The sequence below is a fragment of the Streptomyces sp. NEAU-W12 genome, from assembly GCF_026242095.1.
Classification (GTDB): domain Bacteria; phylum Actinomycetota; class Actinomycetes; order Streptomycetales; family Streptomycetaceae; genus Streptomyces.
This window is the reverse complement of the sequence record NZ_JAPJDM010000016.1, coordinates 7,013-55,712: the sequence shown is the minus strand read 5'-3', so window position 1 is coordinate 55,712 and position 48,700 is coordinate 7,013. Positions and strand designations below refer to the sequence as shown.

Below are 48,700 nucleotides of genomic sequence, written 5' to 3'. Positions count from 1 at the left end.
GGGGGGGGGGGGGGGGCCGGGGGCCCGGGGGCGGGGGGGGGGGGGGGGGGGGGGGGCCCCCCCCCCCCCCCGCCGGCATCCTCGTGCACGCGGCGGTGCTACGCCTCGACCTTCTCCATGACCTCGTCGCTCACGTCGAAGTTGGCGAAGACGTTCTGCACGTCGTCGCTGTCCTCCAGTACGTCGATGAGCTTGAAGATCTTCTTGGCGCCCTCCTCGTCCAGCTCGACCTGCATGGTCGGGACGAAGTTGGCCTCGGCGGAGTCGTAGTCGATCCCGGCGTCCTGCAGAGCGGTGCGGACCTCGACCAGGTCGGTGGCCTCGCTGAGCACCTCGAAGGACTCGCCGAGGTCGTTGACCTCCTCGGCGCCCGCGTCCAGGACGGCGGCCAGGACGTCGTCCTCGGTCAGCTCGCCCTTGGGAACGATGACGACACCCTTGCGGTTGAACAGGTACGACACCGAGCCCGGGTCGGCCATCGAGCCGCCGTTGCGGGTCATCGCGACGCGCACGTCGGAGGCCGCGCGGTTGCGGTTGTCGGTGAGGCACTCGATGAGCACCGCGACGCCGTTCGGACCGTAGCCCTCGTACATGATCGTCTCGTAGTCGGCGCCACCGGCCTCGAGACCGCCGCCGCGCTTGATGGCAGAGTCGATGTTCTTGTTCGGCACCGACTGCTTCTTGGCCTTCTGGACGGCGTCGTAGAGGGTCGGGTTGCCCTCCAGATCGACACCGCCCATCCGCGCGGCGACCTCGATGTTCTTGATCAGCTTCGCGAAGAGTTTGCCGCGCTTGGCGTCGATCACGGCCTTCTTGTGCTTCGTCGTGGCCCATTTAGAGTGGCCGGACATCTGCCTGTCTCCTTCGCGTAACCCATCTCTGCAACGAACGCAGGAATCCTACAAGGGCCCGGTCCGACATTTCCCGTCGTCCGGCCGCCGGGCAGGTGGAAGACGTCGGACCGCGCACTACGGGGAGCCGGCCGCCCCGTGTCCGCGCGCCATGTCGACGAACAGACCGTGCACCCGGTGGTCGCCTGTCAGTTCCGGGTGGAACGACGTGGCCAGCGCGTTGCCCTGGCGGACGGCGACGATGTGACCGTCGTGCTCGGCGATCACCTCCGCGCCGGCACCGACGGACTCGACCCAGGGCGCGCGGATGAAGACCCCGTGCACGGGGCCGCCCGCGATGCCCCGGACGTCGACCGCCGCCTCGAACGACTCGTTCTGCCGACCGAACGCGTTGCGGCGCACGATCATGTCGACGCCGCCCACGGTCTCCTGACCGGAGCGCGGGTCGAGGATCTTGTCGGCGAGCAGGATCATCCCGGCGCACGTGCCGTAGACCGGCATGCCGCCGCGCACACGTGCGCGCAGGGGCTCCATCAGGCCGAACAGGACGGCCAGCTTGGAGATGGTGGTGGACTCGCCGCCGGGAAGGACCAGGCCGTCGGCCTCCGCGAGTTCCTCCGGGCGCCGCACCGGCCTGGCGACGGCGCCGGCCGCGGCCAGGGCGACGAGGTGCTCCCGTACGTCACCCTGGAGGGCCAGGACACCGATGACGACGTCGCTCATGTCCCGGGCCTACCAGCCGCGGTTGGCGTAGCGCTCGGCCTCGGGGAGGGTGTCGCAGTTGATGCCGACCATGGCCTCGCCGAGGTTGCGGGACGCCTCCGCTATCGCCTTGGGGTCGTCGAAGAAGGTGGTCGCCCTGACGATGGCGGCCGCCCGCTTGGCCGGGTCGCCCGACTTGAAGATGCCGGAGCCGACGAAGACGCCCTCGGCCCCGAGCTGACGCATCAGAGCGGCGTCGGCGGGGGTGGCGACACCGCCGGCGGAGAACAGCACGACCGGCAGCCTGCCCAGTTCGGCGGCCTCCTTGACCAGTTCGTAGGGGGCGCGCAGCTCCTTGGCGGCGGCGTACAGCTCGTGGTTGTCGAAGCCGCGCAGCCGGGCGATCTCGTTCTTGATCTGACGCAGGTGGCGGACCGCCTCGACGACGTTGCCGGTGCCGGCCTCACCCTTGGAGCGGATCATCGCGGCGCCCTCGGCGATGCGGCGCAGGGCCTCGCCGAGGTTGGTGGCACCGCAGACGAAGGGGGTGGTGAACGACCACTTGTCGGAGTGGTTGACCTCGTCGGCCGGGGTGAGGACCTCGGACTCGTCGATGTAGTCGACGCCGAGCGACTGCAGCACCTGCGCCTCGACGAAGTGGCCGATGCGGGACTTGGCCATGACCGGGATGGAGACGGCCTCGATGATGCCCTCGATCATGTCCGGGTCGGACATGCGGGCCACGCCGCCGTCCTTGCGGATGTCGGCGGGGACGCGCTCCAGGGCCATGACGGCGACGGCACCCGCGTCCTCGGCGATCCTGGCCTGCTCCGGCGTGACGACGTCCATGATCACGCCGCCCTTGAGCTGCTCGGCCATGCCGCGCTTCACACGGGCGGTGCCGGTCTCGGGACCCTGGTTTTCGGAGAGCGTGCTGGACACGAGTGACCTCACTGATGGCGAAGAGGGGGTTTCTGCAGCACTGAGGAAACGTGAACGGACCAGGCCACGGCAAGAGCCAATGCAGGGGCGGTGGATCGTTTTGGGCAAAGCTCCCGGCCCGGCGACCGGCGCGGGCCCCGGTGAGTGCTGCGGGCGGGTGCTGCCGGCGGGTGCTGCCGGTCAGGCCGCACGTTCGATCAGGGCGGCCGGGGGTTCGTCGTCCATTTCGAACGCCATGGGGAACGGCGCGTGGCCCGCCAGCCGGAACCAGCGCACCTTGCGGTGCCGACGCAGGGCGCGCGCGGCCCGTACGGCGTCGTTGTGGAAGCGGCGGGCCATGGGCACTCTGCGGACCGCCTCGGCGAGTTCCAGGGTCGCCTCCTCTCCGCCGGGCGCTTCCCTGACCGCGTCCACCTGCTGCGACTCGGCGAAGACGGCCCGCAGCGCCTGGGTCAGTTCGCTCTCGGCGACCTCCCGCTGCTCCTCCACCGCCTGCCGCGCGGCGTGCGCGGCCTCGTAGAGCACGATCGAGGCGGCGGGGTCGAGCACCCCCGAGGTGGCCAGTTCCTGGGCCACGGAGGCGCGGCGCAGCAACTGCGCGTCCAGCGCGGCACGGGCGGCGTCGATCCGGGCGTGCAGCCGGTCCAGCCGCCCCGCCGTCCAGCTCAGGTAGAGGCCGATCACCACGAGGGCGACAAGGATCCAGATCAGGGTTGCGGTCACGGGCGGCAAGGCTACCGGGGCGCACCGCCGGGGTTCACCGGGTCCCTGGGCGTGGACGACGGCGCCGGTGGAGGACCGCTCGCCGAAGCCGCCGTCGCCGCGGGCCGCGCCGTCAGTCCCGCGCCGGACCGAAGCGCGACCACAGCCCCGTCGTCCGCTCGTCGGCCGCCACCGCCGCGGCTCCGGCGGTCACCGTCTCGTAGACGGACATGATGTCCGCGCCGACGGTGGACCAGTCGAAGCGGCGGACGTGGGCGCTGCCCCGCTCGCGCAGCTTCGCGCGCCGTTCCGGGTCCCCCAGGAGGCGTACCGCGGCCTCGGCGAGCGCGTCGGCGTCCTCGTTGGGGAACAGTTCGCCGGCTGCGCCCCGGTCGAGGACCTGGGCGAAGGCGTCCAGGTCGGAGGCGAGCACCGGCGCCCCCGCGGACATCGCCTCGACCAGGATGATGCCGAAGCTCTCGCCGCCGGTGTTGGGCGCCACGTACAGGTCGACGCTGCGCAGGAAGCGGGCCTTGTCCTCGTCGCTGACCATGCCGAGGAACTCGACCCGGGAGCGGAGTTCGGCGGGCAGGGTGTGCACCGCCTCCTTCTCGTCGCCGCGTCCGGCGACCAGCAGCCGTGTCTGCGGGCGGGCGGCGAGGATCTTCGGCAGGGCGCGCATCAGCACCGGCAGGCCCTTGCGGGGCTCGTCGATGCGGCCGATGAAGCCGATCGTGTCACCCTGCCAGTCCGGCTCGGGCTCGGCGCGGGCGAAGAAGTCGACGTCCACTCCGTTCGGGATCACCACGGCGTCGCCGCCGAGGTGTTCGACGAGCGTGCGGCGTGCGTACTCGCTCACCGCGATCCGCGCGCTGATCTTCTCCAGTGCCGCCTGCAGGATGGAGTACGCGGCGACCATGGCCCTGGAACGCGGGTTGGACGTGTGGAAGGTCGCGACGATGGGTCCCCGGGCCGCCCAGCAGGCCAGCAGGCCGAGCGAGGGCGAGGTCGGCTCGTGGATGTGGATCACGTCGAAGGCGCCCTCGTACAGCCAGCGCCGCGCCCGGGCCGCCGACAGGAATCCGAAGTTGAGCCGGGCCACCGAGCCGTTGTACGGAACCGGCACCGCGCGGCCCGCCGGGACGACGTACGGCGGCAGCGGGGTGTCCTCGTCGGCCGGGGCGAGGACGGACACCTCGTGGCCCTGGCGGATGAAGTACTCGGCCAGGTCCCGGATGTGGAACTGGACGCCGCCCGGTACGTCCCAGGAGTACGGGCAGACGATGCCGATCCTCACGGGGTCCCCTTCCGGGCGTCCTCGCCGGGGTCCCGCGCGGGATCGAGATCCTTGACCCACAAACGCTGCAGCATGTGCCAGTCCTCCGGGTGGTCGGCGATGCCCGTGGCGAAGGCGTCGGCCAGCGCCTGTGTCATGACAGACGTCTTCTCGGCCCGCGTACCTGACGTCGGAACCGGGACCGCCGGATGGACCCGGCCCCGCATCACGGGCGAGTCGTCGTACCAGAGCGTCGCCGGCAGCAGCAGCGCCCCGGTGTGCTGGGCGAGCAGGGCGGGGCCGGCCGGCATCCGCGCGGTCTCGCCGAAGAACTCGACCTCCACGCCGGAGGCCGACAGATCGCGGTCGGCGACCAGGCAGACCAGTCCCCCGTCGCGCAGCCGCCGGGCCAGCGTGCCGAACGCGCTGCCGCCGTTGTGCGGGAGCACCTCCATGCCGAGACCCTCGCGGTAGGCGACGAACCGGTCGTACAGCGTCTCGGGCTTCAGGCGCTCGGTGACGGTGGTGAACGGGATGCCGAGCCCGGTGGTGGCCCAGGCGCCCGCGAGGTCCCAGTTGGCGAGGTGCGGCAGCGCGAGGACCACACCCTTGCCGGCCGCCATGCCGTCGGTCACGCGGTGGATGTCCTTGATGTCGATGCCGTTCGCGATGCGCTCCGGGCTCCAGGCGGGCAGCCGGAAGGACTCCATCCAGTACCGCAGGTACGAACGCATGCCCGCACGGGACAGTTCGGCGAGCCGCTCGGGGCTCGCGTCCGGCACCACGCGCGCGTAGTTGCTCTCCAGCCGCAGCACGCCCTGGCCGCGCCGCTTCCATGCGATGTCGGCGATGGTCCGGCCGAGCCGCACGGCGACGGGCTCGGGCAGCTTCTTGACGGTGGCCCAGCCGGCGCCGTACAGGGCGTCGCTCAGGCGGTCCTGCACGCTCACTTCGCGGCCCCGCTCCCGCGGGCCTCCTGCTCCCCGGCGGCCCCCTGTCCCTGGCCGGCCTCCGCGGCCTCCGCCTCGGCGGACTCCCGGCGCACCGTGACGACCCGCTGGATCAGCGTGATCAGGCTGCCGACGGCGACGATCCACAGGGCGACCGGCAGCAGGTACTGGATGCCGGGCACGCCGAACGCGTGCAGGCCCGCCAGGCCGGCCGCGACCAGGGAGACGACGAGCCGCTCGGCCCGCTCGATCAGCCCGTTCACGGCCACCGGGAGTCCGATCGACTCGCCGCGTGCCTTGGTGTACGACACCACCTGGCCGCTGGCCAGGCAGAAGATCGACACGGCGCACAGGACGAGGTCGTCGCCGCCGCCCGCGTACCACAGGGCGAAGCCGCCGAAGACGGCCCCGTCGGCGACCCGGTCGAGGGTGGAGTCGAGGAAGGCACCCCAGCGGCTGGAGCGGCCCAGCTGGCGGGCCATGTTGCCGTCGACGAGGTCGGAGAACACGAACAGTGTGATGACGACCGTGCCCCAGAAGAACTCGCCCATGGGGTAGAAGACCAGCGCGCCCGCGACCACACCGGCGGTGCCGATGAGCGTGACCGTGTCCGGGCTGACCCCCCGCCGGATGAGAAACGCGGCGAACGGTGTGAGGACACGCGTGAAGAATGCACGCGCGTACTTGTTCAGCATGGCCTTCCCGACGGTCGGTGTGGCCGCGTGGCCCCACTGGCCACCGGCTGGCCCATCGTAGTCACGCGCGCGTACGACCGGCGCCGGGTGTCCGGGGATCCGGCACGGGGGACGGCCGGCGCGCGGGTCCCCGTCCCGGAGCAGCGCCGGGAGGGAGAGCCCGTCCTTCGTATGGACGCACCGTGGCGGGAGTGGAAAGCTCGAAGGACCGCGGGCATCGCCGGAGCCGTCACCGCTCGGGGTGCCCCGGGCCGGACCCCGGGGAGGATTCCGCGAGTCCGCGCCCACAGCGACCTCACCGTGCACGGGAGGCAGGACCATGGGCGACAAGGCGCACACACACCCCGGAGCCGCCGGAAGGGCACAGGTGGCCGACCACCCCGCGTCCGTACGGAACGTGGTGCTGGTCGGCCACTCCGGATCGGGCAAGACGACCTTGGTGGAGGCTCTCGCGCTGACCGCGGGAGCGGTGAACCGGGCGGGCCGGGTGGAGGACGGCGGCACCGTCTCCGACTACGACGACATCGAGCACCGGCAGCAGCGCTCGGTGCAGCTCTCCCTGGTGCCCCTCGAATGGGACGGCATCAAGATCAATCTGTTGGACACTCCCGGATACGCCGACTTCGTCGGTGAACTCAGGGCCGGTCTGCGAGCGGCGGACGCGGCCCTTTTCGTCGTCTCGGCCTCCGACGGGGTGGACGGCTCGACCCGCATGGTGTGGGACGAGTGCGCGGCCGTCGGCATGCCGCGGGCCATCGTCGTCACGCACCTGGAGGCGGCCCGCGCGGACTTCACCGAGATGACGCGTGTGTGCGCGCAGGCCTTCGGCGGGGACGACCCCGACGCCGTGCTGCCGCTGTACCTGCCGCTGCACGGCCCGGAGGGGCCCGACGGGCACGCGTCCGTGACAGGCCTGATCGGGCTGCTGACGCAGAAGCTGTTCGACTACTCCTCCGGCGAACGCGAGGAGCACGAGCCCGACCCGGACCGGCTGCCGCTGATCGAGGGGGCCCGCAACCGGCTGATCGAGGGGATCATCGCGGAGAGCGAGGACGAGACCCTCATGGACCGCTACCTCGGCGGCGAGCCGTGCGACGTCAGGACCCTGGTCGAGGACCTGGAGAAGGCCGTCGCGCGCGGCGTGTTCTTCCCCGTCCTGGCCGCCGCCCCCGCGGCCGAGGGCGCCCGCCAGGGTCTCGGCACGGTCGAACTGCTCGGGCTGATCACCGGCGGTTTCCCGACCCCGCTGGAACACAGCACGCCGCGGGTGACCACGGTCGACGGCGCGCCGCGCGAGCTGAAGCCGTGCGACCCCGACGCCCCGCTGGTCGCCGAGGTCGTCAAGACCTCGTCCGACCCGTACGTCGGGCGGCTCTCGCTGGTCCGGCTGTTCTCCGGCACCCTGCGCGCCGACCAGACGGTGCACGTCTCGGGGCACGGACTGGCCGACCGGGGCCACGAGGACCACGATGTCGACGAGCGGATCGGTGCCCTGTCCACACCGTTCGGCAAGCAGCAGCGCCCGGTGTCCCACGTCGTCGCGGGCGATCTCGCGTGCGTGGCGAAGCTGGGCCGCGCGGAGACCGGGGACACCCTGTCCGCCAAGGACGACCCCCTCCTGGTGGAACCCTGGGAGATGCCCGACCCGTTGCTGCCCCTGGCCATCCGGGCGCACAGCAAGCCGGACGAGGACAAGCTCTCGCAGGGGCTGGCCCGCCTCGTCGCGGAGGACCCCACGATGCGACTGGAGCACAACCAGGACACCCACCAGGTGGTCCTGTGGTGCCTGGGCGAGGCCCACGCGGACGTGGCCCTGGAGCGGCTGCGCGGCCGGTACGGCGTCCAGGTGGACGTCGTGGCCCACCGGGTGCCGCTGCGCGAGACGTTCGGCTCCAGGGCCTCGGGGCGCGGACGGCACGTCAAGCAGTCCGGCGGGCACGGGCAGTTCGCCATCTGCGAGATCGACGTGGAGCCGCTCCCGGGTGGTTCGGGCGTCGAGTTCGTGGACAAGGTCGTCGGCGGCGCGGTGCCGCGGCAGTTCATCCCGTCCGTCGAGAAGGGCGTACGGGCGCAGGCCGCCAGAGGAGTCGCGGCCGGTCACCCGCTGATCGACGTACGGGTGACGCTGCGGGACGGCAAGGCCCACTCGGTGGACTCCTCCGACGCGGCCTTCCAGACGGCCGGCGCGCTGGCGTTGCGGGAGGCGGCCGCGGACGCCCGGATCCGTCTCCTGGAGCCGGTGTCCGAGGTGAGCGTGCTGGTCGGTGACGACTACGTGGGCCCGGTGATGAGCGATCTGTCCGGCCGGCGCGGCCGGGTACTCGGCACCGAGCAGTCGCCGGGCGGCCGCACCCTCGTCCGGGCGGAGGTCCCGGAGATCGAGATCGGCCGGTACAGCGTCGACCTGCGGTCGCTCTCGCACGGCACCGCGCGCTTCAGCCGCCGGTACGTGCGGCACGAGCCGATGCCGGCGCAGGTCGCCGAACGGGCCCGGGAGGAGGCTCTCAGCGCCTGACCACGGACTGCGGACGACAGACGGCAGACGGCCGACGGGCGGCAGGCGGCAGGCGCCTCCCCACGGCACGGACGGGGCGCCGGACGGGGCGCCCGCCGGCTCCGGCAGCCTCGCGCGCCACCGCGCGCCACCGCGCCCGGACACGCACCCGGCAGCCGCGGAATGCGCCCCCGAAGAGGCCGCGCTTCGTACCGGCGGGCGGCTTTCGGCAGTCCACCGACGGACGCCGGTGGCTGCGGATACCCTGAAGACCAGTTCAACAGGTGTGCGCGGCAAGGAAGTCGGGAAGGCCGCAAGACGACAGTCGCGGCGATCGGGGGCGGGAATGACCGTTGAAGGCGGTTACGCGGAATTCTTCGGTCCGCAGGTGCCGAGCACCGGCGGCGAGGGGCAGACCCCGACGTTCGCGCTGGCCTCGGCCGCCTACCGGGACAACGAGGCCGACGAGATACTCAAGGCCAACAGCGAGTGGCACAAGTCGTCCGTCGGCAAACCCCGGATCGCGCTGTTCCGGCCGAATCTGGGCGAGGCGTTCTCCCGGGCGATCATCGACCGGATGCTGGGTTCCGGGCGGGCACCGCTCATCCAGTCCTTCGGCACCCAGCCGCAGGTGGTGGTGGAGCACAGCCTCGCGGCACACCGCATCCGCAGGGAGCGGGACAACTGGCTGAGCGCCGTGATGGTGCTGTGCGGCCTGCTGTTCCTGCCCGGACTGCTGGTCTGGCTGCTGGTCTTCCAGATCCGCACCACCATCGCCAGGCGCGAGGACAAGCGGGCCGGCGCGCTCGCCACCGTCCTGCTGGTCGCGATGGGGATCCTCGCCGCGCTCTTCCTGCTCCGGATGCCCTTCGACGGATTCTGGGGCTGGTACGCGCGCGCCTGTGTCGTCGCTCCGGTGATCGGCTGGTTCTGGGCCAAGCGGATCTGCGAGCGCACGGCACACGACCTCAGGGAGCGCTGGAGCAGCCTGCTCTCCGGCGGCAGTGTGGGCGCCAAGGTGCCCGAGGCGGTACCGAGCAGCCCCGGCGAGACGGCCGCCGAACAGTTGCGTCAGTCGCTGGCCCGGCTCAGCGCCGAGCAGCAGTCCAACTCCGTGTTCTACGCCGGTCCCAAGGGGATACTCGGCATGGGCACGCGCTGGGGCAGCTGGCAGCTCGCCGAGGAACTGATCCCGATCGACCCGGACCGGGAGATCAACCCGTTCCGCAGCTGGGACGTCATCAGGGCCGTTCACGACCGGCTGCGCATGCTGGAGCGCGGCCCGCTGCACACCGGGGGCTTTCCCAAGCCGACGGTACGGCACTGGATCGTCACCCCCATCGGGGAGAACGCGGGAGCGGTGTCCCGGCCCGACGGCACCGACGTCGAGGCGTACCAGATCAAGTCGCACGCCATACAGGAGATCTGCAACAACCAGCAGTTCGGCGCGGGCGACCGGCACTACCTGGGCGTGCAGTGGACGCTGTGGGACGGCCAGTTGGTCCTCACCATGCTGATCACGGTGACGGTGCTGCACGAGACGCTGCGCATCGAGGTCACCGGTCATGCGCTGGGCCCGGTGCACCCCCTGTTCACCAGCAAACCGGCGGCCAAGGAGAAGTCGGTCCAGAAGTCGGTCAGGTTCTGGGAGACCCGGACGGTGAAGCTCCCGCTGGTCGACACAGACGAGGTGGTGCGCCTGGCCGCCCGCGCGCCGCTGACCTGGTATCCGCCGCTGCTCTACTGGCTGGGCGGCAAGCTCTCGCTGCCCGAGCCCTTCGGTCTGCGGCACGCCTGGGCGGACAAGCCGTGGCGGCACCGTTTCATGGCCGACGACGCGCTGCGCGCGGCCACGCCGGTCCTGCGGGCGGTGCACTCGGCGGCGATCAAGGTGCTGAAGGAGAACGGCGTGGACACGGAGAAGTTCGGTGCCCGGTCCTCGTCCCTCAGCGGGGCGGTCCAGGACGCGGCGCCCAAGAAGGCCGACGTGTACGACGCGTAGGCCTCCGGCGAGGGACGGGGGACGGTCGTCCGGACCGCTCCCCCGCCCGTTGCCGTACGGACGGACGGATCAGGCCACCGGCCAGGCCTCCGCGAGCATCTTCCGGGTGTCGCCCAGCAGTTGCGGCAGTACCTTGGTGTGGCCGACGACCGGCATGAAGTTGGTGTCGCCGCCCCAGCGGGGTACGACGTGCTGGTGCAGGTGCGCGGCGATGCCGGCGCCTGCGACCGCGCCCTGGTTCATGCCCAGATTGAAGCCGTGGGCCCCGGAGGCGCTGCGCAGCGCCGTCATGGCCTGCTTGGTGAGTTCCGCGAGCTCTGTGGTCTCCGCTTCCGTCAGATCGGTGTAGTCGGCGACGTGACGGTAGGGCACGACCATGAGGTGGCCGCCGTTGTACGGGTAGAGGTTGAGTACCGCGTACACGTCCTCACCACGCCGAATGATCAACCCGTCCTCGTCGGACTTGGCCGGGATCGAGCAGAAGGGGCATCCGTCGTCGGCCCCGGGGCCGCTCGGCTTGTTCTCGCCCTGGATGTACGCCATCCGGTGGGGCGTCCACAGACGCTGGAACGCGTCCTGCGTGCCCACTCCGATCTGCTGCTCCGGCTCACTCGTCATGCGTGCAGCATATGGCGTCACTGTGGGGGTACGGCAAAGGCCCCCGGGGGGCTCCCCGGGGGCCGATACCCGCCTGCGCGGGGATCACTCGCGCCGACGTCACGAGGACGAGGGCTGCGACGGGCCCTCCCCCGCGTCGGCGGGCAGCAGCTCAGACCTGGGCCCGGCGCTCCACCACGTCAACGATCTCGGCGATCGCTTCGTCGCGGGGAATGCCGTTCTTCTGCGAACCGTCGCGATAGCGGAACGACACCGTGCCCGCGTTCATGTCGTCGTCGCCGACGATCACCATGAACGGCACCTTCTGCTTCTGGGCGTTCCTGATCTTCTTCTGCATGCGGTCCGAGGAGGAGTCCACCTCGATCCGCAGGCCCTGCTTCTTCGCGTCCGCGGTGAACTTCTCCAGGTACTCCACGTGGGCGTCGCCCACCGGGATGCCCACCGCCTGCACCGGCGCCAGCCACGCCGGGAAGGCCCCCGCGTAGTGCTCCAGCAGCACCGCGAAGAACCGCTCGATCGAGCCGAACAGCGCGCGGTGGATCATGACCGGGCGGGTCTTGGAGCCGTCCGCGGCCGTGTACTCCAGGCCGAAGCGCTCCGGCAGGTTGAAGTCGAGCTGGATCGTCGACATCTGCCAGGTGCGGCCGATCGCGTCCCGGGTCTGGACGGAGATCTTCGGGCCGTAGAAGGCCGCGCCCCCGGGGTCCGCGACAAGCTCCAGGCCCTGCTTCTCGGCGACCTGGCGCAGCGTCTCGGTGGCCTCCTCCCAGACCTCGTCGCTGCCGACGAACTTCTCCGGGTCCTTGGTGGACAGCTCCAGGTAGAAGTCGGTCAAGCCGTAGTCGCGCAGCAGGTTCAGGACGAAGGTGAGCGTCTTGTCGAGCTCGTCCGCCATCTGCTCACGGGTGCAGTAGATGTGCGCGTCGTCCTGGGTGAAGCCGCGGGCGCGGGTCAGGCCGTGTACGACGCCCGACTTCTCGTAGCGGTACACGGTCCCGAACTCGAACAGCCTCAAGGGCAGTTCGCGGTACGACCGGCCGCGCGCGTCGAAGATCAGGTTGTGCATCGGGCAGTTCATGGGCTTGAGGTAGTAGTCCACGCCCTCGTCGAGCTGCATGGGCGGGTACATGCCGTCGGCGTACCAGTCCAGGTGGCCCGAGGTCTCGAAGAGCTTCCCCTTCGTCGCGTGCGGGGTGTAGACGAACTCGTAGCCCTCCTCCTCGTGGCGGCGCCGCGAGTAGTCCTCCATGACCCGGCGGATGATGCCGCCCTTGGGATGGAAGACGGCGAGGCCCGAGCCGATCTGCTCCGGGACGGAGAACAGGTCCAGCTCGCTGCCGAGCTTGCGGTGGTCGCGCTTCTCGGCCTCGGCGAGGAACTCCAGGTGGGCCTTCAGCTCGTCCTTGGTCGGCCAGGCGGTGCCGTAGATGCGCTGGAGCATCGGGTTCTTCTCGCTGCCGCGCCAGTAGGCGGCGGCGTTGCGCATCAGCTTGAACGCCGGGATGTTCCGGGTGGTCGGCAGGTGGGGACCGCGGCAGAGGTCCTTCCAGCACAGCTCGCCGGTCTTGGCGTCGAGGTTGTCGTAGATCGTCAGTTCGCCCGCGCCGACCTCGACGTCCGCGCCGTCGTCGTGCGACGCGGATCCCTTGAGGCCGATCAGCTCGAGCTTGTACGGCTCGGCGGAGAGCTCCTCACGGGCGGCGTCGTCGGTCACCACGCGGCGGGAGAAGCGCTGACCACGCTTCTGGATCTCCTGCATGCGCTTCTCGATGGCCTTGAGGTCCTCGGGTGTGAACGGCTTCTCCACGTCGAAGTCGTAGTAGAAGCCGTCCTTGACCGGCGGGCCGATGCCCAGCTTGGCCTCGGGGAACAGGTCCTGCACGGCCTGGGCCATGACGTGCGCGGCGGAGTGGCGCAGGATGTCGAGACCGTCCGGGGAGGAGATCTCGACGGCTTCGACGACGTCGCCGTCCCCGACCTCGTGGGCGAGGTCCTTGAGCTCACCGGCCACGCGCGCGGCGACGACCGAGCGCTCGCCGGCGAAGAGCTCGGCGGCCGTGGTGCCCGTCGTCACCACGCGTTCTTCCCGCTCGGAATCGCGTTGGATGATCACACGGACGTCTGACACCGGTCTCTCCTGACTGAAGGCTGGGCTGCGGCGCCATACCTGAGCGCACGCATGGGTGCGATCGTACCGACCCGAACCGGTGCGGGTCGAAATCATTGCCCGCCGCAGTATCCACCCGCGGTCGTCCTCGCCTCCCTCCCCGTCCCTCTCCCGTCCCTCTCTGCGCCCCTCTCTGCGTCCGTCTCTGCGTCGAGGCGGTCGCCGTCGGCGCCGCAGGCCTCGCCGAGGCGGGCCGCGATTTCCCCGTCCCGCCGGAGTTCCTTCGCCGACCGGCCCCGCTCGGTCCCGTCGACCCGCGCCGGGGCCGGCCGGCCCCGGTGAGCCGGCGGGAGCCGCCCCTCCTCTTCGGCCGGCCGCTCACCCGCGCCGGCGGTCCGGCCGGGGGCGTGGACGGCGGGGGGATGTCGGCGGTCTCCGGTGTCTCCCTGCGGCGTGCGGCGCAAACGGCCCGGGTATCACCGGAGCGGGCAGCCGGCAGGATGCCGGCCGCCCGTGGTGAGCGAGGGGTTGGTGGGGATGACGTGCTGGTACGAGGGGCCGCTGGCCGCCTTTGGCACGGAGACGACGGGGGTGGACGCGGAGACCGACCGGATCGTGTCGGCCGCCGCCGTCGTGCAGGACGCCCCGGGCACCCGGCCGCGGGTCAGCCGCTGGCTGGTGAATCCAGGGGTGCCGGTGCCCGCCGCGGCCTCGGAGGTGCACGGGCTGACGGAAGATCACCTCCGGCTGCACGGCCGTTGGCCGGCACCGGTGATGCACGAGGTGGCGCAGGAGCTGGCCGGGCAGGCGCGGATGGGCCGCCCGCTGGTGGTGATGAACGCGCCGTTCGATCTCACCCCGCTGGACCGGGAGTTGCGCCGCCATCGGGCGATGCCGCTGAGCCGCTGGTTCGAGCGGACGCCGCTGCTGGTACTGGACCCGCTGGTCCTCGACAGGCATCTGGACCGCTACCGCAAGGGCCGCCGCACGCTCACCGACCTGTGCGTGCACTACGGCGTCGGCCTGGAGGGCGCGCACGACGCGGCGGCGGACGCGGTGGCGTCGCTGGAGGTCACCCGTGCGGTGGGCCGCCGCTTCGCGTCCCGCCCGGAGTGCCTGTCCCCCGGTGAACTGCACACCCTGCAGGCGGTGTGGCACGCGGGCCAGGCCCGTGGCCTTCAGGTCTGGTTCGCCCGCAACGGCACCCCGGAGGCGGTCGCCCCTGCCTGGCCCCTGCGCCCGCACCTGCGGGCGGCGGCGTGAGGGAACCGCGCCGGCCGGGTGAAGCCGGGGCCTGCGGCCCCGGACACGAAGAAGCCGGTCCGCCTGGGCGGACCGGCTTTCCCGGTGGGCGATACTGGGTTCGAACCAGTGACCTCTTCGGTGTGAACGAAGCGCTCTCCCACTGAGCTAATCGCCCGGGAACGCAGTGAACGATACAGGGCCGGGCGGGCTCGGTTCAAACCGCTCGGAGGTGGGCGGCCAGGCCGCGCCGCCCGGAGCGCATCATCAGGGCGTGGTTCGCGTGGAAGAGGGGACGCCCGGGCACGGCGAGGCGGCGCAGGAGGGACTTGCGGACGTCGACCTCCTGCTCGTAGCGGGCGAGTGTGCCGGCGGGGCCGGCGGGGGTGACGGTCCAGCGGGCCCAGCCGTCGAGGTCCCCGGACAGGTGCACTTCGAGGATTCCGGCTACGGGGTCGCGCCGTGTCTCGCGCAGGGTCGTCCTCAGGTCGAAGGGCAGTACGGAGCGGATCCGCACGGCCCCGCCGGCGGCGTCGTGCCGGGTGACCTCGCGCACCTGCGGCCACCAGCGGGGATAGTCCTCGATGTGCTCCAGGGCGCGGTACACCGGCCCGGCGGGCGCGGGCAGGCTCCACAGACTGCGGAAGCGGTAATGGCTGCGGTCCATGGAGGGAGTCTGCCCACCCGCGCCCGGCGCGTACGGTCTCCCACGGCCTCCTGCCGCCTTCTACGGCATTCGGTCGCCCAGCAGGGCGAGGTTCTCGATGGCGGCGAGGCCGTAGAGCGCGGTGTCGTTGGTGGACACCCAGGTGGCCTCGCTGCCGGCGACCAGGGCGGTGGAGCCGGTCACCTTCTCGGTCTTCCAGGGGGCGGATTCCCTGTAACCGTCGGAGTTGTAGAACTTGTCCCAGGCCCGGTCGGCGAGCCGGTCGTCGCCGGTCTGCACGGCGGCGTAGGCGTCGAGGCGGGAGTGGCCCTGGAAGAGGATCAGGCTGCCGAAGTGGGAGCCGTAGCGGGCCGCCTGTTCCGTCTTGCTCGCGTTGAAGTAGCGGCAGTAGTCGTAGTACGCCTCGTTGAAGGCCGGCATGTCGACCAGGTCGATGAGTTCGGCGCACAGTTCGTTCAGGCCGAAGACGGCCGAGAGGTGGGAGACGCCGACCACGGGTTCCTCGGCGATGGCGAACCTCCCGGTGTCCAGGTCGTACAGTCCGGTGCCCTGGACGAATCCGTTGGGCTGGGCGGCGATCGTCTCCATGGTCGACAGGACACGCGCCCTGGCCTTCTGCCACTTCGGGCCCCGGCGTTCCCATTCGGTGAGCCAGGCCGAGACCAGGCCGCTCCAGTCGGTGCCGAAGCCGATGGACAGGGCGTGCCGGTCGGGGGTGTACGGCTCGGTGCGGATCTTGCGGATGGGGTCGAGGACGAGGAAGGTCTCGTCGGAGTCGACGTTGGCGTGCATGAGGTCGCCGACGCGTTCGTCGGCGGTGAGGAAGTAGTAGTAGCGCCGGTAGGTGGTGTTGGCGATGCGCTGCTGCTTGGCGCTGTCGGCCCAGTGCTGGACGCCGTGCCGGGTGCCGAGGCCGGCCCACTGGCCCAGGTGGTAGACGTCGACCTCGCCGGTGTGCCGGGTCATCGCCTCGGCGAAGCGGAAGATGTCGGCACGGCCGGAACGCAGGTAGGCGTACCAGAGCCAGAGGTCCGGCGAGAGTTCGGAGTTGTCCCAGGCGTAGCCGCCGACGTCGTAGCGCCACTGGTGCCGGGCGGTGTCGTAGGTGTGCATGATGTCGCCGTAGTCCCAGAAGCCGTACCAGCGGCGCATCTCCACCTGGTCCTTGTAGTAGGTGAAGAGGAAGTCGAGGTGGTCCTCGATCTTCGCCTTGGCCGGGGTGGAGCGGTCGGGTGCGGAGAACAGGCCGGGGCCGAACACCTTGGCACCGATGAGCTGTTCCGGCGGGGCGGCGAGTTGCGGGAGGACACGGACGGCCTCGACCTGTTGTGCGAGTCTCTCGGCGCTCGGCGTCGACTCGTTGGCCCAGAAGAGGAGTTCGGAGGTACGGGCGATGCCGTAGGGGGTGCCGAACCCGGGCTCGTGGTCCTCGTAGGTGATGTTGAGGCCTTCGAGCTGTTCGGGGAAGGTGTCCTGGCCCATGCCGTCGTGGTAGAAGCGCAGGTCCATGGGCTGCGCCTCGGGCGACCAGAGCCAGAGGGTGACCTCGGCCGCGTCGGTGTGGGCGTCGCGGATGTCGAGCTGGGCGGGGTGTTTCTCCCAGAAGTCGCGCAGGCCGAAGGAGAGTCCGCCGCCGACCCCGCCGACGTAACCGAAGCCGGAGGCGCGCCGGCCGCCGCCGGCCGGGATCCAGCCGTAACCCTTCTTGGTGCGCTTGCGCAGGGCGAAGCCGTCGGCGGAGAGCTGGGAGAGGGTGTAGTCGCCCCATTCGGGGATGTACTGCAGGCGGGTGGTGACCCGCTGGTCCCAGGTGGCGGGGTCGGGGAGCTTCTCACCGGCGAACTGGGCGGCCTGCACGGCGGCGCCCGGGTCCCGGCGCAGTCCGGTGATGCCCTTGACGGCCTCGCGCAGCAGTCCTGTGCCCTCACCGCCGATGCGGATGTGGCGGTCGTAGGACTCGTCGCGCAGGGGCACGGTGAAGCGGACGCCGATGCCGCGGATGAAGTCGCCGCTCGCCTTGCCGGGTTCCTGCGTGCCGTCGTAGGTGATGGTGTGCACCATGCGGAAGGAGTCGGAGCCCGCGTAGAAGTAGAGGCGGACGGAGAAGGGCAGCCAGCCGCGGCGGCCCTTGCGGTGTTTTCCGTCGACGCGGACGACGGCGCGGACCGGCCCCTCCTGTTCGACGGTGACGTCGTCAATGGCGCCGTCGAAGCGCTCGGTCCGGACGGCGGTCTGGTCGCCGTCCTCGAACTCGGGCTGGCGCAGCAGGACGAGGCGCCCGTTTCGGGCGATCTCGGTGGAGCCGCGGGTGACGGACTTGACGATGGTGGCGCCGGACTTGGCGATCCTCGCGGTGATGACGCCGGTGGAGATGCCGATGGTGCCGCCGCGCCGGTCGACGGTGACCTTCCGCTCGGGCGGTGCGGGGGTGCCGGCGGTCAGGGTGAGCTTGCCGGTGCCGGAACTCACCGCGTGCGCGGTCCACTTCAGGGAGCCGTCGGGCCAGTAGGCGAGGGGCCAGGACTGTACGGGTACGGCCCTGCCGTCCGCGTCGGTCAGCGCGAAGGTCTGGTCGTCCTGGTGGGCGCCCTTGGGCCAGGGCACGCCGACGGTGGATCCGGGCGCCGCGCCCAGGCCCCCGTCCTCGAGCCAGTCCAGGGTCACGGGGCCGTCGGCGGCGGTCTCGGCTCCCGGCGCGGCGGCGGCGCCTCGGCTGCCGAGGGCCCAGCTGAACTGGGTGGCGGCGCCTGCGACGGCGGCTGCCTTCAGGAGGGACCTGCGGGGGATGGGGGACATGGCCTTTCCTTTCCGTGCGGGACGCAAGAGGATGTCAAGGGCATGACAGGCAAAGGCGCGGCGCCGGAGCACCGGCCCTGGTACGGGAGGCACCGCCCGTCAGCGGTGCCGGTAGCGCTCCTCCACGGCGACGGCCGCCGCCGCGACCGCTCCGAGGACGGGCAGGGCGAGCGGCGCGCTGAACCAGGCGGAGCAGACCACCACGGCCAGCCCGCCGACGATCAGGAAGGATCCGGCGGGGTCGAGCACGGTGCGGCGGCCGGCCTCGGCGAGCAGCGACCGCCAGGAGTCCCCGGGCTGCCAGGAGGCCGCCGCGCGCAGTCCGGCGACGACCGCGGCGATGAGGGCGAGCACGCCGACGGCGCCCGCGAGTGCACCGCCCGGCAGCCCGGCCCGTACGGCCCGCACGTCCACCAGGACCACGGCGAGGACGGCCCACCCGGCGAGGCCGACGAGCCACCCTCCGCGCAGCGCCGACCGGAAGTCGGCCGCGAACTCCCGCAGTCCGCCACGCTCATGGGCGAGCTGCCGCCCGAGGTGCCGCGACCCGGCCGCGAACGCGGCGGGGTAGGTGACCAGCGGGAGTGAGGCCACCGCGATCCACACCCCGGTGAGCAGGCACTCGGCGAACAGGGCGAACCTCCCGGCGAGCGGTGACTCGCCACGTGCGGCCCGGCTCCCACCGCCACGGCGTGCGGTACGGGGCCCGGCGTGCGCCTCCGGCATGATCGGTCCTCCTCAGCCCTTCAGGCCGGACGTGGCCATGCCGTCGATGAGATAGCGCTGGAAGGCCAGGAAGAAGGCCAGCACCGGTAGCAGCGCCACCAGGGACATGGCGATCATGCCACCGTAGTTCGCCAGCGCTTCCTGGTCGACGAACATCTTCAGCCCGAGCGAGACGGTGTACTTGCCGGGCTCGTTGAGGTAGATCAACGGGCCCATGAAGTCGTTCCAGGAGTTGATGAAGGTGAAGATGGCACTGGTGATCAGGGCCGGCCGGCACAGTGGGAGCACGATCGACCAGTAGATGCGCAAGTGCCCGCAGCCGTCGAGCCGGGCCGCCTCGTCGAGTTCCCTCGGCAGGTTGCGCATGAACTGCACCATCAGGAAGACGAAGAACGCCTCCGTGGCCAGGTACTTCCCCAGCAGGAGCGGGGTGTACGTGTTGATCATGTCCATGTTGCGGAAGAGCACGTACTGCGGGATCAGCAGGACGTGGTACGGCAGCAGCAGGGTGCCGATCATCAGCGTGAAGAGCAGATTGCGGCCGGCGAACCTGATCTTCGCGAAGGCGTAGGCGGTCAGCGAGCAGGACACCACGATCCCGATCACGGAACCCACCGCGAGGAAGAGCGAGTTGAAGAAGAACGTGGAGATCGGGATGTCCGCGATGCCGTCGGCGAGGCTCGTGTAGTTCGAGGTGATCGGGTCGGCCGGGAAGAGGTCCAGGCTGCCGACGATGTCCTCGCTGTTCTTGAAGGACCCGCCGACGACCCAGACCACCGGATAGAGGATCACCGCGAGGATCGCCAGTGACCCGATGTGCCAGGCGAGCGAGCCGGGCAGGCGGCGCCGGAAGGCACCCGCCCTCGTGGACCGGGCCGGTCCGGCGTCGGGGGCCGGTGGGGGTGTCCCCCGACCGGGCGGAGCAGAGATGTCGGGGGAGCTCATCGGCCGCCCTCCTCGTAGTGCACCCAGCGCTTCTGGGACCAGAAGAGCACCGCGGTGACCAGGGCGACTCCGACCAGCAGCATCCACGCCATGGCGGAGGCCAGGCCCATGCGGCTGTTCTCGAAGCCCTGGACGTACAGGTAACAGGTGTAGACCATGGTTCCGTCCGCGGGACCGCAGGCGTTGCCTCCGGCGCCACCGCCGACGATGTAGGCCGAGCTGAAGATCTGGAAGGAGTGGATGGTCTCCAGCAGCACGTTGAAGAAGAGGACCGGGGAGATCATCGGCAGGGTGATGTTCCAGAACTGCCGCAGCCTGCCCGCTCCGTCGACGTCCGCCGCCTCGTACAGCTCGCGCGGCACCTGCTTCAGGCCGGCCAGGAAGATCACCATGGGGGCGCCGAACTGCCAGACGGTGAGCGCCACCAGGCTGTAGATGATCAGGTCCGGGTCACCGGTCCAGCCGCCGACGTCGACGCCGAAGAGCTTCTGCGCACGGTCGACGATCGCGTCGTCGGAGAAGATCGCCTTCCAGACGATGGCGACGGAGACGCTCGCCCCGATCAGCGAGGGCGCGTAGAAGGCGGCCCGGTAGAAGGCCTGTCCGCGCCGTTTCTGGGCGAGCAGCAGCGCCACCCCGAGCGCCGCGACCAGCTTGATCGGCGTGCCGACGGCCACGTACCAGAGCGTGACCTGCACCGAGTGGCGCCAGCGTGGGTCGGCGAACATCTCGGAGAAGTTGTCGAGGCCTATCCACCGGGGGGCGTCGAACAGGTTGTAGTCGGTGAACGCGAAGTAGAGCGAGGCGGCCATCGGGCCCGCCGTCAGCAGCAGGAACCCGGCGATCCAGGGGGACATGAAGAGGTAGCCGGCCAGGTTCTCCCGGCGGCCCCGCCGCTTGAGGGCGGCGGGGCGCGGGGACGTCACCGGACCGTGCCGCGGCTCGGAGTCCCGGGTGGGGTCCTCCGTCGCAGGGGCGTGTGTCACGGTGCTTCCCATCAGCCGGCGAGAGCCGTCTTCGACTCGGTGAAGAACTGCTTGACCGCGTCCGCCACGGAGCGCTTGCCCAGGCCGAGTTCCTCCGCGATGCGCAGGAAGGCGGCCTCGCAGATGTCGGCGCCGTTCGGGTGCGGAGTGATCGGTTCCAGGACGCCGGCCTCGACGAGGGACTCCTCGTACGCGGCGATCGCCTTGTTGACCGGGTCGGTCGGCTGGTACGCGTCGTACTGCGCCTGCGTCGCGGGCACACCGCGGTCGTAGCCCATGATCTTGGCGACCTCGGGGTCGTGCACCATGAAGTCGATGAACTGGGCGACCTCCTTGGGGTGCTGGGTGCGCCTGGAGGCGCTGAGCATCAGGGAGCCGAGGTACTGGCCGGTCCTCTTGCCGTCCGTGGTCGGGATGGGGGCGAGACCGTACTCGCTCTTGCCCTCGGAGGTGTAGCGGACGGTGAAGTTGTCCCAGGTGAACTCGCTTCCGGCGAGTTCGGCGGAGAGCGCCGACTTGGGCTTGATCTGGGCGACCTTCTTCGGGTCGGCGAACAGACCGGTCCTGACACCCTTCTCGGCCTTGGTCCACCACCGGGTCAGATCCGCCTCGGTGAAGCCCAGGCCGTCCTCGGTGAAGAACGCCTTGCCGTTCTGCCGCAGGTACAGGTCGTAGAGGTACATGACTCCGTACATTCCGCTGTCTCCGGCGCGGCCGGCCCTGTCACGGATCCTCGCCATCGCGTCGTCGAAGTCGTCCCAGGTCCAACCCTGTTCGGGCTTGACGCCGGCCCGGGTGTAGACCGGCTTGTCGATGACCAGGGCCAGCGAGTTCGACCCCACGGGCACACCGAGGAGCTTGCCGTCCACCTCGCCGAACTTCTCCAGACCGGCCCGGAACCCGTCCATGGAGAGGTTGCCGGCCTCCACCTGCCCACTGAGGTCGAGCAGCACATTCTTCGCGTCGTATTTGCGCAGGAATCCGATGGCATTCTGGAAAACGTCCGGCGGGTTCCCCCCGGAGGCCTGCGTGTTGAACTTCTTCCAGAAGTCGGGGTAGGGCTGGAAGTCGGTCTTGATCTTGATCTTCGGGTACTTCTTCTCGAAGAGCGCGATGGTCTTGTTGATGCGCTCGGCCCGGTCCTCGGCACCCCACCAGGAGTAACGGAGCGTCACAGTCCCGTCACCCGATCCGCTTCCGCCGCCGCACGCGGTGGCCGTGGCACCCAGCCCCGCGACGGCCAGCGAGGCCCCCGCCGCCTTGAGGACCGTACGCCTCCCGGCCTGCCTCGCAACCCGCCCTGCCGAATTCCCGCTCTGCTGCATAGGAGCCTCCCGCGCCGTCGCGTCCGCCTCATGAATCGTTTCAAGTAAGCGCTTGCTGGCACAAAGTACGGAGGACCCACGGGCGCGTCAATGATTCGGACAGGAATTGATGGGCGCACCGGCCGGACGCCGCCCTCGACGACCCTCGCCCTTTCGGCGGGGACGAGCACAAACGCCCAGGTCCACGCGATCCGGTCGACGGACCGAACGCTGCGAGGTCCACCGGAACGCGGAGTCCGGAAGGTCACGGTTGGGTGAAGGGCGGCGCGGTCGGGAGGGTCTCACCCCACCGGACCAGCGCGGGCGAACCGGTCGGGGCGCACGGACTCGCCGATCACGCACCGGGGCGACGGCCGGGGAACGGATCCAGACGCGGCGCGGGCCCGGGCCCCCACGGGGGGGGCGGGCGGGGGGGGCGGGGGGGGCGGGGCCCCCTCCCCCCCCCCCCGGGCCCGCGCCCCCCCGGGGGGCGCGGGGCCGCGCCGCGATCCGGTGGGCGATACTGGGTTCGAACCAGTGACCTCTTCGGTGTGAACGAAGCGCTCTCCCACTGAGCTAATCGCCCGGACGCAGGAAGAACATTACCCCATGTCAGGGAGTGCCCGTGACGGGCGGAGGCCGGCGGCCGCACCTCCGCCGGGACTCACTGGTCCTCGATCCTCCAGGGCATCGCGAGGCCGAACTTCCACAGGTAGACCCCGGCCAGCACGGCCGCGATCACGAGCCCGACGGTGGTCAGAATGATGTTCCGGCGCCGCACCCGGGGATCGAGCGCGCGCTGCGCCGCCTCGGTGACCTTGCGCTTGGTCCACCGGAGCACCAGCTGGGCCCAGACGAACTCGGTCGCCCAGATCGCCATGCCGCCGAAGATCACCACCCAGCCCGGCCCGGGAAGCACCAGCATGGCTGCGCCGGCCAGCACGACCGCGAGCCCCACGATGAAGACGCCCACCTGCCAGCTCAGATGCAAGGTGCGGCGCGCCTTGACGAAGGCCGGCGCCCTGGAACCCAGCGCCCGCTCGTCCGACGCCTGGTCGGCCCTGCTCGTCCCCGCTCGATCCGCCGTCACGGCCGCCTCGCCGGGTGTGTGACTCCCCGTGTTCATACAGCCAAACACTACCGGAGCCCATCACGTCACCGGAACGGACGCAGCTCGCGAGCGATCTCTCGGCCGGTTGAGTTACGTAAATCCACGCAAAACACTCAGAGGGGTTTACAACGGCACCGTAGGTGGCATGTCGATTTCGCCGACGTGCGAATCCCCGAGCGCACACTGAGCGAAAGGCCCTGGCGCTTATGAACACCACGGTCAGCTGCGAGCTGCACCTGCGCCTCGTTGTGTCGAGCGAGTCCTCCCTGCCTGTCCCCGCAGGCCTGCGGTACGACACGGCCGACCCCTACGCCGTGCACGCCACCTTCCACACCGGAGCCGAGGAAACCGTCGAGTGGGTGTTCGCCCGCGACCTCCTCGCCGAGGGGCTGCACCGCCCCACGGGAACCGGCGACGTCCGCGTCTGGCCGTCGCGCAGTCATGGTCAGGGCGTCGTCTGCATCGCTCTGAGCTCTCCGGAGGGCGAGGCTCTGCTCGAGGCCCCGGCACGGGCTCTGGAGTCCTTCCTGAAGCGTACGGACGCCGCCGTGCCCCCCGGTACGGAACACCGGCACTTCGATCTCGATCAGGAGCTCTCGCACATTCTGGCGGAAAGCTAGGCGAGGGCTCACCAAGCTGCCCGGCGCCGTCGACTCGGGGTGACGGCTCGGGCCCTGACAGCCGTGCGACGGCACGCAACGGCGCCGACGCCGCGGAGCACCGCGGTCGGCGTCGTTGCGCTGTGCGCGCTCCCGGCGGGACACCCCGGCGAACCGATGGGTGTTCCTCGGCCGCTTTCGAAGCCGTGTGCGAGCGAGGGACGCTCACCGGCTCGCGGGAGCCACTACCATCGGCCAGCATCGGCGGGCGCCCGCCCGACCATCAGGCCAGGGAGCGAATCGTGCTGATCACCCACGACACCCGGTGCGCGCTGGACACCGTGGTGGATCTGGTGAACTCCGCGCCGGAGGACGACTCGGCACCGGACGGACTGCCGGACGTGCCGGCTCTCGAGGCCTTCGTGCGCAGCCACGAGGTCAGCGAGGTCGGGGTCCTCACGGAGTTCGATCTCTCGGCGGTGCGCAGGATCCGCGGACGGTTCGCGTCGGTCTTCGCCGCTCCCGACGCCCACAGTGCCGCCAAACTGATCAACGAACTGATCGCGGCCGCGGGCACCACGCCCCGGCTCACCAACCACGACGGCTACGACTGGCATGTGCACTACTTCGCCCCCGGCGCCTCGGTCAGCGATCACCTGGCGGCCGACTGCGGGATGGCGCTGGCGTTCTTCGTGGTCGCCGGTGAGCAGGAACGGCTGCGGCGCTGCGAGGCCCCGGACTGCCGGCACGCCTTCGTCGATCTCTCCCGCAACCGCTCACGCCGCTACTGCGACAGCCGCACCTGCGGCAACCGCCTGCACGTCGCCGCCTACCGGGCGCGACGCAAGGAGGCGGCGGGCTGAGCCACGTATGCCGGGCGCAGCGCCGGAGGGCCTCTCGACGCCGTGCCGACGCGGTCCCGACGGGTGGCGCCGGGTACCGCGGGTACGGCTCACAGCCAGAGCAGGTCGTGCAGGGCGGCCGTGAGCAGCAGACACCCGATCACCGCAAGGAAGATCATCAGCGGTGGCTGGGAAAGGGCGAAGAGGCATCCGCGCGGCTCGTCCTGAGGCGGCGCGGCCTCGCTCTGTGTCGTGTCCAGCATCTCGCGGCGATCATGACGCATCGGAAGCACCCGATGCGATCGCCACTCACGGACTGAACGCAGGCGCGTCGTTTACGCCACTCATGGTCCGGGTTGCGATCGTTTACGCATGCTGCGGGACCGCCTGTGACGCTTCGGCCCGTTTCCGTCCGCGGCCACGTCACGCCCGTCACCCGCGGTGCGGTGTCGGCGCGTCTGTCTGCGCCACCTTCATATGCCGTGCTTCTTGAGGATCGCCTCGATGTCGCTGAAGTCGTCGTCGCCCTTGGGCGCGGCCGCGGGTCGGGGCGCGGCCTGACGGGATCCGGGGTCCAGGGAGGGGGCCGAGGCCGTGGGTGCCACTGCTCCGGGCTGCGTGGACGCGCCGCCCGGGCGGCGCTGCTGCTTGCTTTCCTTCCGATCCTGGCGGATGCCGCCGCGCCGGCGCTCCACCACGCGCGTGGCCATGAACAGCACCCAGGACAGGCCCAGCACGCCGAAGCCCGCCCAGGCGGTGGGGCTGATGGCGGTGTCGGCCAGCCACTCGACGACACCGGTCATCACCAGGCCGACGGGAACGAGCGCATAGGCGGCGATACGGGTCGCGGTGAGGAAACGCTTGCGGTAGGCGGTGATCAGCGCGATGCCCAGGCCTGCCGCGGACACGGCGGAGCAGACGGTCTCGGCAATCATCCGGTCCTCCAGGCAGGGGTTCGGCGGCATCGGGCAGTTCGTCCCTTCCATCCTGCACCTTCCCGCCCCCGCCGGGCCATGCTCCGGCCGTAGATCAGGGACATCTCCGGGTCGGCTCCTCCGCAGGTGCCGGTACCGCGCACTCTCCCGTGTCCGACTCCGCTCGAGCAGAGGGGGCCGGCCGCGTCGCCTCCCTCCTCCGCTCCGCGACCGCCTCGTCGGCCCCTCCTACGTGAACCGCCGGGGCAGGCCCGCAGACCCGCAGGCCCGACCATCACCAGGTCCGGTTGGGTGCCGCGGGGCGGGGCTGGAAGACTGTCGGTCATGAGTGACTCCTCTCCCGGCCGTGCCGCCCCCGTGCTCGACGTGTGGTGCGAGCTGCAGTGCTCGGACTGCCGTGACGCCCTCGACGACCTCCGCGCCCTGCGCGCCCGGTACGGCGACCGCCTGGAGCTGCGGCTGCGGCACTTCCCGCTGGAGAAGCACAAGCACGCCTTCGCCGCCGCCCAGGCCTTCGAGGAGGCGGCCGAGCAGGGGCGGGGCTGGGCCTATGCCGAGGCCGTGCTGGGGCGGGTCGCGGAGCTGGACCGCGGGGGCGAATCCTTCCTGGTCGAGGTGGCCCGGGAACTCGGTCTGGACGCCGAGGAGTTCGACACCGCGCTGATCGACGGCCGGCACATCCTGATCGTGGACGCCGACCAGGCCGAGGGCAGGGCGATCGGGGTGACCGGCACCCCGACCTATGTCGTCGGCGGCGAGCGTCTCGACGGCGGCAAGAGCCAGGAGGGCCTGCGCGAGCGCGTCGAGGGGATCGCGGACCGGCTCCTCGCCGAACAGGACGGCTGACCGGGGGGTTCCTTTGCCCGGTCCCTACAGCAGGTGCTTGTACATCGTGTACTGCGTCGTCCCGTAGCCGAGTGAGGCGTAGAGCCGCTCCGCCGGGGTGTTGCCCGCGAAGACGTTGAGCCCGACGACGCGTTTCCCCGCGGCGATCGACTGCGTCTCGGCGAGCAGCATGAGGGAGCGTCCGTGCCCCCGGCCGCGGTGCGCGGCGCCGACCTCGACGTCGAACACGAAGGCCCGTTCCGCGCGTACCGAGAGCCACAGGGTGCCCACGGGGGTGCCCTCCTGTTCGAGGACGCTGAGGATCATGCCCTCCGAGTCCCGTCCGTCGGGCAGCAGGGTGGCGTGGTCCTTGGCCGCCTTGGCTCGCGCCTCGGCCTCCGGCACACCGCGTTCGGTCCAGCTTCGCGCGTACTCCGCCTCGCTCGCGGCCGCCCACGGACCGTACTCGGCGTCACTCATCGGCCGTCCGCGGCTGCCCTCGGGCAGAGCGGGCGGAGCGTCCCCCAGCGCCTTCTCCATGGTGTGGTTGCGCACGACGTAGCCGAGGGCCGTGGCCAGGCGGAACGCGGGCCCGGCCGCCCCCGCCCCTTCGGCGGGGACCGTCGCCTCGATGCGGCGGCACCCCCAGCCGCGCGCGATCTCCTCGGCGGCGAGCGCGGCCACCGTGCCCCGGCCGCGTCCGCGGTCCGGCTCCTCGATCCGCAGGCTCGTGATCCGGGCCACGGCGTCGCCGAAGACGGGATGCGTACCGATGTGTACGCGTCCGACGGGACGGCTGTTGACGCACACCTGGTAGTGGCGGGAGCGCGTACCGTCGGAATTCTGCTGGAGCGGCTCGGTCGGCCGCAGGGTCGTGGTCATCACGGGTGTTCTACCCGTGCGGCCGCTCGGATCAGCCACATGGCACGCACCGGTCCCGTGCCCGGGCCCCTGCCTCCTCACGGGTCGAGGTCGGCCGCCGCGTGCTCGTCGAAGATCCGCATGGCCTTGGCCGTCACCGGGCCCGGGGCACCGGGCAGCTCACGGGCGTCGACGCGGTGCACGGCCTGCACGTCGCGCAGGGTGGAGGTGAGGAAGATCTCGTCGGCCCGCTGGAGGACGTCCAGCGGCAGATCGGTCTCGGCGGCACCGGTCCACTCGACGGCCAGCGCCCGGGTGATGCCCGCGAGGCAGCCGGAGGCGACCGGCGGGGTGTGGATCTCGCCGTCCAGGACGACGAAGACGTTGGATCCCGTGCCCTCGCAGAGCCGGCCGACGGTGTTGCCGAACAGCGCCTCGGAGGCGCCCTGTTCGCGGGCGCGGGCGAGGGCGACGACGTTCTCGGCGTAGGAGGTGGTCTTCAGGCCGGTGAGCGCGCCGCGTTCGTTGCGGGTCCACGGGACGGTGATCACGGCGGTGGAGTCGGGGCGGCGGGCCGTGTCGCCCAGGGCGACGACGAGGGTCGGTCCGTGCTCGCCGCGGTCGGACCCGAGGGGCCCGTGGCCGCCGGTGACGGTGATGCGCAGCCGGCCGAGCGGCACCGGGTCGGCCTCGAGAACGGCCGCGCAGGCACGGCGGACCTCGTCGAGGTCGGGTTCGGGCAGGCCGAGGCCCCGGGCCGAGCGGGCCAGCCGGTCGAGATGCCGGGTCAGCGCGAACGGCCTGCCGTTCACGGCCTTCACCGTCTCGAAGATGCCGTCGCCCACGGTCAGTCCGTGGTCGAAGACGGAGACGCGGGCGGACTCGGTGTCCTGCAGCCCACCGTCGAGCCAGATCTTCACCTCAGGGTCCCTTCACTCGCCTCGTACCCGCCCGACGCTACCGCGAGCAGCCGGGACGCCTTCAGCTCGGTCTCCCGCCATTCCCCCTCCGGGTCGGAACCCCAGGTGATGCCGGCGCCGGTACCGAACCGGAGCCGGGCGCCGCCGTCCGGCTCCCGGTCGATCCAGAAGGTACGGATGCCCACCGCGAGGCCACCGGTGCCCTGGTCGGCGTCGACCCAGCCGATGCCCCCGCAGTACGGGCCCCGGGGGACCGGCTCCAGGGCGTCGATGATGCGCAGGGCGCTCGACTTGGGCGCGCCGGTGACGGATCCGGGCGGGAACGCGGCGGCGAACAGCTCGGGCCAGCCGGCCCCGGAGCGCAGTTCACCCCGTACCGCCGACACCAGGTGCACCAGCCCCGGATGCTTCTCGACGGCACACAGGTCGGGCACGGTGACGCTGCCGGTGGCGCAGACCTGGCCGAGGTCGTTGCGGACCAGGTCGACGATCATCACGTTCTCGGCGTAGTCCTTCTCGAGGAGGTCGGCCTCGGTGCGTCCGGTTCCCTTGATCGGCCCGGACTCGACGACGCGCCCCCGGCGGCTCAGGAAGAGCTCGGGTGAGGCGGTGGCGATCTCGACACCGTGCCCCGGCAGGCGGATCGTTCCTGCGTACGGTGCCGGGTTGCCGCGGGCCAGCAGGGCGGTGAGGGCGTCCACGTCGGCGTCGGCCGGAACGGGGGCGGAGAGTACACGGCAGAGGTTGGCCTGGTACACCTCGCCGGCGGCTATGTGCTCGCGGACGCGCCGCACGCCGGCCACGTACGCGGCATGGTCCAGGGAGGACGTCCAGTCACCGGCGACCGGCCCGCGCCAGCCGCCCGGAACCGGCACGGGCACCTGCTGCTCGCGTACGTCGCGGAAGCGCGCGCAGGTCAGACGGCCCTCGAAGTCCGCGCAGACGGCCCAGAATCCGTGCGACTCCAGGGCGGCCGGGTCGTCGGTGACATCGAGGAGGCCGGTGGCGACGCGGTTGCCGAAGCGGGCGAGAGGTGTCAGATCGAGCACGCCGTCGAGTCTATGGCGGGGGTCGTCGAGGTGGCCCGGCCGCGTCCGTGAGCAGGCGCAGCGCAGCACGCTGCACAAACGGGTTTTTGTGCTGGCCCCGGAATCCGCTAGAGTTCACCACGTCGCCGGAACGCGCAAGCGGGCCGGACCGACAGGCGGACGTAGCTCAGTTGGTAGAGCGCAACCTTGCCAAGGTTGAGGTCGCGAGTTCGAACCTCGTCGTCCGCTCGAAGGATCGGGGGCCTCCCGGGCCCCTGCACTCCTGGTGGAGTGGCCGAGAGGCGAGGCAACGGCCTGCAAAGCCGTCTACACGGGTTCAAATCCCGTCTCCACCTCCACGGACGATTAGCTCAGCGGGAGAGCGCTTCCCTGACACGGAAGAGGTCACTGGTTCAATCCCAGTATCGTCCACTGGATCTTCGGATCCCCCGCGCGATTAGCTCAGCGGGAGAGCGCTTCCCTGACACGGAAGAGGTCACTGGTTCAATCCCAGTATCGCGCACGCACCGCCCATGATCCGCTCCTCGGAGTGATCGTGGCCTCGAGGACGATTAGCTCAGCGGGAGAGCGCTTCCCTGACACGGAAGAGGTCACTGGTTCAATCCCAGTATCGTCCACATCGCCCGGAACCCCCGGCCGCTCAGGCGGTCGGGGGTTCCGTCGTCGTGCCAGGGCCCGCTCAGGACGAGAAGAGCATGCGGCCGAAGCCCTTGTTCCGGTGGTGGCCGTAGTGGTGGCCCCCGTGGTGACCGCCGTGCGGGGCGCCCCACGCGGGCTGGGGTGCCGCCGGGTACGCCTGCGGGGCCGCGGGAGGCGGCGGTGCGGCCTGCTGGGACCACTGCGACTCCAGCCGGGTCAGCGACTCCAGCTCGCCGTAGTCGAGGAAGATGCCTCGGCAGCCGCTGCACTGCTCGATCTGGACACCGTTGCGGTTGTAGGTGTGCATCGGCGCACGACACTTCGGACACTGCATGATCGGTTCAACTCCTCGCCGGTCGGACCTGGTTCAGGTATCTCCAGGACAGACTCCGTCCCACTGCGGTCGGTTGCACCCTACGTCGACGATTCGTGCGCCGATTCGGCCAAGACCGCGGCTATTCGCCGGCAGGCGTCGACCAGGGCGTGGTCCACCTCGTCCAGGGGCCGCCCGTCCGCCACCGCCTTGGTGACCGTCCGCGCGGCGGTCTGCACGGTGAGGGCGCGGGCCGGGACGTCCAGGACGGCCCAGGGATCGCCGGCGGCGTCGAGCGCGGGCCCGCCGGCGGCCCGGTAGGCGTCGAGGAACCGCCCCCATTCCTGCGGCTCCAGCAGCCCGCAGGCGAACCAGGCGGCGGGGCGCCCGAGATCCCAGGCCGGAGTGCCCACTCCCAGGTCGTCGACGTCGATCAGCCGCCAGGCCCCTCCGGGGACCCGTACGAGCTGGCCGAGGTGGAGGTCGCCGTGGCACAGGGCGGCCGGCCGCGGCATGGGCGCCTCGGCGCGCGCCCAGCCCGGCAGGGTCGCCCAGGCGGCCAGTACGGGGGCCACGGCCGGGTGGGGGCCGATCGCGTGGAGCCCGGCGACGGCACGGGCCGCCTTGCGGGGGCCGCGCATGACCGGCGCCGACTCGGGGACGGGTGCGCGGTGCAGCAGGGCGAGCAGCGTACCGACGGCTTCCCAGGGGGCGGCGTCGGGATCGTCCGGGTCGACCGGGATGCCGTACGGCCAGAAGGTCACGAGCCTGCCGTGCAGGTCGGCCGGTGCCGGACCGAGCGGGGGCAGGAACACGTCCGGGAGGTGGGAGGCGAGGGCGAGCCGCCGGATCAGCCCGGCGGCGTCGGCGTCCGGTGCGTGGGCCTTCGCGACGGTGTCCGCGTGCCGGACGACGGTGCCGTCGGGGCGGTCGGCGAGGATGCCGCCGGCTCCGCAGGAGCAGGTGGGGGTGCGGGTATGGGCGACGCCTTCGGCCCGGGCGGTGAGTTCGGGCAGGAAGGTGGTGGCTGTCACGGGACTCCCTGGGTGCGGCCTGGGGAGAGGGTACGCGGGGGCGTGACCGGCGTTGGCCGGGGCGCCGGGGGGAGAGGCGGCTGCCCGCAGTGACGAGGCACCGGTGGGCGGTGACGGCCGCGCGGCTCGGAACGGACACCGTCCGCCGCAACACCCCCGCGGGCACCGCGGCCACGTGTCGGGGCCCCCGCGGCCGGCGGCCGCCTCCGCGAAGGAACGCACCGGTTCAGGCGCAGAAAGATGCCGGCGCAGCTCCCCAGCTGCGCCGGCATTCCTGCCGTCCGCCGCACCCCCGTCCCCACGGGGTTTCATGGGTGGATGTCCCCGCCCGGACCGCTCTTCCGGGCCTGGGGTCGCCGCTCAGCGCCCCAGCATCTCTCCCACGGACGACGCCTGTGTGGCCACTGTCTCCCACCCGTCGAAGACGAGGAGGAGCAGGACCGCCAGGGGAAGAGCCATCAGTGTCGCCACCACGGGGTGGCGACGGCCCTCGCGGCTCGGGCGGAACATGGCGGCCCCCGCCTTGTGTGCCCGTGTGCGGACGACTGTCCGCGATGCCGTGTGGGCCATGAGCCCTCTCCTGACCGTTTCTCGTTGTCGCGGCGCCTCGGGTGCCGTGTGCGAACCTTCGGCAGCGGCGGGCGTGTGACCTCGGGGGACGAGTACCGCACCCACCGCTTGACCCCAAATCTAGGTGCCCGGCACTTCCCGGACGTCATGCCCTCGTACCGATTCCCGGGCCTCCCGGAGGATGAGCCGTGACCTGCGGCGTACTCCCCTGGGTGGAGACGGGCCCCTCCGCGTCAGGGACATCCCCGAGGGGGCGTCCGGTCCGCCCCTTCTCGTCGCTCACGTCTCCGAGTCGACCACCCGCGGCACCGGGTGCTCGACCAGCGCGAGGACCCGGTTCGCCATGAACCTGGCCGTGCGCACCGCCGTTCCCGTACGCGTGACTTCACTCACTTCGACCACGCCCCGGCGCACCGCTGTCTCCACTCTGCGGCCCGCCCTGCTCGCCACCACCTCGTACGTGCGCGTCGTGTCCCCCGCGTCCACGACTATCTCCACCCGGTCACCCTTCATTTGATCAATCACCCTTCGGTGTCGAGTGGTTGGGGCCAGCATGACCTGCGGACCCGGCCTGTCCGCACGTCCCCCGACCACTCTTCGAGTCTCCCACCCACCACTGACAATCCGTCGCTGCGAGAGGGCGCGGCCTCTGCGCAAGGGCGTCCGGGGAAACGTAAGCTGTGGCACGTCACAGGACCGGGCAGCGGGGATGAACATGGCGATGATGCGCCTGAGGCGCGAGGACCCGCGCGTCGTCGGCTCTTTCAGGCTTCACCGACGGCTCGGCGCGGGCGGGATGGGCGTCGTCTATCTCGGCTCCGACAAGAAGGGGCAGCGCGTCGCACTGAAGGTCATCCGGCCCGATCTGGCGGAGGACCAGGAGTTCCGTTCGCGGTTCGCGCGGGAGGTGTCCGCGGCGCGCCGCATCCGTGGCGGGTGCACGGCCCGGCTGGTGGCCGCCGACCTCGACGCGGACCGGCCGTGGTTCGCCACCCAGTACGTTCCCGGCCCGTCGCTGCACGACCGGGTCGCCGACGGGGGGCCGCTCGGCGCGGCCGAGGTCGCCGCGGTCGGCGCGGCCCTGTCGGAAGGGCTGGTGGCCGTGCACGAGGCCGGGGTCGTGCACCGGGATCTGAAACCGTCCAACATCCTGCTGTCCCCGAAGGGACCGCGGATCATCGACTTCGGCATCGCCTGGGCCACCGGCGCCTCGACGCTCACCCACGTCGGCACGGCGGTCGGCTCACCCGGTTTCCTCGCGCCGGAGCAGGTGCGGGGCGCGGCCGTCACGCCGGCCACGGACGTGTTCTCGCTGGGTGCCACGCTGGCGTACGCGTCGATGGGCGACTCGCCCTTCGGGCACGGCAGTTCGGAGGTGATGCTGTACCGCGTGGTGCACGAGGAGGCTCATCTCCATGAGGTCCCCGACGCGTTGGCGCCGCTCGTGCGCGCGTGCCTCGCGAAGGACCCCGAGGAGCGGCCCAGCACGCTCCAGCTGTCGCTGCGGCTCAAGGAGATCGCCACGCGGGAGGGGCAGGGATTCACCGACGTACGTCCGCCGGCTCCGCGCGGCGCGGAGTCCGAGCGGGGGGCCGGGCGTCTGGCCGGCACCCATCCGGACCGTGCGCAGCGCCGCGCGACGGGGCAGCAGGGCGCGTCCGAGGGGCAGGCCACTCCCCCGCCGCACGGCGCGCCCCCGGGTGGCGGTACGGGTCCGGCCGGGGGCGGAGCGCCGCTGCGGCGCGGTGACCGGAGCGTGCCGTCGTCGCGCGGGGGCGGCTCGGCGCGCGGCGGCAGTGCCTCGCGCGGCGGCAGGCCGTCCCGGTCCGGGTCGCGGTCGACATCGGGTTCCCGGTCCGCGTCCGGGTCGCGGTCGACATCGGGTTCCCGGTCCGCGTCCGGGTCGCGGTCGACGTCCGGTTCCCGGTCCGCATCGGGGTCACGGAACTCGACGCGGTCGGGTACCGGCTCCCGTCGTCCCGGACCCCGGACGAGGGGCACCGGCCTGCGGCCGGCCAATCCGCGGCTGCTCGCGCAGCGACTGTTCGTGTTCGTCGTGGTGACCCTGGTGGTCGCGGCCGGTATCGCCCTGATCCAGGGCTGACCGGAAGGCCGGTCCGCGGCCTCGGCGACGACCGCGGGGACGAAACGGCTACCGGCCGCTGGAGCAGGACGCCGGCCGGCTCGGGACCGCCGACGCCGCACGAGTCACCGCCCGGCCTCCTGCCCGGGTGCCCGCCCGTGGTCCGTGCCCGCGCCGCGCCCCGGCAGCAGCCTCGGTGTGCTCACGGCGCCGGTGGGCTCACCGCGTCCTGTGCCGTCGGCCGGCCCGTCGCCGCCGCGTAGAAGGCGACCGCGGCCGCCGCGCCCACGTTGAGCGAGTCGACGCCGTGGGACATCGGGATGCGGACCCGTTCGTCGGCGGCGGCCAGGGCCCGGGCGGTCAGCCCGGCGCCCTCCGCGCCCAGCATGAGGGCGACCCTGTCCATCCGGTGCGGGGCGACCTCCTCGAGGCTGCGGGCCTTCTCGTCGGGGGTCAGGGCCAGGAGCGTGAAGCCCGCCTCACGGACCGGTTCCAGACCCCTGGGCCAGCTGTCCAGCCTGGCGTACGGCACGGAGAAGACCGCGCCCATGGAGACCTTGACGCTGCGGCGGTAGAGCGGGTCGGCGCAGTCCGGGGAGAGCAGGACCGCGTCCATGCCGAGGGCCGCCGCCGAGCGGAAGATGGCTCCGGTGTTGGTGTGGTCGTTGACCGACTCCATGATCACCACCCGGCGGGCGGTGTGCAGCAGTTCGGCCGCCGTGGGCAGGGGGGTGCGCTGCATGGAGGCGAGCGCGCCGCGGTGCACGTGGTAGCCGGTGACCCGTTCGGCGAGTTCCGGGCTCACGGCGTAGACCGGCGCGGGGAGTTCGTCGATGACGTCGCGCATGACGTCGACCCACTTGGCCGAGAGCAGCATGGAGCGCATCTCGTAGCCCGCGTCCCTGGCGCGTCGGATGACCTTCTCGCCCTCGGCGATGAACAGGCCCTCGGCGGGTTCGCGTGTGCGGCGCAGCTCCACGTCGGTCAGGCCCGTGTAGTCGTGCAGGCGCGGGTCGTCGGGGTCCTCGACGGTGATGAGATCGGCCACGGGGTGATACTGCCTCGTCCTGGGTGGTGTGGTGCCGACGGCCGGGTCCGGCCGCGTCACCGGGGGTTGTTGTCGGGTACGTCGCCCGGGTCCGCGAGGACTGCGCGGGCTTACGAGGACTGCGCGGGCTGAGAGGGCTGCGGAGGTTCCGCAGCCCGCGCGGCCGGGGGGCCGACGTGCACGACCTCGCCGATGACGATGACCGCCGGCGGCTTGACCTCCTCGGCGCGGACGGTCTCGGCGACCGTGGCGAGGGTGGCGTCGACGCGGCGCTGGGCGGCCGTGGTGCCCTCCTGGACGAGGGCGACCGGGGTGTCCGGGGACCTGCCGTGCGCCACGAGGGTCTCGGCGATCCGGCCGATCTTGTCGACGCCCATGAGTACCACCAGGGTGCCGGTCAGCTTCGCCAGGGACGGCCAGTCGACCAGGGAACGCTCGTCGTCGGGCGCGACGTGGCCGCTGACCACGGTGAACTCGTGGGCCACGCCGCGGTGGGTGACCGGAATCCCGGCGGCGCCCGGGACCGAGACGGAGCTGGAGATACCGGGGACCACGGTGCACGGGATGCCCGCCTCGGCGAGCGCCTGGAGTTCCTCCATGCCGCGGCCGAAGACGTACGGGTCGCCGCCCTTGAGCCGGACGACCGACTTGCCCTGCCGGGCGTGCTCGATCAGCGCGTCGTTGATGGCCTCCTGCGCCATGAACCGGCCGTACGGGATCTTCGCCGCGTCGATCACCTCGACGTGCGGCGGGAGTTCGGCCAGCAGGTCGCGCGGGCCGAGCCGGTCGGCGATGACGACGTCCGCCTCGGCGAGCAGCCGGCGTCCGCGCACGGTGATCAGGTCCGGGTCGCCGGGGCCTCCGCCGACGAGGGCGACTCCCGGGGTGCGGGTGCGGTGGTGCGGGGCGACGAGTGTGCCGTCGCGCAGGCCCTCGACCACGGCGTCGCGGATCGCGGCGGTGTGGCGGGGGTCGCGGCCCCTGGCGTTCGTGGTGAGGACGGCGACCGTGACTCCCTCGCTGTGCCCGGTGGCCGGGGTCCAGGCCGTGGCCCGGTCCGCGTCGTCGGAGCGGACGCACCAGACGCGGTGGTGTTCGGCCTCGGCGGAGGCGATGGCATTGGCCTCGCCGTCGCTGGTGGCGATCAGCGCGTACCAGGCGTCCGCGAGGTCGCCCTCGGTGTAGCGGCGCCGTTTCCAGGTGATCTCACCGGCGTCCGCCATCCCCTCCACGGAAGGTGTCGCCTCGGGTGAGATCAGGACGATGTCCCCGCCGGCCGCTATGAGGGCGGGCAGCCGGCGCTGGGCGACCTGGCCGCCGCCGAGCACCACGACTCGACGGCCGGTGAGGCGGAGGCCCACGGGATAGGCGGGGTGTTCGGCCATGAGGCTGCGGCTCCTCGTACAGGCGGGCGTGCGAGGGGCGCTACGACACTGGAGCGGCCCTGACGTGCGGTGTGTGGATGTGCGGTTGCGGGATCAGCGTACGGCGGAGGGTGGGACGACCGCGACGGAACACCCGCCGCCGCGCCCCACCCCGCTCCGGGGTACCTGCTCCTTCTGCTCCTGCTTCTACTTCTCGGTGACGCCGGCCGAGTCGAACGTCGCCACCTCGTGCATGGCGCGCGCGGTGCTCTGCACCATCGGCAGGGCGAGCAGCGCGCCCGTGCCCTCGCCCAGGCGCAGGTCGAGGTCGACCAGCGGGCGCAGCCCCAGCTTGTTGAGGGCCGCCACGTGGCCGGGCTCGGCACTGCGGTGTCCCGCGATGCAGGCGGCCAGTACCTCGGGGGCGATGGCACGGGCCACCAGGGCCGCGGCCCCGGCGCTGACACCGTCCAGGATCACCGGGGTACGCAGGGACGCGCCGCCGAGGAGCAGGCCCACCATGGCCGCGTGCTCGAACCCGCCGACGGCGGCGAGGACACCGACGGGGTCGGCCGGGTCCGGCTGGTGGAGTTCGAGGGCGCGGCGCACGACGTCGGTCTTGCGAGCCAGGGTCTCGTCGTTGATGCCGGTGCCCCGGCCGGTGACCTCTCCGGGGTCCACGCCGGTGAAGACGGAGATCAGGGCGGCGGACGCGGTGGTGTTCGCGATGCCCATCTCACCGGTGAGCAGCGCCTTGTTGCCGGCGGCGACCAGGTCGCGGGCGGTCTCGATGCCCACCTCGATGGCCTGCTTGACCTCCTCGCGGGTCATCGCGGGGCCGGCGGTCATGTCGGAGGTGCCGGCGCGGACCTTGCGCGGCAGCAGCCCCGGGGTGGCCGGAAGGTCGGAGGCCACGCCGACGTCGACCACGCAGACCTCGGCGCCCACCTGGGTGGCGAAGGCGTTGCAGACCGCTCCGCCGCCGAGGAAGTTGGCCACCATCTGGGCGGTGACCTCCTGCGGCCACGGGGTGACGCCCTGGGCGTGGACACCGTGGTCGCCCGCGAAGACCGCGACGGCCGCGGGCTCCGGGATGGGGGGCGGGCACTGGCGGGACAGTCCGGACAGCTGCGCGGAGATGATCTCCAGCATGCCGAGCGCCCCGGCCGGCTTGGTCATCCGCTTCTGCCGCTCCCAGGCCTCGCCGAGCGCCTTGGCGTCCAGCGGGCGGATCTGCGCGACGGTCTCGGCGAGCAGGTCGTGCGGCTCCTCGCCGGGCAGCACGCGCCTGCCGTACGTCTCCTCGTGCACGACCCACGACAGCGGGCGGCGCTTGGACCAGCCGGCCTGCATCAGCTCGGGCTCGGCCGGGAACTCGTCGACGTAGCCCACGCACAGGTAGGCGACCACTTCGAGGTGCTCGGGCAGGCCCAGCGAGCGGACCATCTCACGCTCGTCGAAGAAGCTGACCCAGCCGACCCCGAGGCCCTCGGCGCGCGCGGCGAGCCACAGGTTCTGGACCGCCAGGGCGGAGGAGTACGGCGCCATCTGCGGCTGGGTGTGCCGGCCCAGGGTGTGCCGGCCGCCACGGGTCGGGTCGGCGGTGACGACGATGTTCACCGGGGTGTCGAGGATGGCCTCGATCTTCAGTTCCTTGAACTGCTTCGCCCGGCCCTTGGGCAGCGACTGCGCGTAGGCGTCGCGCTGGCGCTCGGCCAGTTCGTGCATGCTGCGCCGGGTTTCGGCGGAGCGGATGACGACGAAGTCCCAGGGCTGCGAGTGGCCCACGGAGGGCGCCGTGTGGGCGGCCTCCAGGACGCGGAGCAGGACCTCGTGCGGGATGGGGTCGTCACGGAAGCCGTTACGGATGTCCCGTCGCTCCCGCATGACCTTCTGCACGGCCGCGCGCTCGGCATCGTCGTAGCCGGGGGCGGCGGGGCCGGCGGGCGGCGCGGCGTCCGGCGCTCCGGCGCCCCGGGTGGCGAGGTCGTCGGGGTCCTGAGCGAGTACGGGCTGGGTCGGTTCGGTCTCCGCGGGCGGGTGCTCGGCCGGCGTGTTCTCGGCGAGTCCCTGCTGGGCCGGCGGTTCGGCGGCCGGTTCCGGGGCGGGAGCCGCGGGAACGTCGCCGGTGCCGGCCCGGGGCGGCGCGGGGACCGGACCGGTGGCCTCGGGTCCGGGCTGTTCCGGCTGTTCCTCGGTGGGGAGGTTCAGGGGCTGCGGCGGGGTCGGCGCGAGATGCGGGACGGCGGGCACGACTCCTTCGACGGGATCGGACTCCTTCGGGGTCCGATCCGGCACCACCGCCGGGGGAACACTGCCGGGAAGCGGCGTGGCGGTGCCGTCGGGAGGGGGCACGGGCGCGGCGGGGACGGCCGGGTCGGTGGCCGGGGCTTCGGTACCCGACGGGGCGGGCGGCACGGGAAGCGGCGTCCACGCCTCCTGGGCGGGCGGGGCAGAGGGGGCGGCCGGGGTCTGCTGGGGCCCCTGGACCGGATGCTCTGCCAAGACGTACTGGCCGCTCGCTTCCTCGGCCACGGGCTCGGCCGCAGCGACGGGAACGGACCCCGTTTCGGGGGCCGGCTCCGTGTCGAGGGCCGGCTCCGTGTCGGGGGCCGGCTCCGTGTCGAGGGCCGGCTCCGTGTCGGGGGTCGTCGCTGCTTCCGGGGCTGGGACGACGGGCTCCGGTGCCTCGGCGTGCTCGGGCGTCCGAAAGACCGCGGCTTCGGGCGCCTGTGCCTCGTCGGCAGGGGCCTCCGGTTCGGCGAGGGCGTCCGGTTCCGCGGGGGCCCCCGATTCGGAGAGGGCGTCCGGTGCGGCGGGAGCGGGGGCCTCGGCGTCGCCGTCGCTCAGGGCGACAGCGGGGGCTGCCTGCGGGTCTGCCGGGCCGGTGAACGGGCCCTGGGGCTCGTGGGCCGCGACGGAGGCGGGATCGGACCCCCCGGTGGCGGTGACGCCCTCCGGCACCGGGGCGGCCACGGCCTCCCGGGCCGGGGCCTCCGGTGCCGTGCCGAGCACGGGGGCGGCGTCCGCCTCGGGAGCCTGCACCTCTTCGGGCTCCTGCTCCTGCTCCTGCTCCTGCGCCCCGGCAGTCGGCGCGGGAACCGTCTCGGCACTCCGACCCGCGTCCGGGACGAGGGACGGTACGGCGTCCGCGGCAGGTCCGGCTTCGTGTCCGGGGTCCTCGGGCGGCCCGGCGATCCCACCGGCCGCCGGATCCGCACCCGAACCCGGGCCTGTGCCCGGACCGGAATCGGACCCGGTCGCCTCGGCCGTCGGTACGGAGGAGCCCTCGGGGCCCACCGCGGAGCTCTGCAGGTCCGCCGCGGCCACGGCGGGCTGGGGCGGGTTCTGCGGCTGACCGGCTCCCGCCTCCGTCGCGACACGTGCGACCAGGGCCTGGGCTGCGCCCATGGACTGCTGAGGCGGAGCAACCGTTTCCGTTCGGACGGTCGCGCCCACCGTGGCACGGGCGCCCCAGGGCTGTGCCGGCTGCGGGGCCGTCTCCCGGGTGCGCGGCACGTCGAGGTACTCGGGGCCGACGGTCGGCGGGCCGACCTGGCGTACCGGCACGTCGGCCGGGCCGCGGTCGGCGAGGGAGCGGACCGGGCCGGCGGTGGTGCTGGGGATGGGCGGGCCGAGGTGCAGTGGACGGCGTGGCGCGGCCGGTGCCTGCGACTCGTGCGTGACCGCGGGACCGGGCGCCTGCGGCTGCCCGGGTTCGGGCAGCCGGACACCGCCGAGGTCGACCGAGCCTGTGTCCCGGCCGCCCGTCTCGTGCGGCCCCGGCTCGTGCACGGTCTCGACGACCGGCTCCGGCGCGGGTGGTGCGATCTCGTTGCCCCAGGCACCCTGGGCGCCGGGCAGCAGCAGGTCTTCGTCCTCGGCGGAACTCTCGGAGAGGTAGGTGTACGAGTCGGGCGCGGGGACGCCCGGCTGCTCCACCATGCCTGCGTTCTCCGGCTGTCCCTCGCCCGGGACCCGGCCGGTGTCGGTCATGCGTACCCCTCGCCCATCGGTTAGTGCTCCTACGACCAGCTCACCCGGAACGGCGCACCCGACCGCCCCACACTGAAGAACGAGCGTGCGTCCCCAGCGGCACGAACAGCCTGCCCCAGAATGACGACAAAGCCACTCACAGGCATTCTCGCTGCCGTACGACCGCCGCGTCAGCTTGATCCGCGACGGTTCCGCTGTGGACTGCGCCACGTTGCGCGTCCTTGGGTTGTGCCGTACCACACACGCGTCAAAACGAGCGTGCTTTCAGGACATCGGCCGACGGGTCGGCGGGCGTCCGAGTTGCGGTACAACAATCGGCCAGCCTACCGCGAGCGGTACGACGATCCGATCGCGGGGACGGCGTCGGAACAGGGCCTCGCGGTCAGGGGGCACGCGTCGGCAACACGCCGCTGAGCAGGAACGCTACGCTCCGCTTGGTCTCCGTCCAGGCTCTGGTGTCGAGTTCGACGGACTGCAGAAGGGCGCACTCGACCCGGTAGCCGTGCTCGGACAACTCCCGGCCGATCCGTTCGGCGGCGTCGCGGGTGGCGGCGTGCGTGACGATGCGCTGCGGGCGGCGGTCGGCGACCGCCAGGACCACGGGCGCTCCCCCGCCGCCGACCCGGACGACGTCCGGTTCGGGGAGGTCCTCCAGTGCCTGCGGGGCGGTGCCGTGCACGATCTGGAGCTGGACGCCGTACCGACGGGCGGTGGAATCGGTGCGCGCGCAGGCGCGCGGGTCGCTGTCGACGGCGATGACCGCGGCACCGGCCCGCGCCGCCTCGGTGGCGAAGGCTCCGCTTCCGCAGCCGATGTCCCACACGAGGTCGCCGGGGACCGGTCCGAGCCGGGCGAGCTGGGAGACGCGCAGCGGCTCCCGTTCCCCCTCGCCCAGGTCGCCGCCGTAGGCGTCGGCCGGCAGCGTCCAGCCGCGCGGGCCGGCGGCGGGGTCGCGGCCGGCGATCCAGCCCCCGGACGCGGTGGCGGCGGCCTGGCCGCCGATGACGATGACGACGTTCGGGTCCCGCCAGGTGTGGTCGGCGGCCTTGTCCGAGGTGACGACGCTGACCTGCTCGCGCGTGGTGCCGAGTTCCTCGCAGATGACGAAGGTGCGGTGGACGCCCTCCAGGAGCAGGCCCAGCTCGGCGGGGCCTGCGCCGGGAGAGGTGAGGACCGCCACCTTGGTGTGGGCCCGGCACACGTTCACCGCGCGTCGCAGGGTCCGGGGATGCGCGACGACCACGTGTGCGTCGTCCCAGGGCATACCGGCCCGGGCGAAGGCGGCGGCGACGGAGGAGACCGCGGGGACGACCTCGACCTCCAGGCCGAACTCGGGTGCGCGCAGGGTCCGCACGACGCCGAAGAAGCCGGGGTCGCCGTCCGCGACGACCACCGCCGTGCCGCGGTGGCCCGCCACCCGGCGGGCGGCCAGGGCTGCGCTGCCGAGCCGGATGCGTTCGGCGCCGGCGGGTACCTCGGGAAGTTCCAGGTGGTGCGCGGCGCCTGCCACCAGAGTGGCGGCGCCCAGTGCGGCGCGGGCCGCTGCGGTCAGCGGCGAACCGTCCCAGCCGATCACCGTGACCCGGTCGGCCATCGTTGTCAGTCTCCTGGTGTGCGCGGAACGTCTTGGGTGTGCGGGGCGCGGTCGGCCGCTCCGCCCGCGAGGGGGCAGGCTTGGTGAGAGTACCTGGTAAGGCTGTCGACCGAAGCGACCTACCGCCGGCCGTCCCCCCGGGAGGGGGTCAGTTCCAGTCGGTGAAGGCGGTGAACTGTCCGGTATCGGACAGGTGTTCGGCCGAGCCCTCGAGGTCCTCCGGCAGCAGGCTCCACACGATGAAGTCGGTGCGTACGTCCGTCCAGGCGCCGTCGTCGCCCCGGACGTGGGCTATACAGGCGTTGCGCAGGACGCCCTCGCTGATGCAGCCGATCTTCTGGGCGACCTGTTGCGAGGCGGTGTTGTCGGCGGCGGTGCGCAGCTCGACGCGTTCCAGCTTCTGGTCGCCGAAGAGCCACTGGGCCGTGGCCGTGGCGGCCTCGGAGGCGTAGCCCTCGCCACGCGCCCAGGGGGCGACGATGTACGAGAGTTCGGTGGACCGGATGTGCCAGTTGGTCTTGGTGAGCTGGATGACGCCCACCAGCCGATGGGTGAGGAACTCCGTGACGGCGAGGTCCAGTCCGCGTCCGGCCGCGCGTTCGGCGGGGGCGTGCTCGGCGATCCAGGTGCGGGCGGCCTGCTCGGTGAAGGGCTGGGGCACGTCGGTCCAGGCGGCGATCTGCTCGTCGTTCATCATCTCGGTCAGGGTGGGCACGTCGTCCGCGTCGAGGGGACGCAGCACCAACCGCTCCGTGCTGATGGAGATGTTGGGGAAGGTGCTGCTCGTCATGCGCCGCTCCATAACCTTCGTGACCGTCAGATGCCGCTGAACTGCCCAGCATGCAGCATGAAAGCACCGGGCCGCACCAGGGGGTCCACTCCGTGTACCGGAGCGGACCCCGAGAGTGCCGAACGGGTGCCGGGCGCGGCACGGACCGCCGTGACCGCCGTGCGCGGGGTGGGGGGGGACGGTTCAGAAGGAGGGGACGACGGAGCCCGAGTACGTGTCCTCGATGAACTTCCTGACCTCGTCGGAGGTGAGGAGCTCGGCGAGCTGCTGCACGCGCGGGTCGTCCTCGTTGCCCTCCTTGACGGCGAGGAGGTTGATGTTCGGGTTGTCCTTCACGGACTCCAGGACGAGGGCGTCCTCGGAGGGCTTGAGGTCGGCCTCGATGGCGTAGTTCCCGTTGACCACCGCGGCGTCGACGTCCTCGAGGGAGCGCGGCGTCTGGGCCGCCTCCAGCTCCTTGAACTCGAGGTTCTTCGGGTTCTTGGTGACGTCGGCGGGGGTCGCCGCCGTACCGACGCCCTCCTTGAGGGTGATCAGGCCGTTGGCGGCGAGCAACTGGAGCGCGCGGCCCTCGTTGACGGTGTCGTTCGGGACGGCGACGGTCGCGCCGTTCTTCAGCTCGTCGGCCTTCCCCACCTTGTTCGAGTAGAGGCCGAGCGGCTCCAGGTGCACGTCGACGAGGGGCACGATGTGCGTGCCGTTCTTCTTGTTGAAGTCGTCGAGGTACGGCTGGGTCTGGAAGAAGTTCGCACCGACCGAGCCGTCCTCCGTCGCCGTGTTCGGCGTGACGTAGTCGGTGAACTCCTTGACCTCGAGGTCGAGGCCGGCCTCCTCGGCGAGGTTGTCCTTGACGAAGGTGAGGATCTCGGCGTGCGGCAGGGGGCTCGCCGCGACGATCAGCGGGCCGGAGGCGCCGGAGCCGGACTCACTGTCCGAGCCGCAGGCGGAGAGACCGAGGGTCAGGGCTCCGGCGGCGAGGACGGCGGTAGCGGTCTTGACGGTGTTACGCACGAAAAGTGCCTTTCCTGGTGGGTGGTGCGGCCCCGCCTCGGTGGTACGGGGATCCGGCGGGGAGTGGGGGTACGGGGGGCGGAGGGGTTATGCGGTCCTGCCGGTGTCGGCCGTCACGGGCTCCTTGGCCCTGAGCAGCCGCAGCCCGGGCGCGGCACCCGAGCGGCCGCGGCGGTGCAGGGAGCGGGCCGCGAGGTCGCCGGCGAACTGGATGACCGAGATGACCACGGCAAGGATCGCGACGGTGATCCACATCAGTTCGCTGTCGAAGCGCTGGTAGCCGTAGCGGACGGCGAAGTCGCCGAGACCGCCGCCGCCCACGGCGCCTGCCATGGCCGAGTAGCCGATGAGAGCGATGATCGTGGTGGTGGCGGCGGCGATCAGCGAGGGCAGGGACTCGGGGACGAGGACCTTGCGGACGATCGTCCAGGTGTTGCCGCCCATGGCCTGCACGGCCTCGACGAGCCCGTGGTCCACCTCGCGTACGGCCGTCTCGACGAGGCGGGCGAAGAAGGGGATGCCGCTGATGGCGAGCGGCACGATCGCGGCCTCGCTGCCGATGGACGTCCCGGTGATCCAGCGGGTGAGGCTCGTCAGGGCGACCATGAGGATGATGAACGGCATCGAGCGGCCGACGTTCACGACCTGCCCGATGACCTTGCTCACGGGCGCGTTCTGCAGCAGCCCGCCCCGGTCGGTCAGGACGAGCAGGATGCCGATCGGCAGGCCGACGAGTACCGCGATCAGGGTGGACCAGCCCACCATGACCAACGTCTCCTGACATGCCTGCACCAGCAGTGGCCGCATCTGGGACCAGGTCACTTGGACTCCTCCTTCACGGGCGCCGGGGAGACCCGCGCCGTCCCTCTCGCCCGCGGCCCCGGTGGCGCCTGCCGCGCCCGGCCCGCGGTCTCGACGTGCAGCCCCTGTTCGCGCAGGAAGCCGACCGGTACGACGTTGTCCTCGTAGCGGCCCGGGAGTTCGATGCGCATCCTGCCCACCCGGAGGCCGCCGACGGTGTCGATGGCGGCGCCGAGGATCGAGATGTCGATGTTGTAGGTGCGGGACAGCCGGGAGATGACCGGCTGGGTCGCGCTCTCGCCCTGGAAGGTGATGTCCAGGACGGTGCGGTGGTCGCCCGAGGCCTCGCCGGCGACCGGGAACAGCGCGGAGGCCAGTTCGGAGCCGGGGGTCGCCAGGAGTTCGGTGACGGTGCCGGACTCGACGACGCGGCCGTGTTCCATCAGCGCGGCGGAGTCGCAGATCGACTTCACGACGTCCATCTCGTGCGTGATGAGCAGGACGGTCAGGCCGAGATGGCGGTTGAGGTCGCGCAGCAGCGCCAGGACGGAGCGGGTGGTTTCCGGGTCGAGGGCGCTGGTGGCCTCGTCGGACAGCAGCACCTTGGGGTCGCCGGCCAGGGCGCGGGCGATGCCGACACGCTGCTTCTGGCCGCCGGAGAGCTGGGCGGGGTAGGCCTTGGCCTTGTCGGCGAGGCCGACCAGGTCGAGCAGTTCCAGCGCCTTGCGGGAACGTTCCCCGCCCGACCGGCCGAGGATCTCCAGCGGCAGTTCGACGTTGTCCTGCACGGTGCGCGAGGAGAGCAGGTTGAAGTGCTGGAAGACCATGCCGATACGGCTGCGCGCCTGCCGCAGTTCCCGGCCGGCCCGTGGCCCGCGTCCGGCCAGGGCGGTGAGGTCCTGCCCGGCGACGGTCACGGTGCCCGAGGTGGGGCGCTCCAGCAGGTTGACGCAGCGGATGAGCGAGGACTTTCCGGCGCCGGACTGACCGATGACGCCGTAGACCTCGCCTTCGCGGACGTGCAGGTCGACGCCGTCCAGGGCGGTGACCTCGCGTCCGCGCGAGCGGTAGACCTTGGTGAGGCCCGAGGTGGTGATCACGTGGGTATCCGTCACTGTCGAGTGCGCGGCACGTCGTGGGTGCCGGGCACGAGTCGTTCGGGGGTGAAGCATGCGGGGGCCGGGAACGGCCCGGACGCGGCACTGCCTCTCGCGGGCTCTGCGAGGGGAACGGCTCGGAGGTGTGCGCGCGGGGCGGGGTCCGCTCGCGCACGCGGGACACGGGGGACTCGCGTGCGGGGGCGGACCGGCTCTCGCTTCGGGGCGCGAGGCTCAGATGGTGCGGGGGCCCTCTAGAAGGCGCGCATTCGGAGCGGACACATACATCCGGCACCGAGCGGCACGCGCGCCTCGGTTGCGGGGATGTGGTCGCTCGTCGTGGTCATGCGAGCAGTAAACCAGATGTTCGGTCCTGACCGGACACGGCTGTCCACATTCCGGACGGCCGTGGACAGCCGTGACCGCACGTCAGGGGCGTGCGGTGATCTCCACCCCGGCGTCCGTGACCAGTACGGACAGGGCCGACAGGTCCCCGACCACGAGATCGGCGGTCAGTTCGTGGGCCCGGTGGGTTGTGGCCAGGGCCACGGTCGTCATCCCGGCCGCCCGGCCCGCCTGGAGCCCGGCGGGGGCGTCCTCGAAGACGACGCAGTGGGCGGGCTCCACGCCGAGGGTGCGGGCGGCCAGCAGGTAGGGCTCGGGGTCGGGCTTGCCCCGGGTGATGTCGTCGGCGGCGACGAGGGTCTTGGGCAGGATGCCGGCGGCGGCGAGGCGGGCCTCGGCCAGCCGCCGGGTCGCGGAGGTGACGACGGCCCAGCGTTCGGCCGGCAGCACGCCGAGGAGGTCCCGGGTTCCCGGCAGCGGGATCGCCCCGCCGTTCGGCACGTCCTCCACCTCCAGGTCCTCGATCCGCGCGACGGCCTCGGGCACGGCGTGGGCGGGCAGGAGGTCGGCGGCTATCTCGGCGGCCGGGCGGCCGTGCAGCTCGATCCGTCCGAACTCCTCGGCCGTGATCCCGTACTCGACGGCCCACCGGGTCCAGCAGCGCTGCACGGATTCGAGGGAGGAGACGAGGGTGCCGTCGTTGTCGAACAGGAGGGCTTGCGCATGAATGGTCACACCATCGACCCTACGGCGCCCCGGCCCCGCCCCTGCGCCCGTGTCCGGCCCCACCGCACACGGGCGCACATCCGGGCACGGGAGGGTGGGGGCCGGGCACGGTGGGGCCATTACGGCGTAATAGGGTCGCTGCCATGCTTGATGCCCTGACGCCGGCGACCGGTGCCGCCGCGCTGCTGCTCGCCGCGTGGTGCGGCTGGGCCGCCTACCGCGACCAGCCGACGAAGGACTGGCACTTCATCGGCATGGCCGTGGTCACCCTGCTGACGCTGGTTCAGCTGGTGGTCGGGGTCGTGCTGCTGGCCCGGGGTGAGGAGCCGGAGCAGGGGACGGTCGTCTTCGTGGCGTATCTGCTGGGCTCGTTCGCGTGCGTCCCGGCGGCGGGCTTCATGTCGCTGGCCGAGCGCACCCGGTGGGGCTCGATCACGGTGGCCGCGAGCGGTGTCGTGCTGGCCGTGCTCGAGGTGCGGCTCCATGACATCTGGAAGGGCTGAGATGACCGCGACGGAACACGAACCGGAGCGCGGACCGGGCGGCACGCGGCTGATCGGCGGGCCCGGACTGCTGCTGGTGTGGCTGTACGGGGTGATGGTCGTCGGCGCCGTGTCGCGTTCCGCGTACCAGATCGCCACCGAGTTCGGCCGGGCGCCGCTCGCCTACTCGCTCTCCGCGATCGCGGGAGTGGTCTACGGATTCATCACGTACACCCTGGTCCGCGGCGGGGAGACGGCCCGCCGGGCGGCGCTGGTGTGCTGCGCGGCCGAACTGGTGGGCGTCCTGACGGTCGGTACCTGGACCCTGGCGGACCCCTCCGCCTTCCCCGACGCGACCGTGTGGTCGGACTACGGGATGGGCTACCTGTTCATCCCGGTCCTGCTGCCCCTCACCGCCCTGTACTGGCTGCGCAAGGCCCGCCCCCGCACGGTGTGACGGCCGTTCCCGGGCGGACGGTGGGGCCGCGCCCCGACCGGACGGCGGCCCCGGCACGCGCCCGGTCAGGCGGTGGCCGCGTACGAGTCCGCCGTCTTCTCCAGGACGATCATCGGTACGCCGTCCGTGCCCCGGGACGTCCCGACCCGCTGGTAGCCGACCTTGCTGTACAGCTGGAGGTTGCTCTCGCTGCGGTGGCCGGCCTGGAGGCGGAACATCCTGGCACCCCGCTCGTCGGCGAGGGCGGACTCGGCTGCGCGCAGGAGCCGGGCACCGATGCCGTGCCCCTGGAGGCGGGGGTGGACGCAGAGCTTGCCGATGGCCGCGGCGGCGTCCTCGGTGCTCCTGCCGTGCACCGAGCCGACGATCTCGTCGCCGAGCCGGGCGACGAAGACCAGGTCGTCGGCGACCTCCTCGCGGACCGAGTCCAGGCTCTGGACGAGCGGCGCGATGCGGTAGTTGCCGTACAGCGCTGCCTCCCTCTGGAAACACAGGTACTGCAACCTGAAGATCTGCTCGGCGTCCTGCCCCGTCGCCGCAGAGATGGTCACGCTCATGCCCATGTGCGCACGCCTCCCGCTCACCTGATCACCTGTGGTCCCTCACTCCTATCCCCGTCCTCACCCCGACGCAACCTCCGCCGCGAGTAAACGACGCAGACATCCCAGACATCTCGAGCGTTCCGGCCCCATGCTGCCTTGTGAGATACCCAACTCCCCTGCGATTTCCCGGTATGTCGGGTCGTGCGGGGACAGCAGCGCCTCCAGCAGCCGGGGACAGCGGCCGGGCAGCCGGCGCACCGCGTCCCGCAGGGCGTGACGGCGGGCGGCGGCGAGGGCGAGGAGTTCGGGGCCGTCCTCGCCGGTGCCGGCGGGGTCGCCGGCCCACGGCGCCTCGTACCGGGCCACCCGGCGGGTACGGCGGGCCTCGGTGCGGACGGTCCGGCGGAGCCAGCCCGGTGGGTCGCGCGGCGGGTCGTGCGCGTCGAGGCGTTCCAGCAGGCGCAGCCAGACCGTCTGTTCCAGGTCGGCGGGTTCGGCGCCGGACGCGTACGCCTCGGCGGAGGCCTCCGCGGTGAGCAGCGGGCCGAGGGCGGTGACCAGGTCGTGCGTCATACGCTCAACGACGCCGGGCGCCCCCGGCGGGTTGCCCCGGGCCGCCCGCACTCACCCCAACCGGGGCGGAACGGCCCGGCCGGTGTCC

Annotated in this window: 43 protein-coding genes, 7 tRNA genes and 2 pseudogenes; 14 read left to right on the top strand and 38 right to left on the bottom strand. The window is 72.0% G+C overall.

Features of this window, described 5'->3' with window-relative positions; translation table 11 throughout:
* Positions 1–98: 98 nt before the first annotated feature.
* From ORI94_RS20970 to pgsA, 7 genes and pseudogenes are all read right to left on the bottom strand, one after another.
* Positions 99–851: a YebC/PmpR family DNA-binding transcriptional regulator gene (locus tag ORI94_RS20970; protein ID WP_042174120.1), complete on the bottom strand. Its 753-nt coding sequence runs from the start codon at positions 849–851 to the stop codon at positions 99–101.
* 117 nt (positions 852–968) lie between these two features.
* Entirely contained in the window at positions 969–1,574 is a 606-nt protein-coding gene (gene pdxT, locus ORI94_RS20965) for a pyridoxal 5'-phosphate synthase glutaminase subunit PdxT (RefSeq protein WP_266077926.1), read from the bottom strand.
* A gap of 9 nt (positions 1,575–1,583) precedes the next feature.
* Positions 1,584–2,495, bottom strand: coding sequence for a pyridoxal 5'-phosphate synthase lyase subunit PdxS (gene pdxS, locus ORI94_RS20960; RefSeq protein ID WP_266077924.1), 912 nt, complete (start codon positions 2,493–2,495; stop codon positions 1,584–1,586).
* Positions 2,496–2,675: 180 nt separating this feature from the next.
* Positions 2,676–3,218: a hypothetical protein gene (locus ORI94_RS20955; RefSeq protein WP_266077922.1), complete on the bottom strand. Its 543-nt coding sequence runs from the start codon at positions 3,216–3,218 to the stop codon at positions 2,676–2,678.
* 112 nt (positions 3,219–3,330) lie between these two features.
* Positions 3,331–4,494, bottom strand: coding sequence for a glycosyltransferase family 4 protein (locus ORI94_RS20950; RefSeq protein WP_266077920.1), 1,164 nt, complete (start codon positions 4,492–4,494; stop codon positions 3,331–3,333).
* Entirely contained in the window at positions 4,491–5,423 is a 933-nt protein-coding gene (locus tag ORI94_RS20945; protein WP_266077918.1) for a phosphatidylinositol mannoside acyltransferase, read from the bottom strand. Before ORI94_RS20945 ends, ORI94_RS20950 begins: the two co-directional genes overlap by 4 nt.
* Positions 5,420–6,174, bottom strand: a pseudogene (gene pgsA, locus ORI94_RS20940) (phosphatidylinositol phosphate synthase). Before pgsA ends, ORI94_RS20945 begins: the two are co-directional and overlap by 4 nt.
* 263 nt (positions 6,175–6,437) lie before the next feature.
* Between pgsA and ORI94_RS20935 the strand changes: the two are divergent.
* Both ORI94_RS20935 and ORI94_RS20930 read left to right on the top strand, forming a co-directional pair.
* Complete coding sequence (locus ORI94_RS20935; RefSeq protein ID WP_266077914.1) at positions 6,438–8,633, top strand: elongation factor G-like protein EF-G2; 2,196 nt, start codon at positions 6,438–6,440, stop codon at positions 8,631–8,633.
* Between the two features lie 325 nt (positions 8,634–8,958).
* On the top strand, positions 8,959–10,614 hold the full coding sequence (locus tag ORI94_RS20930; RefSeq protein WP_266077912.1) for a hypothetical protein: 1,656 nt from the start codon (positions 8,959–8,961) through the stop codon (positions 10,612–10,614).
* 69 nt (positions 10,615–10,683) lie between these two features.
* Here the strand turns inward: ORI94_RS20930 and ORI94_RS20925 are convergent, their stop codons facing one another.
* Together ORI94_RS20925 and thrS are read right to left on the bottom strand one after the other, a co-directional pair.
* Positions 10,684–11,232 carry an HIT family protein gene (locus ORI94_RS20925; RefSeq protein WP_266077910.1) on the bottom strand — a complete coding sequence of 183 codons (549 nt, stop codon included), beginning with the start codon at positions 11,230–11,232 and terminating at the stop codon, positions 10,684–10,686.
* 151 nt (positions 11,233–11,383) lie between these two features.
* The gene (gene thrS, locus ORI94_RS20920; protein ID WP_266077908.1) at positions 11,384–13,360 is read right to left on the bottom strand and encodes a threonine--tRNA ligase; all 1,977 of its coding nucleotides are present in this window, start codon (positions 13,358–13,360) and stop codon (positions 11,384–11,386) included.
* Between the two features lie 516 nt (positions 13,361–13,876).
* Here thrS and ORI94_RS20915 point away from each other — a divergent pair.
* Complete coding sequence (locus tag ORI94_RS20915) at positions 13,877–14,602, top strand: exonuclease domain-containing protein (protein WP_266077906.1); 726 nt, start codon at positions 13,877–13,879, stop codon at positions 14,600–14,602.
* Between the two features lie 85 nt (positions 14,603–14,687).
* On the opposite strand, the gene ORI94_RS20910 is transcribed toward ORI94_RS20915, so the two are convergent.
* From ORI94_RS20910 to ORI94_RS20870, 9 genes are all read right to left on the bottom strand, one after another.
* A tRNA-Val gene (locus ORI94_RS20910) sits at positions 14,688–14,759 on the bottom strand.
* A gap of 39 nt (positions 14,760–14,798) precedes the next feature.
* The gene (locus ORI94_RS20905) at positions 14,799–15,248 is read right to left on the bottom strand and encodes an SRPBCC family protein (RefSeq protein WP_266077904.1); all 450 of its coding nucleotides are present in this window, start codon (positions 15,246–15,248) and stop codon (positions 14,799–14,801) included.
* Positions 15,249–15,308: 60 nt separating this feature from the next.
* A complete protein-coding gene (locus ORI94_RS20900; protein ID WP_266077902.1) occupies positions 15,309–18,044 on the bottom strand; it encodes a Tat pathway signal sequence domain protein in 2,736 nt (911 codons plus the stop codon).
* Between the two features lie 99 nt (positions 18,045–18,143).
* Complete coding sequence (locus tag ORI94_RS20895; protein WP_266077900.1) at positions 18,144–18,770, bottom strand: hypothetical protein; 627 nt, start codon at positions 18,768–18,770, stop codon at positions 18,144–18,146.
* Between the two features lie 12 nt (positions 18,771–18,782).
* Complete coding sequence (locus tag ORI94_RS20890; RefSeq protein WP_266077898.1) at positions 18,783–19,715, bottom strand: carbohydrate ABC transporter permease; 933 nt, start codon at positions 19,713–19,715, stop codon at positions 18,783–18,785.
* Positions 19,712–20,713, bottom strand: coding sequence for a carbohydrate ABC transporter permease (locus ORI94_RS20885; RefSeq protein WP_266077896.1), 1,002 nt, complete (start codon positions 20,711–20,713; stop codon positions 19,712–19,714). The genes ORI94_RS20890 and ORI94_RS20885 overlap by 4 nt, the downstream gene beginning before the upstream one ends.
* Entirely contained in the window at positions 20,713–22,026 is a 1,314-nt protein-coding gene (locus ORI94_RS20880; protein WP_266077894.1) for an ABC transporter substrate-binding protein, read from the bottom strand. Before ORI94_RS20880 ends, ORI94_RS20885 begins: the two co-directional genes overlap by 1 nt.
* A gap of 493 nt (positions 22,027–22,519) precedes the next feature.
* Positions 22,520–22,591 (bottom strand) — tRNA-Val (locus tag ORI94_RS20875).
* 78 nt (positions 22,592–22,669) lie between these two features.
* Positions 22,670–23,131 (bottom strand): TIGR02611 family protein, encoded by a 462-nt coding sequence (locus ORI94_RS20870; RefSeq protein ID WP_266077892.1) that lies wholly within the window; start codon positions 23,129–23,131, stop codon positions 22,670–22,672.
* Between the two features lie 191 nt (positions 23,132–23,322).
* Between ORI94_RS20870 and ORI94_RS20865 the strand changes: the two genes are divergently transcribed.
* Positions 23,323–23,736, top strand: coding sequence for an SsgA family sporulation/cell division regulator (locus ORI94_RS20865; RefSeq protein ID WP_004002642.1), 414 nt, complete (start codon positions 23,323–23,325; stop codon positions 23,734–23,736).
* A 281-nt stretch (positions 23,737–24,017) separates the two neighbouring features.
* Complete coding sequence (locus ORI94_RS20860) at positions 24,018–24,578, top strand: CGNR zinc finger domain-containing protein (protein WP_266077789.1); 561 nt, start codon at positions 24,018–24,020, stop codon at positions 24,576–24,578.
* Between the two features lie 89 nt (positions 24,579–24,667).
* Here the strand turns inward: ORI94_RS20860 and ORI94_RS20855 are convergent, their stop codons facing one another.
* Complete coding sequence (locus ORI94_RS20855) at positions 24,668–24,841, bottom strand: hypothetical protein (protein WP_257850312.1); 174 nt, start codon at positions 24,839–24,841, stop codon at positions 24,668–24,670.
* Between the two features lie 189 nt (positions 24,842–25,030).
* Positions 25,031–25,543 (bottom strand): hypothetical protein, encoded by a 513-nt coding sequence (locus ORI94_RS20850; RefSeq protein ID WP_266077787.1) that lies wholly within the window; start codon positions 25,541–25,543, stop codon positions 25,031–25,033.
* 273 nt (positions 25,544–25,816) lie between these two features.
* Here ORI94_RS20850 and ORI94_RS20845 point away from each other — a divergent pair, with 273 nt between their 5' ends.
* On the top strand, positions 25,817–26,338 hold the full coding sequence (locus tag ORI94_RS20845; protein ID WP_266077785.1) for a DsbA family protein: 522 nt from the start codon (positions 25,817–25,819) through the stop codon (positions 26,336–26,338).
* Between the two features lie 24 nt (positions 26,339–26,362).
* Here the strand turns inward: ORI94_RS20845 and ORI94_RS20840 are convergent, their stop codons facing one another.
* The 3 genes from ORI94_RS20840 to ORI94_RS20830 all read right to left on the bottom strand — a co-directional run bounded on the left by ORI94_RS20840 (position 26,363) and on the right by ORI94_RS20830 (position 29,147).
* Positions 26,363–27,199, bottom strand: a complete 837-nt coding sequence (locus ORI94_RS20840) for a GNAT family N-acetyltransferase (protein WP_266077783.1) — start codon at positions 27,197–27,199, stop codon at positions 26,363–26,365.
* A gap of 77 nt (positions 27,200–27,276) precedes the next feature.
* Complete coding sequence (locus tag ORI94_RS20835) at positions 27,277–28,098, bottom strand: aminotransferase class IV (RefSeq protein ID WP_266077781.1); 822 nt, start codon at positions 28,096–28,098, stop codon at positions 27,277–27,279.
* Entirely contained in the window at positions 28,095–29,147 is a 1,053-nt protein-coding gene (locus ORI94_RS20830) for a chorismate-binding protein (RefSeq protein ID WP_266077778.1), read from the bottom strand. Before ORI94_RS20830 ends, ORI94_RS20835 begins: the two co-directional genes overlap by 4 nt.
* Positions 29,148–29,302: 155 nt before the next feature.
* Between ORI94_RS20830 and ORI94_RS20825 the strand changes: the two genes are divergently transcribed.
* The 5 genes from ORI94_RS20825 to ORI94_RS20805 all read left to right on the top strand — a co-directional run bounded on the left by ORI94_RS20825 (position 29,303) and on the right by ORI94_RS20805 (position 29,764).
* Positions 29,303–29,375, top strand: a tRNA-Gly gene (locus ORI94_RS20825).
* A 36-nt stretch (positions 29,376–29,411) separates the two neighbouring features.
* A tRNA-Cys gene (locus tag ORI94_RS20820) sits at positions 29,412–29,485 on the top strand.
* Position 29,486: 1 nt separating this feature from the next.
* Positions 29,487–29,558 (top strand) — tRNA-Val (locus ORI94_RS20815).
* A 19-nt stretch (positions 29,559–29,577) separates the two neighbouring features.
* Positions 29,578–29,649, top strand: a tRNA-Val gene (locus ORI94_RS20810).
* A gap of 43 nt (positions 29,650–29,692) precedes the next feature.
* Positions 29,693–29,764: transfer RNA gene (locus ORI94_RS20805), tRNA-Val, on the top strand.
* Between the two features lie 62 nt (positions 29,765–29,826).
* Here the strand turns inward: ORI94_RS20805 and ORI94_RS20800 are convergent.
* From ORI94_RS20800 to ORI94_RS20785, 4 genes are all read right to left on the bottom strand, one after another.
* Entirely contained in the window at positions 29,827–30,120 is a 294-nt protein-coding gene (locus tag ORI94_RS20800) for a zf-TFIIB domain-containing protein (protein WP_079034912.1), read from the bottom strand.
* An 80-nt stretch (positions 30,121–30,200) separates the two neighbouring features.
* Positions 30,201–31,133, bottom strand: coding sequence for an aminoglycoside phosphotransferase family protein (locus tag ORI94_RS20795; protein WP_266077773.1), 933 nt, complete (start codon positions 31,131–31,133; stop codon positions 30,201–30,203).
* A 360-nt stretch (positions 31,134–31,493) separates the two neighbouring features.
* Positions 31,494–31,703, bottom strand: coding sequence for a hypothetical protein (locus ORI94_RS20790; RefSeq protein ID WP_042174944.1), 210 nt, complete (start codon positions 31,701–31,703; stop codon positions 31,494–31,496).
* 279 nt (positions 31,704–31,982) lie between these two features.
* On the bottom strand, positions 31,983–32,216 hold the full coding sequence (locus tag ORI94_RS20785; RefSeq protein WP_266077769.1) for a hypothetical protein: 234 nt from the start codon (positions 32,214–32,216) through the stop codon (positions 31,983–31,985).
* A 196-nt stretch (positions 32,217–32,412) separates the two neighbouring features.
* Between ORI94_RS20785 and ORI94_RS20780 the strand changes: the two are divergent.
* Positions 32,413–33,801, top strand: a pseudogene (locus ORI94_RS20780) (serine/threonine-protein kinase); the annotation flags it as partial.
* Between the two features lie 187 nt (positions 33,802–33,988).
* Here the strand turns inward: ORI94_RS20780 and ORI94_RS20775 are convergent.
* The 9 genes from ORI94_RS20775 to ORI94_RS20735 form a co-directional block, all read right to left on the bottom strand.
* Positions 33,989–34,834, bottom strand: coding sequence for a TrmH family RNA methyltransferase (locus ORI94_RS20775; RefSeq protein ID WP_266077767.1), 846 nt, complete (start codon positions 34,832–34,834; stop codon positions 33,989–33,991).
* A gap of 110 nt (positions 34,835–34,944) precedes the next feature.
* Positions 34,945–36,219, bottom strand: coding sequence for a uroporphyrinogen-III C-methyltransferase (gene cobA, locus ORI94_RS20770; protein ID WP_266077765.1), 1,275 nt, complete (start codon positions 36,217–36,219; stop codon positions 34,945–34,947).
* A 186-nt stretch (positions 36,220–36,405) separates the two neighbouring features.
* The gene (gene cobT, locus ORI94_RS20765; protein WP_266077763.1) at positions 36,406–40,194 is read right to left on the bottom strand and encodes a nicotinate-nucleotide--dimethylbenzimidazole phosphoribosyltransferase; all 3,789 of its coding nucleotides are present in this window, start codon (positions 40,192–40,194) and stop codon (positions 36,406–36,408) included.
* 382 nt (positions 40,195–40,576) lie between these two features.
* Positions 40,577–41,788, bottom strand: a complete 1,212-nt coding sequence (gene cbiE, locus ORI94_RS20760; RefSeq protein WP_266077761.1) for a precorrin-6y C5,15-methyltransferase (decarboxylating) subunit CbiE — start codon at positions 41,786–41,788, stop codon at positions 40,577–40,579.
* A gap of 148 nt (positions 41,789–41,936) precedes the next feature.
* The gene (locus ORI94_RS20755; protein WP_266077759.1) at positions 41,937–42,578 is read right to left on the bottom strand and encodes a GNAT family N-acetyltransferase; all 642 of its coding nucleotides are present in this window, start codon (positions 42,576–42,578) and stop codon (positions 41,937–41,939) included.
* Between the two features lie 183 nt (positions 42,579–42,761).
* Entirely contained in the window at positions 42,762–43,589 is an 828-nt protein-coding gene (locus tag ORI94_RS20750; RefSeq protein WP_266077757.1) for a MetQ/NlpA family ABC transporter substrate-binding protein, read from the bottom strand.
* An 87-nt stretch (positions 43,590–43,676) separates the two neighbouring features.
* Positions 43,677–44,411 (bottom strand): methionine ABC transporter permease, encoded by a 735-nt coding sequence (locus ORI94_RS20745; RefSeq protein WP_266077755.1) that lies wholly within the window; start codon positions 44,409–44,411, stop codon positions 43,677–43,679.
* Positions 44,408–45,490 (bottom strand): methionine ABC transporter ATP-binding protein, encoded by a 1,083-nt coding sequence (locus tag ORI94_RS20740; RefSeq protein WP_266077753.1) that lies wholly within the window; start codon positions 45,488–45,490, stop codon positions 44,408–44,410. The genes ORI94_RS20745 and ORI94_RS20740 overlap by 4 nt, the downstream gene beginning before the upstream one ends.
* 426 nt (positions 45,491–45,916) lie before the next feature.
* Positions 45,917–46,567, bottom strand: a complete 651-nt coding sequence (locus tag ORI94_RS20735) for an HAD-IA family hydrolase (protein WP_266077751.1) — start codon at positions 46,565–46,567, stop codon at positions 45,917–45,919.
* 134 nt (positions 46,568–46,701) lie between these two features.
* On the opposite strand from ORI94_RS20735, the gene ORI94_RS20730 reads away from it, so the two are divergent.
* Both ORI94_RS20730 and ORI94_RS20725 read left to right on the top strand, forming a co-directional pair.
* On the top strand, positions 46,702–47,061 hold the full coding sequence (locus ORI94_RS20730) for a hypothetical protein (protein ID WP_266077749.1): 360 nt from the start codon (positions 46,702–46,704) through the stop codon (positions 47,059–47,061).
* A 1-nt stretch (position 47,062) separates the two neighbouring features.
* Positions 47,063–47,497, top strand: a complete 435-nt coding sequence (locus tag ORI94_RS20725) for a hypothetical protein (protein WP_266077747.1) — start codon at positions 47,063–47,065, stop codon at positions 47,495–47,497.
* Positions 47,498–47,562: 65 nt separating this feature from the next.
* Here ORI94_RS20725 and ORI94_RS20720 read toward each other — a convergent pair whose 3' ends face one another.
* Both ORI94_RS20720 and ORI94_RS20715 read right to left on the bottom strand, forming a co-directional pair.
* Positions 47,563–48,060: a GNAT family N-acetyltransferase gene (locus tag ORI94_RS20720; protein ID WP_266078178.1), complete on the bottom strand. Its 498-nt coding sequence runs from the start codon at positions 48,058–48,060 to the stop codon at positions 47,563–47,565.
* Positions 48,061–48,117: 57 nt separating this feature from the next.
* Positions 48,118–48,612 carry an RNA polymerase sigma factor gene (locus tag ORI94_RS20715; RefSeq protein WP_266077745.1) on the bottom strand — a complete coding sequence of 165 codons (495 nt, stop codon included), beginning with the start codon at positions 48,610–48,612 and terminating at the stop codon, positions 48,118–48,120.
* Positions 48,613–48,700: the final 88 nt, after the last annotated feature.

Coding starts and splice junctions, on each gene's coding strand:
- cobT (WP_266077763.1), bottom strand. CDS start 40,194: ATGACCGACACCGGCCGGGTCCCGGGCGAGGGACAGCCGGAGAACGCA.
- pdxT (WP_266077926.1), bottom strand. CDS start 1,574: ATGAGCGACGTCGTCATCGGTGTCCTGGCCCTCCAGGGTGACGTACGG.
- ORI94_RS20840 (WP_266077783.1), bottom strand. CDS start 27,199: ATGACCACGACCCTGCGGCCGACCGAGCCGCTCCAGCAGAATTCCGAC.
- ORI94_RS20845 (WP_266077785.1), top strand. CDS start 25,817: ATGAGTGACTCCTCTCCCGGCCGTGCCGCCCCCGTGCTCGACGTGTGG.
- ORI94_RS20870 (WP_266077892.1), bottom strand. CDS start 23,131: ATGAACACGGGGAGTCACACACCCGGCGAGGCGGCCGTGACGGCGGAT.
- ORI94_RS20790 (WP_042174944.1), bottom strand. CDS start 31,703: ATGGCCCACACGGCATCGCGGACAGTCGTCCGCACACGGGCACACAAG.
- ORI94_RS20850 (WP_266077787.1), bottom strand. CDS start 25,543: ATGGAAGGGACGAACTGCCCGATGCCGCCGAACCCCTGCCTGGAGGAC.
- ORI94_RS20890 (WP_266077898.1), bottom strand. CDS start 19,715: ATGAGCTCCCCCGACATCTCTGCTCCGCCCGGTCGGGGGACACCCCCA.
- ORI94_RS20935 (WP_266077914.1), top strand. CDS start 6,438: ATGGGCGACAAGGCGCACACACACCCCGGAGCCGCCGGAAGGGCACAG.
- ORI94_RS20885 (WP_266077896.1), bottom strand. CDS start 20,713: ATGGGAAGCACCGTGACACACGCCCCTGCGACGGAGGACCCCACCCGG.
- ORI94_RS20900 (WP_266077902.1), bottom strand. CDS start 18,044: ATGTCCCCCATCCCCCGCAGGTCCCTCCTGAAGGCAGCCGCCGTCGCA.
- ORI94_RS20755 (WP_266077759.1), bottom strand. CDS start 42,578: ATGACGAGCAGCACCTTCCCCAACATCTCCATCAGCACGGAGCGGTTG.
- ORI94_RS20905 (WP_266077904.1), bottom strand. CDS start 15,248: ATGGACCGCAGCCATTACCGCTTCCGCAGTCTGTGGAGCCTGCCCGCG.
- ORI94_RS20715 (WP_266077745.1), bottom strand. CDS start 48,612: ATGACGCACGACCTGGTCACCGCCCTCGGCCCGCTGCTCACCGCGGAG.
- ORI94_RS20865 (WP_004002642.1), top strand. CDS start 23,323: ATGAACACCACGGTCAGCTGCGAGCTGCACCTGCGCCTCGTTGTGTCG.
- ORI94_RS20725 (WP_266077747.1), top strand. CDS start 47,063: ATGACCGCGACGGAACACGAACCGGAGCGCGGACCGGGCGGCACGCGG.
- ORI94_RS20855 (WP_257850312.1), bottom strand. CDS start 24,841: ATGCGTCATGATCGCCGCGAGATGCTGGACACGACACAGAGCGAGGCC.
- ORI94_RS20930 (WP_266077912.1), top strand. CDS start 8,959: ATGACCGTTGAAGGCGGTTACGCGGAATTCTTCGGTCCGCAGGTGCCG.
- ORI94_RS20925 (WP_266077910.1), bottom strand. CDS start 11,232: ATGACGAGTGAGCCGGAGCAGCAGATCGGAGTGGGCACGCAGGACGCG.
- ORI94_RS20970 (WP_042174120.1), bottom strand. CDS start 851: ATGTCCGGCCACTCTAAATGGGCCACGACGAAGCACAAGAAGGCCGTG.
- ORI94_RS20785 (WP_266077769.1), bottom strand. CDS start 32,216: ATGAAGGGTGACCGGGTGGAGATAGTCGTGGACGCGGGGGACACGACG.
- ORI94_RS20800 (WP_079034912.1), bottom strand. CDS start 30,120: ATGCAGTGTCCGAAGTGTCGTGCGCCGATGCACACCTACAACCGCAAC.
- ORI94_RS20730 (WP_266077749.1), top strand. CDS start 46,702: ATGCTTGATGCCCTGACGCCGGCGACCGGTGCCGCCGCGCTGCTGCTC.
- cobA (WP_266077765.1), bottom strand. CDS start 36,219: ATGGCCGAACACCCCGCCTATCCCGTGGGCCTCCGCCTCACCGGCCGT.
- ORI94_RS20895 (WP_266077900.1), bottom strand. CDS start 18,770: ATGCCGGAGGCGCACGCCGGGCCCCGTACCGCACGCCGTGGCGGTGGG.
- ORI94_RS20880 (WP_266077894.1), bottom strand. CDS start 22,026: ATGCAGCAGAGCGGGAATTCGGCAGGGCGGGTTGCGAGGCAGGCCGGG.
- cbiE (WP_266077761.1), bottom strand. CDS start 41,788: ATGGCCGACCGGGTCACGGTGATCGGCTGGGACGGTTCGCCGCTGACC.
- ORI94_RS20915 (WP_266077906.1), top strand. CDS start 13,877: ATGACGTGCTGGTACGAGGGGCCGCTGGCCGCCTTTGGCACGGAGACG.
- ORI94_RS20720 (WP_266078178.1), bottom strand. CDS start 48,060: ATGGGCATGAGCGTGACCATCTCTGCGGCGACGGGGCAGGACGCCGAG.